The organism is Streptococcus nidrosiense, assembly GCF_042140045.1.
Lineage (GTDB): Bacteria > Bacillota > Bacilli > Lactobacillales > Streptococcaceae > Streptococcus > Streptococcus nidrosiense.
Genome location: NZ_CP152419.1, coordinates 1,008,649 through 1,066,319, shown reverse-complemented (window position 1 = coordinate 1,066,319; position 57,671 = coordinate 1,008,649). Strand labels below are relative to the sequence as shown.

Sequence of the window (57,671 nt, the reverse complement as noted above, 5' to 3'; positions counted from 1 at the left end):
TTGACGAGCAGCTTGGTAAATCTGAGTCGCTAATTCACGACTTGGAGCTGTGATAACTGCCTGCACGCTATCGCTCTCTTCATCCAACTGTTGGAAAATTGGAAGCAAGAAGGTATGAGTTTTCCCTGAACCTGTTTTTGATTCACCAACCAAGTCACGACCTGCCAGGACAATAGGAATCAACTTATCTTGCACATCTGTTGGAGTGGTAAACTTCAACTCCTCCAAGGCTTCCTCTATATATTTTTTAAACTTAAATTTCGTAAATGACATAATATCCTCGATTCTATCTGTCTATTCATTATACCACATTTTGATGCATTACAGTTAAACTTTCGGTTTGTATAATCACGCGGAAATTTCAAAATATACCCGAATAAAGACAAAAAAATACTCTCTGTCCATCCTAAACAAAGAGTATTAGATTTTTTACGTAAGCTTCCACTCTTCTCTCAGCCAATCACAAAAATGATGATAGCGTTGCTTAAGAGCTTCATGATGCCCATAAGCATCAAAAGTAGAATAAGTTGATGGAACTTTCTCTGAGATCAGTTTATGTATTTCCTCTGCATAAACGGGAGCCTTAGACAGACGATTGAAATGATTGGCACCTTCTGTCTGACCATTTTGCAGATAAATAAGGCTTTGGCTCTGCATCGAGTCATGCTCCCTGCAAAAGTCTATAAAGTCTGGATACCAGAAAGAACCACAGATAGAAAAGATACAGGTCGCAGGAAGATGATTACTATAGAGACTATAGACAGCAGCAAGCCCCCCCAGTGAATAGCCTCCATAAGCAATCCTGCTTTCATCTATCAAGTAGTCTTTTTTTAGAGCTGTTAGAATTCCTTGAAAGAGCTTCTGATGATAGTCGTCTCCCTTCCCACCAAAATCTGGGGCCCCTTCTTTCAACGCACTAGCTTTCCAAGGTGTAAAGTCATCCAGACGATTTTCTGGAATCAAACCTACTAAGATCACAAATTGGGATAGGTCTGATAAATAATCCAGTTCCCCATCGTTTAAGAGCACAACTGGGTAGGCTTGTTTAGAGTCATAGGTTGAAGGAAGGCTGACCCTAACCTGAATCCCTTCCCAGTTAAACTCCTTATTTCTTGATAAAGTCATTGATTTTTTCAAGGGAATCAATCACTGCAGGACCGTAATCCATCAACTCATCGTAAGAGATAGTCATGATTTTTTGGTTCTTGATTGCTGGGACATTTTCCAAAACAGCATTTGCCTTCATCAAATCCACTGCTTTTTCATCCAACTTTTGATTGCGGTCGCTGGTTACATAGATAATCAACTCTGGTTCCATTGATACTAAGTTTTCCAAGGTCAAACCAGATGTTCCTGTTGCGACATTTGTGTAACCAAGTTGGTTGAGCAAACTTTCTTGAAGGGCTGACTTGTAGGCACCAAAGGTTTCGTCGTTATAAGCAACCATAATCAAAGCCTTTTTCTTTTCACCCTGTGTTTCTGGGTTAGCTTTTTTAACCGCATCGATTTTAGCTTGTAATTGCTCTGCGTATTGATTAGCCTTGTCTTGGACATTGAAAATGGTACCAAGATTCTTCACATCTTCTACGATATTTCCTAAATCTTGTTGGATAGTTGAAAGTGAAGCTTTTTGCGTATAAATAGGGATTTTGTTTTCATTCCAAGCACTAATGGTTCCCATTGACTTTTCAGAAAACATCATGTTGCGTCCCATCAAGGCATCTGGTTCATAAGAAAGAACTGTTTCTTGTGAGACAGACTTTTTATCACCAATATGAGGGATGGCTTCAATAGCATCCTTGTATTTACCAGTTACGGCATTATCAGGATTGAGCATACCAGCAATTTTATCCTTCAAACCGAGTTCAAGTAGGATTTCAGTTGTTGAAAGGTTGTTGGTGATGACCTTTTCAGGAGCCTTTTCAAATACTTGTTCGACTTCATTTCCTTTAGCGTCATAAGTTTTGATGGTTACAGGATAGCTGGTTTCTGTACTAGCCTTTTGACTTGTCTCTGTGCTTGATTGTGTGGTAGCTTTTTCTGTTGCACTATTTCCACAAGCTGCTAAAGTTAAGGTAGCTACTGTTAGGAGCAATATACTAAGTGATTTTTTCATGTTTTGTTTTCCTTTTCATTTTTTATAAATAGTGAATCATAGCTTGCTGATCTTCTGTCCAAGTTACCTTACTTTGGACGTCATAGATAGCCTGCAATGACTCGGGTGTGATGGTCTCTTTTGGAGTCCCTTGGTAAACAATCTCTCCTTCTTTCATTAGGTAGAGATAGTCTGAATAGCGACAAGCTAGCTGAATATCATGTAATACTGCTAGTACATTGATATTGAGATGTTTGACAATGGTTAACAAGTCTAGCTGGTACTTGATATCTAAATGATTGGTCGGTTCGTCTAAGAGCAGGAGAGTCGGTTCTTGTGCCAAGGCACGTGCCAACAAAACCCGCTGCTTCTCTCCTCCTGACAAAGAAGAGTAGAGTCGATTTCTCTTTTCTAACATATCTACCTTGACCAAAGCATCCTCAACCAGAGCAAAATCACTGTCTTTTTCCTTTTGTAAGAAAGAGAGATGGGGTGTTCTGCCCAGCATGACAATTTCCTCAACCGTACAATCAAATTGTAACTGATTAAACTGCGTGACGACTGCCATCTGCTTTGCCGTTTCCTTGACGCTCAATTGTTCCAGTGGCTTTCCATCTAGAGAAATCAAGCCCTGATCAGGCTTTTCCTGTCGATAGAGGAGTTTCAACAAGCTAGTCTTCCCACTGCCATTTGGTCCTAAAATGGTATGAAATTGCTTGCCCTCAAGTTTAAGTGAGATTCCTTTGAGAATTTTTTTCTCACCGATTCCAAAGTGAATATCCTGACACATTAAGTCCATATCAGACCCTCACCTCCCTTCGTCTACTTCCAACCATGTAGATAAAGAAAGGTGCACCTACTAAGGCTGTGAAGATACCAATCGGAAGTTCAGCATTCTGAATCAAGACACGAGCAAGAACATCTGCCCAAACGACAAAGAGGGCACCTAGTAAAGTAGCTATCGGAAATAGCCTTCTGTAATTTGTCCCAACCAAACTTCGGGCTAGATGAGGTGTGATGAGGCCAACAAAACCAATAATCCCACAGGTCGATACCAAGATTGCTGTCATTATAGCCACAATCGTCACATAGAGATACCAGTAAAAACGCAAGGGAATTCCCAAGGTCAAAGCCGCCTCATCTCCCATCATCATGGCATTAAAAACACGATATTGGGTAGAGAAAAATAAGAAAGCTATTCCCACTACTACTGTTGGCAAAGTTAAGTGAGCCCAGGAGGTTCCCGCTAAGGAACCCATGGTCCAAAACTTGATGGTCATAACGCTATCAGCATTGGCACCAATAGAGATAATAAAGTTTGAAAAAGCCAAAAATAGCGCATTCACGACCGTTCCTGATAAAATCAGGCTGGAAGTTGTCATCCTGCCTTGCATAGAAGCAATCAGAAGGACTGCAACTGTTGCCACAAGCGCTCCAAGGAAAGAACCTAGACCAATCAAAACTTTAAATCCAAGAATAATACTCAAAGTTGCTCCAAAGGTTGCACCAGCTGAAATTCCTAACACATAGGGCTCTGCGATTGGATTATTGACTGTGGACTGCATGACGCTACCACACATGGAAAGGCCTGCACCAACTATCAAACCAAGAAAAACCCGTGGTAATCTCATATTCCAAACAATAGCAAGTGTAGACTTCGAAAGTTCTCCTATATCCAGAGGGGCCCCCATCTTACTCAAAATAATCCGATAAGTATCACTCAAGCTAATTTGAACAGAACCCATAGAAACAGCCAAAAATAGAGAAACTCCCAAAGCTCCCAGCAACAGAGATAGGAGAAAAACATATCGCAGGTTTTGATGGCTTCCAGAAGATTTGGAAAGCATGAAACCCTCCTTTAACAAAAATTAAAATTTTAGACAATTTTCATAAATAGTATACCACATTTCTAAATCAGGAACAAGGCTAGAAAAATGCACAAAAAAAGCCCTCTTAAGTCAGAGAGCTGATTTGAACTCGGGATAAAAACCTAGTGAAAAAGATGAAACTCCTTGTGTTCATCGAACACGGTGTCGTTTCCCTATTTTCATACGGATTTCTTACGCCCTTAGCATCATGATTCTTGCTGGATAAAACGTTTATAGACTAGACGGCAAGCCGAAGATTGTACTTGAGTATATCGAGGTAGGTGACAAAAATAAAAAGACTACTCAATCGAGTAGCCTTACTTTCAAGATATGCTCAATTGAACACGGCCTAAGCACTTGGCAAAAAATAAAAAGCTCCCTGAAGTCAGAGAGCTCATTTGAGCTCGGGCTAAAATCCTAGTGAAAAAGATGAAACTCCTTGTGTTCATCGAACACTGTGTCCTTTCCCTATTTTCATACGGATTTTTAACGCCCTTAGCATCATGATTCTTGCTGGATAAAACGTTTATAGACTAGGCGGCAAGCCGAAGATTGTACAAAAATTTTAGTGAAACAAAAAAATCTCCCCGAAGGGAGAAGATCTGGTTTATTTTACCTTACAGTGCTAGGAACCGTAACCGAAGATTATACTTGAGTATATCGAGGTAAGGTGACAACGCAATGTAAGTGGAAAATAAAGCAGATTAGCGACGAAGTCCAAGAGAGTTAATCAACTCACGGTAACGGTTAACGTCGTTTTTACGCAAGTATGCAAGCAAGTTACGACGGCGACCGATTTTCTTCATCAATCCACGGTAAGTAGCGTGGTCTTTTTTGTGTTGTTTGATGTGTTCGTTAAGGTGGTTGATTTCCCAAGTAAGGACAGCAACTTGAACCTCTACTGAACCTGTATCACCTTCGTGACGTGCATATTGTGCGATGATTTCATTTTTTTTCTCTTTTGAGATTGCCATGATGTTTCTCCTTTTTATTTGGCTTCATCCGAGTGACAGGTTGGCATGCCTGTAACCAAGAAGAAGTTATTTGTCTTTACGACATTTCCTATTCTACCAATAACTAACTTCTTTGTCAACTGATTTACTATTCTTACTGCAAATATGCTATAATATTCATAGGAAGGACATCTAAGTTGATAGTTTTATAACGAGGTGATTGATTATGCGTAAATTCTTCAAATATCTCCCCTACTATCTGGTCGTATTTTTCTTTTATTGTCCACTTTATGGATTATTTATACTACTATTACAAAATCCAAAACTAACGGAGCTCTATCTTTTAAATATATTCATCATTTCGCCCATTGTAGTTTTTATAGTTTCACTTCTTTATAGCTACCGTTTTGGTTTTTCACTGCATTGGCTTCTAGGTAGCTGCTTGCTCTATTGTTTTACTATTATTCCTTTCAGAGAATTTATTATTGTTTATTTCCTAGCCTATGAAATTCTTATTCTACTAGGTACAGTTATTGGTGTCGCTATCAGGTATCTAATGCAAAAACTGAAAAACAAAAAACTTTCACAAAATCCTTGAAAAATCTCACAATCATGCTATAATAATGCATAGAGACAAGTCACTTAGAACCTTTCTACCAGAGAGTGCGTGGTTGCTGAGAACGCATAGAAAGTCTAAACTGATACTACTCTACTAACTTTTATGAAAACATAAAACGGTGGCCACGTTAGAGCCAATCAGAGGTGTCCCTCTTTTTTGAGGAACATAAATGAAGGTGGAACCACGTTGCGACGTCCTTTTTAGGATGTCGCTTTTTGTTTTTCTTTATTTAAGACTGTGAAATAGGATAACACTTCTGCTTTAAAAAAATATATAACCAATATAAGGAGAAAATCATGATTCAAATTACTTTCCCAGATGGCGCTGTTCGTGAATTCGAATCTGGCGTTACTACTTTTGAAATTGCCCAATCCATCAGCAATTCCCTAGCTAAAAAAGCTCTTGCTGGTAAATTTAACGGCAAACTCATCGATACTACTCGTGCTATCACTGAAGACGGTAGCATCGAAATCGTGACACCTGATCACGAAGATGCCCTTCCAATCTTGCGTCACTCAGCAGCCCACTTGTTTGCACAAGCAGCTCGTCGTCTCTTCCCAGATATTCACTTGGGCGTTGGTCCAGCCATTGAAGATGGTTTCTACTACGATACAGACAACCAAGCTGGTCAAATCTCTAACGAAGACCTTCCTCGTATCGAAGAAGAAATGCAAAAAATCGTTAAAGAAAACTTCCCATCTATTCGTGAAGAAGTGACTAAAGATGAAGCGCGTGAAATCTTCAAGAACGACCCTTACAAGTTAGAATTGATTGAAGAACACTCTGAAGACGAAAGTGGTTTGACTATCTATCGTCAAGGTGAATATGTAGACCTTTGCCGTGGCCCTCACGTCCCATCAACAGGCCGCATCCAAATCTTCCACCTTCTCAACGTAGCTGGTGCTTACTGGCGTGGAAATAGCGACAACGCTATGATGCAACGGATCTATGGTACAGCTTGGTTCGACAAGAAAGACTTGAAAAACTACCTTCAAATGCGTGAAGAAGCCAAAGAACGTGACCACCGTAAACTTGGTAAAGAGCTTGACCTCTTCATGATTTCTCAAGAGGTTGGTCAAGGGCTTCCATTCTGGTTGCCAAATGGGGCTACTATCCGTCGTGAATTGGAGCGCTACATCGTCGACAAGGAAATCGCTGCTGGTTACCAACACGTCTACACTCCACCAATTGCCTCAGTAGAACTTTACAAGACTTCTGGTCACTGGGATCACTACCGTGAAGATATGTTCCCAACTATGGATATGGGGGATGGGGAAGAATTCGTTCTTCGTCCAATGAACTGTCCTCACCATATCGAAGTCTTTAAACACCACGTTCACTCTTACCGTGAATTGCCAATCCGTATTGCTGAAATCGGTATGATGCACCGCTATGAAAAATCTGGTGCTCTCACAGGGCTTCAACGTGTACGTGAAATGTCACTTAATGACGGTCACACTTTCGTAACACCTGAACAAATTAAAGATGAGTTCCAACGTACGCTTCAATTGATTATAGATGTTTACGAAGATTTCAACTTGACTGACTATCGTTTCCGTTTATCATATCGTGATCCTCAAGATACTCACAAATATTTTGATAATGATGAAATGTGGGAAAATGCTCAACGTATGTTGAAATCAGCTATGGATGACATGGGACTTGACTACTTTGAAGCTGAAGGGGAAGCAGCCTTCTACGGACCAAAATTGGATATCCAAGTTAAGACAGCTCTTGGAAAAGAAGAAACCCTCTCTACTATCCAGCTTGACTTCTTGCTCCCAGAACGCTTCGACCTTAAATACATCGGAGCTGATGGTGAAGAACACCGTCCAGTTATGATTCACCGTGGTGTTATCTCAACCATGGAGCGCTTCACAGCTATCTTGATTGAAAACTACAAGGGTGCCTTCCCAACATGGCTTGCACCTCACCAAGTAACCCTTATCCCAGTTTCTAACGAAAAACACGTAGACTATGCTTGGGAAGTGGCTAAGAAACTTCGTGACCGTGGTGTCCGTGCCGATGTGGATGAACGCAATGAAAAAATGCAGTTCAAGATTCGTGCTTCTCAAACTCAAAAAATTCCTTACCAATTGATCGTTGGTGACAAGGAAATGGAAGAGCAAGCCGTAAACGTTCGCCGTTATGGTCAAAAAGAAACAGAAACCATGCCAGTAGATGCATTTGTAGAATTGATTCTTGCAGACATCGCAAATAAATCTCGTGTTGAGAAATAAAACGATCACAGTCTGAGAAACATTTTTCAGTAAGAAAAAGCAACAACTATTTCAGTTGTTGCTTTTCTATTTTGTTTAACCTGAGTTAGTAATGATTGGTCAAGCCACCACAAATAGTATCCTCATCAACAATCCTTTCTATCCATTAACTTTTGGATATAGGATATCCTCCCAAGATTTGCTTCCATGAGTTAGATAAGGTCAATATTCTCAGTCCTTGTCTGCCTCAATTTCTTTTACGATGTCATCTTGTGAATCTTTTTCAGAGAGTTTTTGATCGATATACTTGTCAATGTTTTCGTAAAATTCCTTGATCGTCTCACTATCTAATTTTGTCGAATTGTTGAATTGCTTGACTTTCAATTGAACAGATTGAATACCGTAAGAGGCTTGTTTTTGGCGAATGGTTTCTAATTCTTCTTCTGAAATCGGATCCCCAACAACCGTCAAGACCAATTCATTGTTACTTGACTTGTAGACTTGATTAATGACCGTGTGATTGGCGAACTCTTTTGCTACAAACTGTTTGATCCCTTCTTTTCGCGCTTGATCCATCGTCAGAGTGACTGCTGAATAGCTGGCTGGAAGAATCAATAATACAATCAAGGATAGCAAGCCAATTTTCATTTTAATGCTTAGCTCTTTAAATGAACTTAAAGGAGATTTTCTCATCAAAATTCTTGTTCCAACAATGTTGGTTAGCATGATAAAGACACAGTTGATCAAGAAAAGACAGAGAGCCCCAAATACAAATCGACCATTTCCAATAGCTAAGCCATAACCCGCAGTACAGATAGGTGGCATCAGAGCTGTTGCAATGGCTACTCCTGGCACGATATTGTTTGCTTCTTTTTTCCTTGAACCAATGACACCTGCTATCCCACCCGCAATAGCAATGAGAACATCCCAAATGGTTGGAGAAGTTCGTGCAATCAACTCGCTACTTGCATAAGATAAGGGAGAAATCCAGAAATACAGAGTCGATACAAGCAAACTGACCAATACTTGAGTAAATAAAACCTCTAGAGATTGCTTGATTAAACGCGTATCAAAAATAGCTAAACCAAACCCCAGTCCAACAATCGGTGTCATAAGAGGGGAAATCAGCATGGCTCCAATAACGACAGCTGTTGAATTCATATTTAGACCTATAGAGGCAATAAAAATCGAACACATCAAAATCACTGTATCTCTTAATCGAACATGAAGGTCATCATATAATTTCTCACGGTATTCCCGTGTTGAATAGTATCTGGTCATTGGTTACTCCTTTTACTTCATATAATTTTGTTTCTGCATGGATGATGGTAGAGAGACTTCTGTCCAATCTTACATATTTTTCTTCTCATCTGTAATTCTTTTGAACATTATCTTTTAAATATCCATCAGTCCATCCTACATATTATATCAAAAATTTTACAGTCTTTCCCTGAAGAATTCAATTCATTTAAAAGATAGAGAAATGAAGAAATTTTTGTATCCTTATCCGAAGAAGAAAAACGATATCTCCTCTGAAAGTAGATACCGTTTTAATGTTTAAACATGATGAGTTTGTAGCAGCAATCCTAGCTGATATCGCCAACAAATCACGTGTTGAGAAATAAGAGATAAAAGCTGGTACAAAATCCCAGCTACTAAAAAAGAGGCTGGGACAAAAGTCCTAGCCTCTCAATTGTCTTTGGATTGTCGAGCAAGACGCAGTGGTTGAGTGGGCTCTACTACGCTGATTTCATCAGCTTTTACAGCCCTACTCAACTGTGCGGAGGTGGGACGACGAAATCGAATTCTAACGAATTAACGATTTCTGTCCCACTCTCTTTTTTGATGTTTCTGTTTTTACATTTGAACAATTCTACGATAACTTCTTGAAGTAATCATAAAGATAAGTACGTAGATGAGGGCAAAGATACCACAAATGGAAAGAGTTACGCTTAACATCATGGCTGAATCAACAACACCAACGACCTTGAGAATCAGGCTCAACATGTGATAAGCAAAAGCCAGATGAAGAAAGGCAAAGGCCAGAGGTAGGAAGAAAACAGTCAAGACTTGTTTATTAATGGTTTGCTTGATTTGTTTTTGATCCAAACCAACCTTTTGCAGAATGACAAAGCGTTCACGGTCTTCATAACCTTCTGAAATTTGTTTATAGTAGATAACGAGTACAGTACCTACCATAAAGATGATAGAGAGAAAAATACCGATAAAGAGGACTCCACCAAAGAGAGCGTTCATTTCGACAGTTGACTCACTCGCAATGTTTGCACCGTAAACCATACCATTCTCGTTCTTGAGATTGTGACTAAAATTATCAGAGTAGTTTTCAAAATCATCTGCAAGTTTGAGTTGTTCCTCTTTACTTGCCGTCACATCCATTCCACCATATAGCTGAGTGTATATAGCAGAATCCTGGTATTTATCTAAAAAGTCCTGCAAATTTGAGACAACAAGGTAGTTATAATCTGAGATCAAAAGTACATACTGGTTAGCAACATGGTCTCTGAGGAAATCTTGCTGAATTTCTTGCTTGATCGTATAGTTCTGATTGTTAAGACTGAATGCTTTTTGACCTTTAAGGCCATCGTTCTTAGCGAATAGTCCCACCTCATTATTCGTAAGGTTCAGCTTTTGTCCAGTCATTTTTTCATAATCCTTTTGATCAAAGACTAGGAAAACTGTCTTGGGCATAACACTATTTTGACCTTTTTCAAAGGTGGTTAATTTGGTACCATCTTGACTCGAAAGGCCGAAACTTGCATAGCTAAGAACATCCTTAGTGCTGATTGTTAGGTTCTTTTCGCTAGCGTATTGAGTCAAAAGCTTGTCTAAATCCTCAACTTCTACATTTTGTCCTGAAATTGACATATCGTGAGGATACAGGAGTTTTTTAATATTTTCAGAACCATTGTAGATACTGGTTGCTGCTGACATGGTGACCAAAACCATGGTGGAAAGGATGGCAATAGTCGCTAAACCAACCGCATTTTTCTTCATACGGAAAATGAGGTTAGAAACAGAGATGAGATTATTAGGTTTGTAGTAATATTTCTTGTTTTTCTTGAGCATTTTCAAGAAAACTGTAATCCCAGCATTGAACAAGAGATAGGTTCCTAAAATGACCAGTATTACAGCTAAAAAGAAGGTAGAAATAGCTAATAGAGCATTTGTTACGCTTTGAGCTAGATAATAGCCACTACCTAAAGAGACTAGTCCCAAGATTGTCTGAAACACTAGGAAACGGCCCTTCTTCTCACCTTTTGCTTTCTCACGAGATAGTTGGAGAGCATCCATACGGATAATGCGGATAGCATTTAGGATGACAATGACTAAAAAGATAAGACCAAATACCAGAAGGATGGAAAGGACTACGGACCATTGGAAGGTGGCTACTAACTCCACTTTCATCTTTGAAAGTTTGAGCAATAAAGCGAAAATCAGATTATCAAAGAGGGCACCAATTCCAATCCCTGCAGTGACTGTTACTAGCCCAAATATCAAGAGTTCCTTAAAGGTCATACCAATCAAATGGCGTTTTTCTAAGCCCAACATGCCATATATACCCAGTTCTTTGGAACGATTTTTCATGACAAAACTATTGGCATAAAGTACGATAATGGCAGATGCAAGTGTCACTACGATCAGACCTAGTTGAAGGGTAAATTGAATAGAAGATCCACCCCGCATTTCTACCATTTTAGGATTAAAAGTTAATGAATAAAATAGATAGCTGATAGTAACTGCAAGGAGAACTGCTAGTGCAAAAGGGTAATAGAGTTTGCGGTTTTTGATTAAGTTGGAGATGGCCAACTTATTGGTTAGTCGAAACATATTAGTTCACCTCACTTGCCATAACAGTCAAGGTGTCAGAGATTTCTTGGAACATCTGACGTTCAGTCTTTTCACCACGGTAGATTTGATTGTAGAGAATGCCGTCCTTGATGAAAATGACACGTTTAGCACGGCTGGCTGCAGCTGTTGAGTGGGTTACCATGAGAATGGTTTGACCTCGCTCGTTAATCTCATCGAAGACATCTAGCAGTGCTGCAGATGACTTAGAGTCTAGGGCTCCTGTTGGCTCATCAGCGAGGAGAATTTCTGGTTCTGTGATGATAGCCCGTGCAACTGCAACCCGTTGTTTTTGCCCTCCAGAGATTTCATAAGGGTACTTCTCCTGCAATTGATTGATGCCAAGATTTTCGGCCGTCACGACCAATTTTTTCATCATTTCTGTAATAGGCTTTCTAGACAATACCAAAGGGAGTAAGATATTGTCTTTAACAGAAAGCGTATCTAACAAATTGAAGTCTTGGAAGACAAAGCCTAATTTTTCACGACGGAAGCTTGATGCTTCAGAATTTTTAATGGTAGCTGTGTCAGTTCCGTTTAGGAAGACCTGCCCACGCGTTGGCTTGTCAAGCATAGCAAGAATATTAAGTAGGGTTGATTTACCAGAACCAGACTCACCCATGATAGCAACGTAGTCGCCTTTTTCAACGGTAAAGTGAATATCTTTCAGGGCTTCTACTTGGTTGCCTTGAAAGCGAGTTTTATAAATCTTTTGAACGTGTTTTACATCTAATAGTGTCATTTTAACTTCTCCTTTTTAATATCCCATTAATTGAAACTGAGCTTGCATCATTTCGATGCCAAGCTGAACTCGCTCGATATCCTTTGGACTCGGCTTACTTGTTTGTTTCTTTTGTAAAATTGTTTTCATGGTTTCTCTCCTTTTTCTTTATGCTCTAAGTTTACTCCAAAAAAAGATGGCTTGCCATAACATAACCTTACAAAAGAGGCCTTTAATCTTACATTTTTGTAAGATTACATTTTTTATCTAATTGAAGCCGTTTTTCTCACCATATCAAGGTCTAAAGAAGAGCTTGAAAGGTTTCTTCCAAGCTCTTCACAATTCTTTTCATTCAATCAGTAAATTCACTTCAGAGAACTTAATCCTCACAGTTGTTCCTTGCCCAAGTTCGGATTCTATTTGAATCTGATGTCCTAATTCTTGGCTGATTTTCTGGGTTAGATAGAGCCCAAGTCCAGATGACTGCTGGGTCATTCGACCATTATATCCTGAAAATCCACGTTCAAAGACTCGCAAGCGATCACTGTTTTTGATACCAATCCCAGTATCCTTGATGCAAAGGTCTGAACCTTCCATGTAGATTTCAAGCCCACCTTCATTTGTGTACTTGAGGCTATTTGACAGGATTTGTTCAATGACTACCAACAGCCATTTCTTATCCGTCACAATCTTTCTGTCCAAGTCATGCAGATTAATACTTAGATCTTTCTGGATAAAGAAAATGGCATATTTGCGAATGACTTCCTTGACCAGATCTTCTATATTTTCTTTCTTCAACACCAAATCATCATGGAAACTTTCTAAGCGTAGATATTGGAGAACGAGATTGGTATAGGAATCAATCTTAAAAATTTCCTGCTCCAACTGTTGCTTCAGTTGGCGATCCGCCACCTCGCTTACAAGGAGTTTACTGGCTGCAATTGGTGTTTTTATCTGATGAACCCAGAGTGTATAGTAGTCCACCAAATCATTATAGCGGTTTTCAGCATCTGATTTCTTTTGATAGAGTTCAGATTCGCTTTTCTCTAATTTTTCAGTCAGAAGAACTTCCATTGGTGACTTAGCTTTTCTTTCGCCATAGAGCAATTCCTTACGATAACGTTGCAATTCTATCAAGAAATCATATACCAAAAACAAAAATGTCAAAAATGTAGATAGAAAGAAGAAATAGTTAAAGTAGGGCACTTGACTAACAAATAGGACATCAAAAAGAAAGATGAGACCCGTCAATAACAGAATAAAAGCAAAAAAACGGCTACGCGAACGGATATAAGCTAGAAAAAAACTTTTAAGTTCAAGCATGTTTCAATCCGTACCCTATCCCTTTCTTGGTTTCGATAAAACCAATCAAACCTTCTTCCTCCAATTTCTTACGCAAACGAGCGACATTAACAGACAAGGTATTGTCGTCAATAAAAAAGTCACTGTTCCAGAGTTCACGCATCAAATCATCACGCGCTACGATATTTCCCGCATGTTCAAATAAAACCCGCAAAATCTGAAATTCATTCTTTGTTAAACTGATAGCTTTGCCATTGACATGCACATCCATAGACTTGGTATTGAGGATAACTCCAGCATACTCTAGGAGACTCTCATCCCGACCAAACTCATAAGAGCGGCGCAATAATCCCTGTACCTTAGCTAAAAGGACCTGCTGGTCAAAAGGCTTGGTCACAAAATCATCTGCCCCCATATTAATAGCCATCACGATGTCCATAGCCTGGTCTCTTGATGACAGAAACATAATAGGAACTTTGGAAATCTTGCGAATCTCCTGGCACCAGTGATAACCATTAAAGAGAGGCAAGCCGATATCCATGAGAACCAGATGAGGTTCAGACTGAACAAATAGTGTGAGAACCTCCATGAAGTCTTCTACCATGACTACCTCAAATCCCCACTCAGAGAGCATTTTCCCAACTTGCTGACGAATAACTGGATCATCTTCTACTAGTAAAATCTTGTGCATCTGCTCCTCCTTTTTCTATATTATAGCAAAATTCTTCTCACTACTAGCGAAATTGATGTAAATCTGATATGATAAAAGTTAAGAAAGGAATTCTCATGGCCAATATTTTTGACTACCTAACTGACGTTCAATACGATTCTTTTTATGATATTCCCTTAAATGAACTAGATATACTTGCTTTGACAGAGCTGACCTATCTTTCTTTTGATAATCTATTGGACCAGCCTGTCAATCGTTTAAGCGATGTTGCAACACGCGTCCCTCGAGAAAGTACCATGTTGACCAATAAAGAACGGCTTCAGCTCCTGGATCAGTTATCCCAACACAAACGTTTTAGAAATTGCAAGCTATCAAACTTTGTTAACGAGATTGACACTGAGCAACAGAAACAGTTCGCTGCTATGACCTATCGTCTGAACCTAGATACTTATCTGATTGTCTTTCGTGGCACAGACGACAGTATTATTGGCTGGAAGGAAGATTTCCATATGACCTATATGAAGGAAATCCCTGCCCAAAAACATGCTCTTGAATATCTAGAAGATTTCTTTACCCAACATCCAAAACAAAAAGTCATGCTTGCTGGACATTCTAAAGGTGGGAATCTAGCCGTCTTTGCTGCAAGTCAAATCCAACCTGAATTGCAAGACAAGATATCTGCAATTTATACCTATGATGCCCCTGGTTTGCAGGCTCATCTGACTGAAACCACTGGTTATCAAGATGTTACTCCAAAAATTCGCCGCTATGTCCCACAGGGATCTGTCATTGGCATGATGCTAGAAGTTCCTGATACTCCTACCGTCGTCAAATCTACGGCTCTCGGCGGTATCGCCCAACACAATACTTTCAGCTGGCTAACTGAAGGACACCACTTTGTCCAACTAGAGGAAATTAGTAGCGAAAGTCTCCAAATCAAAGACGCTCTTAAAGAATGGGTGGACAGTGTTCCCGATGAAGAACTCGAACTCTACTTTGATCTCTTCTTTGGAACCATTCTAGAATCTGGAATCACTTCCATCAACGATTTATCTTCTAGAAATGCTATTGAACACATTCAACAACTTGTTTCTCAAGCCCAGACACTAGAGCCTGAGCAAGTCGAAATCTTAAAAAATCTGACACAACTCCTACTGGATGCTCGATTCCATGCCTGGAAGAATCATTTTTAATCAATAACAAGGTCTCTTCTCTGAAGGGACTTTCTTCTTGATTCCTTATTTTATGCTTCTATGTTATACTAATAGGAGTATATTCTTTGAAAGAGGAAATCCTATGAAAATCCATAAAACTGTAAATCCTGTTGCCTATGAAAATACCTATTATCTAGAAGGAGATAAACACCTGATTGTAGTCGATCCTGGTAGCCATTGGGAGGCCATTCGCAAGACTATCGAAACCATCAATAAACCGATCTGTGCCATTCTTCTGACCCACACTCACTACGACCATATTATGAGTCTTGACTTGGTCAGAGATACTTATGGAAATCCTCCAGTCTATGTGGCAGAAAGTGAAGCTTCTTGGCTCTATACTCCTGTCGACAACCTTTCAGGTCTCCCTCGACATGACGATATGGCAGATGTCATCTGCAAACCAGCTGAACACACATTTGTCTTTCATGAAGAATACCAGATTGAGGAGTTCCGCTTCACTGTATTACCAACGCCAGGCCACTCTATCGGTGGAGTTTCATTGGTTTTCCCAGATGGACACTTGGTCTTAACGGGAGATGCCCTTTTCCGAGAAACCATTGGTCGGACAGATTTGCCAACTGGTAGTATGGAACAACTCCTTCATAGTGTCCAAACCCAGCTCTTCACCCTTCCAAACTACGATGTCTATCCAGGACATGGTCCGGCTACGACCATCGCTCACGAAAAAACCTTTAATCCATTTTTCTAGCAAGAGAAAAACCAAGGACAATCATCCTTGGTTTTTTGATTACCAAATAATCACACGATCTTCTGGTGAGCGCCACATGCCGTCGCCTTCTTTGACATCATAGGTCGTAAAGAAGTCATCAAAGTTTGGCACTTGTACGTTAACACGGAGTTTAGCTGGAGCATGTACGTCGACGCTAGCCATGAGTTTCATCAACTCTGGACGGCCTTTCATACGCCAGATACGAGCAAAGTTATGGAAGAACTCTTCTGCTGAGAAGTCAGGCTCTCTCTTGGCAGCTTCTAGCGCTGCAGCGATTCCTCCAAGGTCGGCAACGTTTTCGGATACAGTTAATTTCCCATTGATTTTTGCACCGTAAGATTCTTGACCATCAAACTGGTCGATAACCTTCTGTGTTTTTTCTTTAAAGGCTGCATAATCGCTCTCAGTCCACCAGTCCTTGAGGCTACCATTTTCATCAAAGGAAGCCCCATTTGTATCAAAAGCATGAGAAATTTCATGGGCGATAACCGCTCCGATCCCACCATAGTTGGCAGAAGATGACTGGTGCAAATCATAGAATGGAGCCTGTAAAATAGCAGCTGGGAAGACAATCAAGTTCTTTTGTGGATTGTAGTAGGCATTCACCATATGAGCAGGCATTCCCCACTCCTTATAGTCAACTGGCTGGTTCCACTTGCTCCAGCTGTGCTTGATTTCAACACGCGCAAAGGCTAGAGCATTCTCAAAGAGACTAGCAGATTCATCCACTACCTTGTCCTTATAGCGAGCTGGCAGTTCTTCTGGATAACCAATATAAGGCTTGATGACATTGAGTTTGACGATAGCTTTTTCTCGAGTTTCAGGAGTCAGCCAGTCATTTTTAGCCAAACGTTCCTTATAAACGTCAATCATGGTAGCTACTTTTTTCTCTACGTCTGCCTTGGCTTCTGGAGAGAATTTTTCGTGGGCATACCAAAGACCAAGGGCTTGTTTGAATGGTCCTTGAGCTAAGTGGTAAGCTGCCTTGCGTTTGTCTTGAGCCTCTGGAACTCCTGAAAGAGCTCGTCCGTAGGCACCTGACAAGATACGAATCTCATCTGTCAAATAGCTCGTTGAAAGATTGACTACACCTAAGATCAAGCCTGCCTTGAGCAAAGGCCAAGCTTCTTCACTATAGAATTGCTCTGCTGCTTGCCAGAAACGTTCTTCATCTACGATAATCTTGTCTGGTGTTTGTCCAATCACCGCTTGGAAAAAATCATCTAAAGGAAGTGCAGGAGCAAACTTTTTGAAATCTTCATAAGAATATGGATGATAAAGTTTGGCGTATTCTGAACTCTCTTCGTTAGAGAGGACCACAGCTGCGATATGGCGGTCCAATTCCAATCGTTTCTCTAGCAATTCTGCGATTTCTTCATCTGAGAAGTTATAGGCTTTGAGGAGATTAGCAGTACTTTCTTTCCAAAGGTTCAATAATTCCTCACGCTGTGGATGGTCTTCCGCATAGTAGGTCGTATCAGGTAAAATTGTTCCTGGAGCACTAGCCCAAAGAACATTGGTTCTAGCATCCATAAAGTCTGGTGATACACCAAATGGAAGGAAGTTTGGTTTACCAGCTAATTCGAATGTAGCTAGTTTACTTGCGAAATCCGCAAAACTTTCCAAATCTTGGTATTCCTTAAGCAAAGGAAGGACTGGTTTGATTCCATCTGCTTCTCGTTTGTCAAAATCTCTGACCATAGCATGGTACTTGACAAAATTTGCTAGGATAGGATCTTCTGGAAGATCTTCTCCTGCCAACCACTTGTCTGTCGTCGTTAGCATCAACTCTTCGATTTCTTCGTCAAGGTCGATAAAACCACCTGTTCTCGATTTATCAGCTGGAATGACGGCAGTCTTTTCCCATTCACCATTTATAGCATCATAAAAATCATCTTGATAACGTGTCATCTTGTTCTCGCTTTCCTATTTTCACTTATTCTTAGCTTAGCAAAAATCCCTGGGGAATGCAATTAAAAATGCTGTCTTCTCCTGATTGTTTTCTAGTTAATATTTTAAATATTTACAAAAATTAACTTGACTTAATTTTTATTTTAATGTATATTAAAAGATAGGAGGAATATAACTGTATGATACGTATTGAAAACCTCAGTGTCTCCTACAAAGAAACGTTGGCACTTAAGGATATTTCACTAGTGCTCCATGGACCAACGATTACCGGAATTATTGGTCCAAACGGTGCTGGAAAATCAACCTTATTAAAAGGTATGCTGGGAATTATCCCACATCAAGGTCAGGCATTTCTCGATGACAAGGAAGTTAAAAAATCCTTACATCGAATCGCCTATGTCGAACAAAAAATCAATATCGACTACAACTTTCCCATCAAGGTCAAGGAATGCGTCTCGTTAGGACTATTTCCCTCTATTCCTCTCTTTCGAAGTTTAAATGCTAAACATTGGAAGAAAGTGCAAGAGGCCCTTGAAATCGTCGACCTAGCTGACTACGCTGAACGGCAAATCAGTCAACTGTCTGGAGGTCAATTCCAGCGGGTCTTGATTGCCAGATGTTTGGTGCAGGAAGCCGACTATATCCTCTTGGATGAACCCTTTGTTGGGATTGACTCAGTCAGTGAGGAAATCATCATGAATACGCTGAGAGATCTGAAAAAAGCTGGGAAGACGGTTCTCATCGTCCACCACGACCTCAGCAAGGTTCCCCACTACTTCGATCAAGTCTTGCTTGTCAATCGAGAAGTGATTGCCTTTGGTCCGACCAAAGAAACTTTTACCGAAGCCAATCTAAAAGAAGCTTACGGTAATCGACTCTTTTTCAATGGAGGTGACCTATGATTGCAGAATTTATCGATGGATTGCAAAAATTCCATTTCCTACAAAATGCCTTGATAACAGCTATTGTCGTCGGGGTCGTAGCTGGAGCTGTGGGATGTTTCATCATTCTACGCGGGATGTCACTCATGGGAGATGCCATTTCACATGCTGTCTTGCCAGGTGTAGCCCTCTCCTTCATCTTGGGCCTTGACTTCTTTATCGGAGCCATTGTCTTTGGATTGCTAGCTGCCATCATCATTACCTACATCAAGGGGAACTCGATTATCAAAAGCGATACCGCCATCGGCATTACCTTTTCTTCTTTCTTAGCCCTCGGTATCATCTTGATTAGTGTCGCTAAAAGTTCAACTGACCTTTTCCATATCCTTTTTGGTAATATCCTAGCCGTCCAAGATACGGATATGTTTATTACTATGGGTGTAGGGGCAGCCATTCTCTTGTTAATCTGGATTTTCTTCAAGCAACTCTTGATCACTTCCTTTGATGAACTCTTGGCTAAGGCCATGGGAATGCCTGTCAATTTCTATCACTACTTACTCATGGTACTCCTAACTCTCGTGTCTGTGACAGCTATGCAAAGTGTCGGAACTATCCTGATTGTAGCCATGCTGATTACCCCAGCAGCAACTGCTTATCTCTATGCTAATAGCCTGAAAAGTATGATTTTCCTTTCCTCAACCTTTGGAGCTACAGCTTCAGTTTTGGGGCTCTTTATCGGCTATAGCTTTAACGTTGCGGCAGGTTCTAGTATCGTGCTTACAGCCGCTAGTTTCTTTCTTATTAGCTTCTTTATCGCTCCAAAACAACGATATTTGAAACTGAAAAATAAACATTTGTTAAAATAAGGGGCAAAACCCCAATAAATTGGAGGATCTAATGAAAAAATTAGGTACATTGCTGATTCTCTTTCTTTCCGTCATTGCTCTTGTAGCATGTTCTACTGGAAAGAAAGATGCAGCTTCTGGTCAAAAACTAAAAGTTGTTGCTACAAACTCAATCATCGCTGATATTACTAAAAATATTGCTGGTGATAAGATTGATCTTCACAGTATCGTTCCTGTTGGTCAAGACCCACACGAATACGAACCACTACCTGAAGACGTCAAGAAAACTTCTCAAGCTGATTTGATTTTCTATAACGGGATCAACCTTGAAACAGGTGGCAATGCTTGGTTTACAAAATTGGTAGAAAATGCTAAGAAAACTGAAAACAAAGACTACTTTGCAGTCAGCGAAGGCGTTGATGTTATCTACCTTGAAGGTCAAAACGAAAAAGGCAAAGAAGACCCACACGCTTGGCTTAACCTTGAAAACGGTATGATCTTTGCTAAAAACATCGCAAAACAATTGAGCGCTAAAGACCCTAGCAACAAGGAATTCTACGAAAAAAATCTCAAAGAATATACTGATAAGCTAGACAAACTTGACAAGGAAGCTAAAGAGAAATTTAACAACATTCCTGCTGAGAAAAAACTCATCGTAACCAGCGAAGGATGCTTCAAATACTTCTCTAAAGCCTATGGTGTCCCAAGTGCCTATATCTGGGAAATCAATACTGAAGAAGAAGGAACTCCTGACCAAATCAAGACTTTGGTTGAAAAACTTCGCCAAACAAAAACTCCTTCACTCTTTGTAGAATCAAGCGTGGATGACCGTCCAATGAAAACTGTTTCTCAAGACACAAACATCCCAATCTACGCACAAATCTTTACTGACTCTATCGCTGAAGAAGGTAAAGAAGGCGATAGCTATTACAACATGATGAAATACAACCTTGACAAGATTGCTGAAGGTTTGTCTAAATAATCATTTTAAAAAACGTCAGTCACCATGAATTGGCGTTTTTGTCTATTTAAATTTCGGTCAAATTATTGGAAGAGTCTGAACATTTAATGTAAAATGAAAGAAAAAAGATTGGAGTAGCTTATGACTACATTCCTTGGAAACCCTGTTACTTTTACGGGAAAACAACTACAAGTAGGAGACAAGGCACTTGATTTCTCTCTCACAACGACTGACCTCTCTAAAAAAACACTAGCTGATTTTGAAGGCAAGAAAAAGATTTTGAGTGTCATTCCTTCTATCGACACTGGTATCTGCTCACTTCAGACTCGTCGCTTTAACCAAGAATTGGCTAGCTTAGACAACACTGTTGTCTTAACGGTGTCTATGGACCTCCCCTTCGCTCAAAAACGCTGGTGTGGTGCTGAAGGAATTGAGAATGCCATCATGCTCTCAGACTACTATGACCATTCCTTTGGACGCGATTATGCCCTCTTAATCAATGAATGGCATCTGCTTGCACGCGCAGTTTTTGTTCTCGATGCTGATAATACCATCCGCTACGTCGAATACGTGGATAATATCAACAGCGAGCCAAACTTTGAAGCAGCCATTGAAGCAGCAAAGTCGCTTGACTAAAAGAAAGCCCACTTGTAACAAGACAGAAAGCTAGAGAAATCTAGCTTTTTTTGGTATACTAGATGGAGATAATAAACAAGGAAATACGAATGACACCAAATAAAGAAGATTACTTAAAATGTATTTATGAGATTGGCATGGAAGTTCCTAAGATTACCAACAAGGAAATCGCTGCTCGAATGCAGGTATCACCTCCAGCAGTAACCGAAATGATCAAGCGCATGCAATCCGAAAATCTTATCCTAAAAGATCAGAAAAAGGGCTACTTACTAACGGATATTGGCTTAAAGCTGGTCTCTGAGCTTTATCGTAAGCATCGACTGATAGAGGTCTTTCTAGTTCACCATCTAGACTATACCAGCAACCAGATTCACGATGAGGCTGAGGTATTAGAGCATACAGTTTCAGATCTTTTTGTGGAGAGACTGGAGAGTATGTTAGGCTTTCCAAAGACCTGTCCCCATGGAGGAACCATTCCTGCTAAGGGTGAGCTTCTAGTTGAGGTTAATAACCTGCCACTTTCTGATATCAAAGAAGTAGGAAACTACCTTCTGACAAGAGTTCATGACAGCTTTGAAATCCTCCAATATTTGGATAAACATGTCATCCATATTGGAGACCAACTCCAAGTCAAGCAGTTCGATGGCTTCTCTAATACCTTTACCCTGATTCACAACAATGAAGAACTTCAAGTCAGCCTCGAAATCGCTAAACAACTCTATGTTGAAAAAATGAACTAAAGTCTTTATCAGCAAAAAACCAAGCCCGCTAGCTTGGTTTTTCTTATCTATTTTTGGTGTCAAGAATGATTGTTACCGGTCCATCATTGACCAGTTCCACCTGCATATCTGCTCCGAAAATACCTGTTTTCACAGGAACTTCCTTGGCTAGTTCTCGGTTAAAATCTTGATAGAAAGCCTCTGCAACATCAGGCTTAGCAGCACCTGTAAAAGCTGGGCGATTCCCTTTTTTGGTATCGGCAAAAAGAGTGAATTGAGAGATGGAAAGGATTTCTCCTTGGATATCCTTGACTGATAAATTCATCTTACCTTCGGTATCTGAAAAGATACGCATGTTGACAAGTTTTCTCACTGCATAATCCAAATCTTCTTTTTGATCCTCAGGGCCAACACCAACTAGGAGTAATAATCCCTGCTGGATTTGTCCATATACCTGACCTTCAATGCTAACTTGGGCTTTTTTGACCCTCTGAATAATGATTTTCATAATAGCCTTTCTAGATCTATCGCCCCAACTTAACCATTGGTCCGTTTAACAGAGTAGACTTCTGGTACACTCTTAATCTTATCAACTACCGTTGTCAGAGTTGAAAGGTTAGAAATCCCAAATGAAACGTGAATATTCGCAAATTTCATATCTTTGGTAGGCTGGGCATTGACCGTTGAGATGTTTTTAGTTGTATTTGACAAGACCTGTAAAACATCGTTCAAAAGTCCAGTACGATTGAGACCGTAAATATCGATATGAGCGATATATTCCTTGCTTGAGAATTGATCTTCCCACTCAACATCTAATAGACGTTGCTCGTAGTTTTCCTGGGAACGAAGATTCATACAGTCAACACGGTGGATAGCAACACCACGACCTTTAGTAATGTAGCCGACGATATCATCACCTGGAACAGGGTTACAACATTTGGCAATCCGCACCAAGAGACCAGAGGCTCCCTCGATGACAACACCACCCTCATGCTTCACCTTGAGAGTTTCTTTGTTTTCAACCTTGACTTCGCCACCCTTGACCAACTCTTCAGCTTCTGCCCTGGCCTTGGCGCGTTCTTCCTCACGGCGCTCTTTTTCAGTTAAACGGTTAAAGACTGTGATGGCTCCAATTTCCCCAAAACCAATAGCCGCAAAGAGAGCTTCCTCAGTCTTGTAGCTAGTTTTTTGGAGGACTTCATCCATATGACGCTTGTCCATGAATTTATTAGCCACATAGCCATTCTCCTGGAATTGACTCATCAGCATTTCACGGCCCTTGTTGATGGACAATTCTTTGTCTTGGTTCTTAAAGAACTGACGAATCTTGTTCCGAGCTTTGCTGGTCTTGACCATGGTAAGCCAGTCACGGCTTGGCCCAAAGGAATTTGGATTGGTGATGATTTCAACCTGGTCACCCGTTTTTAGCTTGGTAGTCAAGGGAACCATACGGCCATTAACCTTGGCACCTGTTGCTTTTTCACCAATCTTTGTATGAATTTCATAGGCAAAGTCAATCGGTCCAGAATCCTTTGGAAGTGAACGAACCGCTCCATCTGGAGTAAAGACATAAATCTCCTCAGCCAGATAGTTTTCTTTGACAGTATCCACAAATTCTTTGGCATCATCCGCTTGATCTTGGAGCTCCATCATCTCCTTGATCCAGTTCATTCCAATAGCAGATTCCTTGCTATTAACTTGCCCCTTGATTCCTTTTTTGTAGGCCCAGTGAGCCGCAACCCCGTACTCAGCAACCTCGTGCATCTCCTTAGTACGAATCTGGAACTCAATCGGCCCTTTTGGACCATAAACGGTCGTATGGATAGACTGGTAACCATTGGCCTTACGATTGGCAATATAGTCTTTAAAACGTCCTGGCATTGGTTTCCATAGCTCATGAACATAACCTAGCATCGCATAGACATCACTCTGAGTGTCTAGGATACAACGAATAGCAATCAGGTCATAGATCTCTTCAAAGCGTTTTTTCTTATCCTGCATCTTACGATAGATAGAGTAGATATGCTTTGGACGACCGTAGATTTTTCCTGTAAGATGGCGCTCAGATGAGTATTCCTCAAGTTTCGTCACAACTTCATCGACCAAGGCTTCGCGTTCTTGACGTTTTTCCTTCATCATATGACTAATCTTGTAAAATTCAGTTGGATTCAGATAGCGGAAAGAGAGGTCTTCTAGTTCCCACTTAACGCTTGAAATCCCCAAACGGTGAGCAAGCGGTGCATAGATTTCCATGGTTTCTCTAGAAATACGCTCCTGCTTGTCCTTACGAAGATGTTTGAGGGTGCGCATATTGTGCAGTCGGTCAGAGAGTTTGACCAAGATAACACGGATATCCTCTGACATGGCCATAAGCATCTTGCGGTGGTTTTCAGCCAGCTGCTCTTCGATAGACTTGTACTCAACCTTACCAAGTTTGGTAACACCGTCCACAATCACTCGAACATCATGGCCAAACTCACGCTCTAAGTCATCCAAGGTAGCTTCTGTGTCTTCTACCACGTCATGCAAAAAACCGCAGGCAACTGTAACAGCATCTAGCTTAAGTTTAGCCAAAATTCCAGCTACCTGAATGGGATGAATAATGTAGGGCTCACCTGATTTACGATACTGGCCACTATGGCATTCAACAGCATAAACCAAGGCCTTATGGACAAAAGCCACATCTTCTTTCGATAAATATTTTTGCGTTAAAGCGACAACTTCATCGCCTGAATAAATTACTTCTTTTGGCATGCATACTCTCCAATTCTTCCTACCATTTTAACACTTTTTTGAGGATATGAAAACTAGAAAAGCCTCTTCTGTAAGAGTTTGCTAAACTTAATAAAAAAACACTACCAGAAAAACTCTAGTAGTGCTCATTGATTAAAATCTATCTTAGTAAACTGTTCTTTCAGTTTCTACGTCGAAGAAGTGTGCTTTGTTCAAGTCAAATCCAAGTTCAACTGTTGCACCTGCTTGCAAGTAGTCACGAGCGTCAACTTTTGCAACGAACTCATCTTTACCAACTTGGCAGTATAGGTGAGATTCTGAACCGAGCAATTCTGATACAGAGATTGTTGCTTTCACAACTGATTCTGGGAATGTTTCAAGGAAAGCAGGTTCAGCATTTACGTCTTCTGGACGGATACCGAAGATCAATTCTTTACCTTCGTAACCTTTTTCACGAAGAACTTTCAAAGCACCTTCTGGAACTTTCAACGTAAATCCGTCAGCAACAATGCGGTCACCGTTCAATTTAACATTGATGAAGTTCATAGCTGGGCTTCCGATAAATCCTGCTACGAATTTGTTAACTGGGTTTTTGTAAACTTCTTGAGGAGTACCGATTTGTTCAACACGTCCGATAGTACCAGTACCAGCAGGGTTTTTAGTTGCTGACATGATAACGATACGGTCTGCAAGTGTCATCGCTTCTGTTTGGTCGTGAGTTACGTAGATAGTTGTAGCTCCAATACGACGGTGGATTTTAGCGATTTCAGCACGCATTGATACACGAAGTTTTGCATCCAAGTTTGACAAAGGTTCGTCCATCAAGAATACTTTTGCATCACGGACAATCGCACGACCCATGGCAACACGTTGACGTTGACCACCTGAAAGGTCAGCTGGTTTACGATCCAAGAATTCTTTCAAACCAAGAATTTCAGCTGCTTCTTGTACACGTTTGTCAATGTCTTCTTTGCTGTATTTACGCAATTTCAAACCAAAAGCCATGTTATCGTATACAGTCATGTGTGGGTAAAGAGCGTAGTTTTGGAATACCATGGCAATGTCACGGTCTTTTGGAGCCACGTCGTTGACAACCACGCCATCGATAGATGCAGTACCTTCTGTGATGTCTTCAAGACCTGCAATCATACGAAGTGTAGTTGATTTACCACATCCTGAAGGTCCTACGAAAACGATGAACTCTTTGTCTTTGATGTTCAAGTTGAAATCTTCAACTGAGTAGTGTTCGCTATTTGGATATTTTTTGTAAATATTTTTAAGATTTAATTCTACCATTTCGGTGAACTCCTTTTGTCATTTGATAGTTTTATTATAGATGAAAACGCTTTACATTTCTATGGCAAGGTGACCAAAAAAATAAAAAAGTTCTGTGCAACTTGCACAAAACTTTAGATTATATCTGGTAAAATCAACTGATAACACAAGGTTAAATCTGTCAATTCTTTCAACTGCAGTCCTGTCAATTCTTCCCATTTATCAATCTTGTATTGGAGAGAATTGCGGTGCAGATAGAGCTGCTGAGCTGTTTTTGTCAGGACTGCACTATTTTCCCACAGTGAAAGGATGATTTCCTGAATCTGATCCTGGTCCACAATCATCTGATGCAGATATTCCTTGATAACTCGGAGATCCACAATTCTTTCACCCATACTCCAAAGATAGAGTTGAGAAAAAGTATAGAATCCTTGATGACCTTGACGCCACCAGTTTTTAAACAAGTCACGTTCTGCTTTGATGAGATCTGTCAAACTCTGATTTCCTGTTTGAGACCAGACCTGACCAAGCATAATAGACAGACGAACTCCAAAGTCGTACTCTACAGCTTCCAAGGTATCCATCAAGATAGAGCGAACGGATGTGTACTTATCCTGTTGGAGAACAAAAATGTAATCTTGCGCTCCCACCTGAAGCACTGTTTGACAATTTGGAAAGAGAGTTCCCATCATTTCTAACCAAGACGTTAAATTTTCCTGTTGAAAATAGGATAGGTGACAATAGACAAGCTGCAATTTTTTAAAGTTTTGCGGTGCCTGTCCTTTGCCTTCAATGAGATAACTATACCAGGGATTGAGGGAAATGGTTTGCTCCTGTTTGGTTAAGAGAGCCACCAGTTGTTTTTCACGCTCGCTAAGACTAGCTTCCTCAAGCAAAAGCCACTGATAATTTGACAGAGGTAGACTTAGATAACCCTCTTTATCAACTGGCTGATCTAAGATTTTACCATCAGGAAACCAATCCAGTAGTTCTTTTGCAATCATTTCTAGCCCTCCACTTTTTGGATGCACCAAGAAATCAAGGTTTCGAGGCGCTCCACATTTTCAGTCATATGAAGATAGCCCATGACCGCTTCAAAACCCGTGGACATACGGTAGGTTACCACATCCGCATTCTTAGCCTTAGTATGGCTGTTTGTGTTGCGCCCCCGTTTATAGATTTCTTCTTCTTTTTCCGTTAGGATTTCTTCTTCCAGCATGAGGGAAATCAAATATGCCTGAGCCTTGGCCGACACATACTTGGTTGCCTCTTGGTGAAGTTTATTGGGCTTGGTCATGCCTTTGAGAATGAGATGGCGACGAATATACATGGAATACACCGCATCCCCTTCAAAGGCTAGCGCAATCCCGTTAATGAGATTGACATCAATCACGTGTCCACCTCACTCCATCCTTGGTGTCAAGTAGCTTAATCCCTTGTGCAGCTAGTTGGTCACGGATTTGGTCAGCTGTCGCAAAGTCTTTATTAGCACGCGCTTCTTGGCGTTTTTGGATCAAGGCTTCAATCTCTTCATCCAAAACTTCTTCGACAAAGACTACTCCAAAGACTTCTAACATGGCCGCAAGAGCTTCCTTAACGGTTGCATCATAGTTGCCTGAGTTGATCCATTTGGCCATTTCAAAGACAACTGTGATTCCATTAGCTGTATTGAAATCCTCATCCATAGCAGCTACAAACTTATCTTTAAATGCCTGTAACTCTTGAGCATCTACAGTTCCAGTAAATGGTTGTTCATAGGTATTCTTCAAATACTTGAGATTTGTCTCCGCATCACGCACTGCTTTTTCCGTAAAATTGATAGGCTTACGGTAGTGCTGAGTCGCAAAGAAGAATCGCAATACTTGACCGTCGATAGTTTTGAGAGCATCGTGTACCGTAATGAAGTTTCCCAAAGACTTAGACATCTTGACATTGTCGATATTGACAAAGCCATTGTGCATCCAGTAGTTGGCGAAGGTCTTGCCTGTTTTAGCTTCTGACTGGGCAATTTCGTTGGTGTGGTGCGGAAACTCAAGGTCAGCTCCACCACCGTGAATATCGATGGTATCACCTAAAATCTCCGTTGACATGACCGAACACTCGATATGCCAGCCTGGACGACCAGGTCCCCAAGGACTATCCCAAGAAATCTCACCTGGTTTGGCAGATTTCCAGAGGGCAAAGTCTACAGGATTTTCCTTGCGAGCCGTTTCTTCATCTGTACGACCTGAAGCACCTAGCTCCAAGTCTTCTAGGGTTTTATTGGCCAATTTAGCATAGTTATGAGATTTTTCTACACGAAAATAGACATCCCCTTGGCTCTCATAGGCATAGCCCTTTTCAATCAAGTCTTCTACAAAACGGATGATGTCAGCCATAAACTCTACAACACGTGGATGACGAGTCGCAGGTTTCACCCCCAAAGCCGTCACATCTTCACGAAAGGCAGCGATATACTTGTCCGCTACTTCCTGAGGTGTGATACCTTCTTCCTTGGCACGGTTGATAATCTTATCATCCACATCGGTAAAGTTTGAAATGTAGGCAACCTCATAACCACGGTACTCAAAGTAGCGACGAATGGTATCGAAGGCTACTGTTGAACGGGCATTCCCCACGTGGATATAGTTATAAACTGTCGGCCCACAGACATACATCTTAACCTTGCCGTCCTCGATTGGGACAAATTCTCGCAAATCACGCGACATAGTGTCATAGATTTTAATCATAAAATAATAGTCAGGAAAGCTAAAATTCATAAACAGATATTTTCATAACTAACTGTTCAACGAAATTTTAGTCCGATTGCCTGTCACAAATCGGATTTCCTTGCTCCTTTCTAAACATAAAAGAAGAATGAAGTAAAAAGATGAAGGGAGTCACTACGGAAGTTTTATTTCTATGTTTTCCGTTAGGCTCCCTTCCTTTCTTGTTTCAAATTTATCGTAAAGACTAGTCTAAACTAACTCTTGAGCAATGACTAGGGCGATCTCAAAGAAAGTCATAGCATCCGCTTTTCTATCCTCGCGTCTAGCATCCCATTCGTGATTGTGATGGTCGACATAGTCAGCTGTGTAGAAAAATTGATAGACATTGGCTTGGCGATATTGGGCCCAGGCCATGATAGCTGAAGCTTCCATATCTACAACTCTAGCTCCTGCTGCTAGTCTTCGTTTGACTTTAGCAGCTGTCTCACGATAGAAGGCATCTGTGGTCCAAGACTTTGTTCGAATATGCTCAATACCAGCTTTATCCAAGGCTTTTTCCATAGTTAATAGTAGAGATCGCTCATAGGCTATTTCATCACTTGCTGGAGCATAGTGATAACTAGTACCTTCATCACGTAAAGCCGAGCTTGGTAGGATAATCTTATCTGCTTGAATAGACTGGTCCAGAACTCCGCAAGATCCCAAAACAATAAAGTTCTTAAATCCTCTTGCTTTGAGTTCTTCTAAGAGTCCAACAACCATTGGAGCACCAATCGTAGCCATAGCAACTGCTACCTTACTCCCATCTTTTTCATAGATATACCATGGCAGTTTGCCATTTAGATTGGTAAGATAGCCACCTTCGTAGACACCATCTATCTGCTTTACTCGTTCAAGGATTTCTCCATTAAAAGACAAGATTATGGTATCACAAACCTCTCCACCACTTAGGAGGCTTCGATCAGTTGGCTCGATAACAGCAGGTACATTTTCAAATTCTTCTAATAGCATTTATTACTCTTTCGCATTCAGATAAACCACTTGGGTTTGTTTGACAAAGCCAATCTTTTCAAACGGACGAAATCAAATGTTAAAGCTCGGACGATCTATGACTGGCATCTCTCGCTTGCTCGAGTTTATTGACGTAGTATTCCCTTTTTCCTTCAACTTCATGAATGGTTGGTTCATCCTTTTGCCCATGCACTCGAACAATCTTGGCTGGAATACCGACAACCGTCACATCACTAGGAACATCTGCCACAACAACTGCTGCAGCACCTACTTTGGCATTTTCACCGATTTCTACAGGCCCGATAACTTGGGCATGTGCAGATATGAGAGCTCCCTTACGCACGGTCGGATGGCGTTTGCCAACATCCTTCCCTGTCCCACCAAGAGTTACCCCGTGATAGAGAAGAACGCCCTTCTCAACAATGGCCGTCTCCCCAATCACAAGACCAGAACCGTGGTCGATAAAGACTCCTGATTCGATCTGAGCTCCTGGGTGAATCTCAATTTGCGTCCAAAAACGCCAAAATTGGCTGTGCATACGAGCTAAGAGTTTAAAGCCATTCTTCCAGAGAAAATGAGAGAGACGGTGAGCAGCCAAGGCTTTTACACCAGGATAGGTCAAAAGAACCTCCAAAGTGGTGCGAGCCGCTGGATCATTTTCTTTTACGATATCAATGGTTTCACGCCACCATCCCATACAATTCTCCTTTTCTTATTCTGAGTCTTTTGGTGTTTCTGTAGTTTCTTTCTTAGGTTTGTTGTCCTTGTGATGGTGACGAGGACGATCGCCATGACGATGACCCTTTTCACCTTTTTCTTCTGAATGTTCAGGTTTCGGTGGACGTGGCAATAGTGCTTTCATCGAAGCATCTACACGACCTTTTTCGTCAATCTTGATAATCTTAACATCCACTTCATCACCAATGGCTACCAAGTCTTCGACACGGTTAGTGCGAGTCCAAGCCATTTCAGAGATGTGAACGAGAGCGTCAGTCTTGTCAAAGAGGTTGACAAAGGCACCGAATTTCTCGATACGAACCACTTTGGCATGGTAGACTTCGTCCACTTTGGCCTCACGAACCAAACCAGCAATAATCTCTTTAGCACGGTTAATGGCAGCTTGGTCACTAGAGTAGATAGACACGTTACCTTCTTCGTCGATATCAATCTTAACGCCTGTTTCAGCGATGATCTTATCAATGGTTTCTCCACCTTTACCGATGACAATTTTAATCTTGTCCACATCGATCTTGATGGTATCAATTTTCGGAGCAGTTGGAGCCAATTCTGGACGAACTTCTGGAATGGTAGCTTCGATGACGTCAAGGATTTCAAAACGAGCTTTCTTGGCTTGAGCAAGAGCCTCTGTCAAGATTTCTGCAGTAATCCCTTGGATCTTGATATCCATTTGAAGGGCTGTAATCCCATCACGAGTACCTGCAACCTTGAAGTCCATGTCACCAAAGTGGTCTTCCAAACCTTGGATATCTGTCAATACTGTATAGTTGTTTCCATCTGAGATAAGACCCATAGCAATACCAGCTACTGGCGCCTTGATTGGCACACCACCAGCCATAAGGGCAAGTGTTCCCGCACAGATAGAGGCTTGAGATGAAGAACCGTTTGATTCCAAGACTTCTGCTACTAGACGGATAGCGTATGGGAATTCTTCCAAGCTTGGCAATACTTGAGCAAGAGCACGCTCACCAAGAGCACCGTGACCAATTTCACGACGACCTGGTGCACCGTAACGACCAGTTTCCCCTACAGAGTATTGAGGGAAGTTATAGTGGTGCATAAAGCGTTTCTTGTACTCTGGATCCAAACCATCGATGATTTGCGTTTCACCCATTGGCGCCAAAGTCAAGATAGAAAGAGCCTGAGTTTGTCCACGAGTAAAGAGACCTGAACCGTGCACACGGGGAACGAAGTCAACAACCGCATCCAAAGGACGGATTTCATCGACCTTACGACCATCAGGACGAACTTTGTCTTCAGTAATCAAACGGCGCACTTCTGCGTGTTCCATTTGTTCCAAGATTTCAGCCACATCACGCATGATACGGTCAAATTCTTCATGGTCTACATATTTTTCTTCGTAAACGGCTATGACTTGGTCTTTCACTGCTTGAGTTGCAGCTTCACGAGCCAATTTCTCTTCTACTTGGACCGCTTTTTGAAGGTCACTGTTGTAGGCTGCGATGATTTCAGCTTGCAAGTCAGCATCTACATGAAGCAATTCTACTTCTGCTTTTTCCTTACCGACTGCCGCAACGATTTCTTCTTGGAAGGCAATCAATTCTTTAACGGCTTCATGTCCTTTGAGAAGAGCTTCCAACATGATTTCTTCTGACAATTCTTTGGCACCAGACTCTACCATGTTGATAGCGTGCTTCGTACCTGCTACTGTCAATTCAAGAAGCGATTGCTCTGCTTGTTCTTGCGTTGGGTTGATGACGATTTCCCCGTCGACATAACCCACTTGTACACCAGCGATTGGTCCGTCAAATGGAATATCTGAAATAGACAAGGCCAATGATGAACCAAACATAGCTGCCATTGGTGCAGATGCATTTTCATCGTAAGAAAGAACCGTATTGATCACTTGCACTTCATTACGGAATCCTTCCGCAAACATCGGACGAATTGGACGGTCAATCAAACGCGCTGTCAAAGTCGCGTCTGTTGAAGGACGCCCTTCACGTTTCATAAAGCCACCAGGAAACTTCCCAGCTGCATACATTTTTTCTTCGTAGTTGACTTGAAGCGGGAAGAAATCCCCAGTTGCCATCTTCTTAGACATAACGGCAGCAGTCAAGACAGTTGACTCACCGTAACGTACGACAACAGAGCCATTTGCTTGCTTAGCAACCTGACCAGTCTCTACAATCAACTCACGACCCGCAAAAGTCGTTTGAAACACTTGTTTTGTCATTTTAATCCCCTTTGGATTGATAAAATTATACGCCTTGCCTACAAAGATCAAGATATTTTGGACGGTTCGGCTTGCCGAACATTTCTGTAGAAAAATAGGAAGGTGACGCTGCACTCGATGAGTGCAAGGAAGCTTATCTTTTTTCCTAAGAAATGAGACCAAAATTCAGTTACCCAAGATACCAAGGCCGTCAGAAACAAAGTAAAAATAGGAACTGGTGAAGTCTTCGATGAAGACAAGACAGTTTATCTTTTTTACACAGCTTTTCTGCCGGGTTCAATTACTCAAAATATTTTGGACTTTTTGAGTTTCGTTTTCGCAACCTTTATAACCTAAATACCCTCATCTTTGTATCAAGTACGTACAGAGTCTATTTTATCATATTTTTCTTAAAAAGTGCTGTCTTTTCTATTAAAAAGGAACCATTCCTCCATGAAAAGAAGAATGGTTTGCTTTTTATTATCCTAAAGATTGGTGATTAAACAAGGCATGGGTTGCTTGGTGAATGTACTGAGCAGTATCTGCATTGTTCATGGTGTAGAGATGCACGCCTGCTACGTCTTGCGTTACCAAGTCCACGATTTGGTCCACGGCATAGGCAAGTCCTGCTGCTCTGAGTGACTCAGGGTCATTCTCATACTTGTCTAAGATAGCTTTAAACTTACGTGGAAGATGGATATTCTCACAAGTCTTCAAGAGACGAAGAGCTTGGTTACGATTCAGGATTGGCATGATACCCGCATGAATCGGTACATCAATACCAGCCAAGGTGCACTTGTCCTGGAAATCGTAGAATCGCTCATTGTCAAAGAAAAGCTGAGTGACAAGACTTGAGCAGCCTGCATCTACTTTTCTTTTCAGATTTTGAATATCTGAGATTTGGTTTGGCGAATCAGGATGTCCTTCTGGGTAACAAGCGCCAATAATTTCAAAGTGTGACGCCTGCTCCTTGATGAATTCAATCAGGTCTGTCGCATAACGGAAGTCCTTTTGTGGTTCCACATCAGGGATGATATCTCCACGAAGGGCCAAGATTTTCTGTACTCCCACCTTATCCAAATCTACAATTGTCTCAGCCACCTTATCCTTAGTCAGATAAATAGCTGGCAAGTGAGCAATGGTTGGAATCTCCAAGTCATTTTGGATATAATCAGCCAAACGAACCGTCGTCTCTTTGATATTAAATTTATTATTGCTGGCAGTCACACTGATAAAGTGTGGAGCCAAATCTTGCATGTTTTGCAGAGCTGCAATAATTTTGTCATTGCCTACTGCTGGGTTTGGAGGGAAAACTTCAAATGAGAGGGACGGTGTTTGACGTGACATATGTATGAACCTTTTCTAGTTGATTTCTTACTGATCAACCATGTATGGAGAAATGTCTTTTCTTACAATTTCTCACGTGCAGCTTTAGCAGCTTCTACAAGGCGGATCAAGCTTTCTTTAGTTTCTGGAATACCACGTGTTTTCAAACCACAGTCAGGGTTGATCCAAACTTTTCTGCTTGGTACTTTAGCAAGAATTGCTTCGATGGTGTGGTCGATTTCGCCTTCGTTAGGCACACGAGGTGAGTGGATATCGTAAACCCCAGGTCCAACTTCTGTTTGGAAGTTTTTCGCTTTGAGTTCGTCCAAGATTTCAAGGTTTGAACGGCTAGCTTCAAATGAGATAACGTCTGCATCCAAGTTGTCGATAGCTGGGATGATATCTGTAAATTCTGAGTAACACATGTGAGTGTGGATTTGTGTATCTGGTGCTACTGTTGAGTGCACCAAGCGGAAGGCTGGGATAGCCCAGTCAAGGTAGTCTTCGTACCAGTCGCTACGACGGAGTGGCAATTTCTCACGAAGAGCAGCCTCGTCGATTTGGATGATTTTCACGCCTGCAGCTTCAAGGTCAAGAACTTCATCCTTGATAGCAAGAGCGATTTGAAGAGTAGAATCCTTGATAGAGATGTCTTCACGTGGGAATGACCAGTTAAGGATGGTAACTGGTCCAGTCAACATACCTTTAACAGGTTTGTCAGTACGGCTTTGTGCATAGCTAGACCATTTAACAGTGATTGGGTTGAGACGAGTGACATCACCCCAGATGATTGGTGGTTTAACCCCACGCATACCGTATGATTGCACCCAACCGTTTTTAGAGAAGAGGTAACCTGACAAGTTTTGACCGAAGTACTCAACCATGTCGTTACGCTCGAATTCACCGTGTACAAGCACGTCAAATCCTACTTCTTCTTGCCACTTGATCCATTCGTCGATGGTTTCAGCAAGGAAGGCATCGTATTCTTCTTGTGACAATTCACCCTTACGGAAGGCCAAACGTTTAGCACGAACTTCTTTTGTTTGAGGGAATGAACCGATGGTTGTTGTTGGAAGAGCTGGAAGTTTGAATGCTTCTTCTTGGATAGCTTCACGTTCTGCGAAGGATGGCAAACGAGTGTAGTCTGCGTCAGTCAATCCAGCGATACGCGCACGAAGTTCCGCATTTTCACCAACACGTTCAGTCGCAAAGAGTTCTTTGTTGGCTGCAAGAGCTTCTGCACCTTGACCGTTGCGGATAGCATCTAAGTCACGGATCTCATCCAATTTTTCAACTGCAAAAGCAAAGTGGTTCAAGATAGCTGGTTCAAAGTCTTCATTAGCAGTTGTAAATGGCACGTGAAGAAGTGAACATGAGCTTGTCAAAACGATGTTTTCAGCAGGGATTTGCTCAAGAATAGCCAAGCTCTTTTCGTAGTTGTTGCGCCAGATGTTCTTACCATTGACAATACCTGCATAGAGAGTCTTGTCAGCTGGGAAGCCACCTTTAACGAGTTCAAGAGTTTTCTTACCTTCAACGAAGTCAAGACCAATTGCATCTACTGGCAATTTCACAAGATCAGCGTAAACGTCACGAACGTCACCGAAGTATGTTTGAAGCAAGACTTCAAGACCTTTTTTGTCAGCCAAGAGTTTGTTGTAGATGTTCAAGAAGAGGGCTTTTTCTTCTTCTGTCAAGTCTTTGACAAGAGCAGCTTCGTCGAGTTGGATACGAGTTGCACCAAGTTCAGCCAATTTCGCAAAAACATCTTGGTAAGCAGCTACTAAGCTATCTACGAAGTCTTCTGCTTTCACACCTTCTTCAAAGTCTGACAATTGAAGGAAAGTGAATGGTCCTACAAGGACAGGACGAGTGTTAAGACCAAGTTCTTTAGCTTCTTGGAACTCATCAAAGATCTTGTGACCAGCCAATTTTACTTGAGTGTCTTTTTCAAATTTAGGAACGATGTAGTGGTAGTTGGTGTTGAACCATTTCTTCATTGGAAGGGCACGAACATCCCCTTTTTCTCCTTGGTAACCACGTCCCAAAGCAAAGTAGCGTTCAAGGTCAGACAAGTCCAAGTTTTGTACTGAAGCAGGAACTACGTTGAAAAGGAAAGCTGCATCTAGGAAGTTGTCATAGTGAGAAAAGTCATTTGATGGAATCTCAGTGATGCCTTTTTCTTTAACGATGTTCCAGTGTTTTGCACGCAATTCTTTCGCAGCAGCCAAAAGTTCTTCTTCTGAGATTTCTTTTCTAAAGTATTTTTCAGTTGTAAATTTTAATTCGCGGAATTCACCCAAACGTGGGAAACCGATAATTGTTGTTGACATGTTTTGTCCTCCAAAAATTGTTGTTGAAACTATCTTAACAGAAAAGAAATCATCTGTATAATTGTAAAAAATTAGGCTTTGATATAGTTTGAAACTATATCGTAATTTGAAGTACAAAAAAAGATTTGGAGAAGATTCCCCAAATCCTTGATAGACAATGGTTAATAGATTTTCAAGATAGCCATGTTCATAGTCAAACTTGATTAAACCGAAAGATGACTATGGCTTGTTATTAGAAAAGACTATAGCTCTTTCTCTTCATTTTGATATTCCCCTTGAAACGTGCGGACGGGAGGTAAAATTATCCAGTGGATGATTTTAGCAAACCAAGTCATTTCATTCCTATCAACCTTTTTCCTGTTCAAGTGGTACAACTGCTAGTGTCTTTCCTAAACTGGCTAAAACTTTCAAGACCGTGTCTAACTGAGGACTGGTCTTTCCTGTTTCCATCCTAGCTATGACTGGCTGGCTCACTCCACTAAGTTCTTCTAACTTTTTCTGGCTAATTCCTTGCTCATGCCTAGCCTCAATCAACTCACTCATGATAGCCACTCGCATATCACTTTCAAGGATTTCCTCCTTGGTAAATAGTTGAGACCGAACATCCTTCCAATTACTCCCAATAGCACTATTCTTCATCACTTAACCCTCTTTCTTTTAAGTCCTTTAGTTCACGCTTGGCTTTTTTAAAATTATAACTTAAAAGTTATTAAAAGTAAATCCAAATACTTACAAAAAGAAGACCTTAGAATCATTCTAAAGGTCTCGTTTTTATTATTCGAAAAAATACGAAAAGAGTTCTGAATTAGTGTTAATCTTGACTCTTACTCCAGCTCTATCCCCTTCTCTCGGAGATTAGCCAGACACTCCTCATAGTAGGCTGTGTCATGCTCGCTATAGATAGGACTTTTCAGCTTCTCCTCTGCTATATTTTCATAAGGGGGGCAGGTCTTGCCACGGTAGTTCTTATCCAGCCACTCTGGACTGACATTGTAGCCACGGTCAGCCATCTCCTCCATGATCAAACGATGATAGGCATAGAGACGATAGGGCGAGTGGGTAAAGACATAGTCAACCGTCGCATGCTTTCTGCCCCAGCCATTGCCACGAAGGGCGCAGCACTCTCGATGTTGCCCCAAGAGCTGAGGACGGGGAAGTTGTGGAATCAAAGCCTCATGCCAAAGTCTCATGGGAGTCTCCTTTCAACAAGGTAGAATCTTGCAGATAAGCATTTGGGTAACGCTCCAGCAAATCTCGAGTCCTTGCAATCAAATCTTCCTTAGAAGCTTGACCAAAGCGATAGCGATCCAGCAAGAGCATATAGTCTTTACGCTCATCAAGGCTGGCTTGCTTTTTAAAATAGCCCCAAATATGCTGAAAAGCGTTGCAAACCTGACCCCTGTGTTCTGGAATCTGGCAGGCCCGGTCAATCATCTCTTGAACTTGACTCACTTCCACCACTTCTTGCTTGAGATACTGGCGAATATTCTTGTAAATATTACTAGAATGGCTCAAAACGAGATATTTGTTTCTAGCCCAGAGTTGCTGACAAAGGGCACGTTGGTTGTTATTATTCATAATTGACATTATACCATGTTTGAGTCAAAAACATTATTTCTTACATTATGTACTTATAAAATTGCCTCTTTTAAAGCTTCTTGAAGTTCTTCATCTACTGCGTATATATAAAGTCCATTTACTCCTCTAGTTAATAAAACATTTAATTCATTTTTCAAAAGATCTTCACCAAAGTTCTTCATTTCACCATTTTCGAGTTTTCTATTTTGAACCGCACCTTTATTTTTACTTTCAGAAATATCAAACATGATTTTACCATTTCTGTATTTAACTGATGGACCAATAATTACACCAGCGTAATTCAAATCAAAACCTTGCACCGTAAAGGTCGAACCCACTTCATTAATAGTTTGTGGTTGTTCAATCCAAGATAGTTTTGCGTCTTTCTTCTCTGGCTTTATTTGTTGATTCCAAGGAGCCTTCCAGTCGCCGATTTCAACAAACCATTTTGGTCTATCTTGCTTCTTTTTTTCTTCAACATAAGGCCAATCATATGTTGCAACTAATCTAGAAATACCTAGTTTTTGATCTTTATTCTTTAACTTAATAGCTTTTTGTAGTTCAAAAGGAGAATCAAAAATTCTAATATCATATTGCTTATCTTTTGTTAATTTTTTGATTTCACAATCATCAATAATACTTCTAATCCAATTGACAGTTTCAGGATTTGCTTTTATTCTCATTTGATTACGTAATTCAATTAAATTTCCTTCCAGATTAGCTTCATGCTCCAATTCAAAAAATGTATTATCAGTCCATATTTGAGATTTATTCATAATCTGTTTATCATCATAAACCAAAACAACTACTTTCGACTGTGCTAATAAATCAATTAAATGATTTCCTCCAAGATATGCTTGATTTTTCGCAGTAAGCAGTAAATGCCCTTCGTCAACTATAACCACTCCTGCTTTAATCTTTTCTTTTCTCAAGGCATTTAAAAATTGAGTAGGCTTCATTGCCACTTCCAAACTAGAGCCACTATTCCAATTCAGTTTTCTTTCAATTTCTTTATATACACTTAATTGGTTATTATGATTTACAATAAGATTAATGTAATTATTATCTTTAATAAATGAAATATCTTCAGAATTTAATAAATCATCTACCAACGAACTCATTAAAACTGTTTTCCCTGCTCCAGCTTCTCCTTTAACCAGGATAAGGGTTCCCTCTTGATTTTTACTAATGGAAGCAATTATTTTATTTATGATAGTATTTTTAGCTTCAATTTGTTCTTCGGTTAATTTATGAAAGGGAGATGCTTTAAAAATTGCTGAATTTCGAACAATACTCTCAATCGGAAATAATGACTGATTTCTTTTTCTCAGTGAACGCCAAACTTTTGAAAAAATTGAATCCAATTCGTTAGATGTATAATATTCATTTTGAGGATTCTCTTTTCTATTTTGTACTCTTATGACTTTACCAACACTTGAAAGATAAAGCATTAAACGATTTTCAATGTCTAGAGTTAAAGACTTATTAAAATGATTGTGACCAATTATAAACATCTTCGTTGTCGAAGATGTTGCAAAATCTCTCCAATCATCCCTGTTTTCTTTCTTTATATCATCTGTTAAGTGCTGGCTAGTTCGCCGAATTATATCAGCTGTTTCACCTACATATACACTAAATTGATCATTCTTATTATCGTTAACAATATAGACAACTGGATAATCAAATAAAAGTTTCATATCATTTTTATGTTCACTAGATTTAAGTTGACTTTTAAGATTTACCAGCGAATTGTTTGAATACTCTATCTCTCTTACTATTGGGCTTTTTATTTTAACCATTATTTCTCCAACTCAGTATATTTTTTATTATTACCTTTACTTAACTTAACAGGATATTTCCGATTATTATCAACTAATTTATCTTCAATAATCTTTTCTACATCTAATTGTAAATTATCAGCCAACATAAAACTATAAATTAGAACATCGGCTAGTTCCTCTTTTATTCTTCCCAATGATTTACTAGTGACCTCTTCAGACTGCTTCCACTGAAATAATTCTAAAAGTTCACTCGCTTCGATCGAAATTGAAATTGCTAAATCTTTTTCATTATGAAATTTTCTCCAATCACGGTCATCTCGAAATTTATTAATTTTATCAATTGTTGACTTCATTTTAATTCTCCAATGTAAATCTACTAATATATATTATAACATGAATAAGTTTTATAAATGTGATAAAAATATAATAAAAAAGAAGGATTTACTCCTTCTCTGTGGACACTATTCAATTTCTATCACTTATTAGTTAGAATTTCTATCAACTCTTCGTCATTAAGTGATTTATTATCACTGAACCTAATTGAATTATCATAATAAGCCTCATAGTATTCAGGTGATAATAATGTCATATCTAAGATGTAACTTTTATCTTTATCCTTTTGATAATTTGCTACTATCTCTGATTCTCGTAATTCTTTCTGAGATTTTGGTGTACCGTTAGTCCTTTGGTACTTTTCCATCAACTGCAAGTGTTGAAAAATTACTGAAATATATCTAGAAGGATTTACTAGAAATCTTTTACTTACAACAGACTTCGGAACTAAGATTAGAAGTTCCTCTACACCATTTTCATTAGGAGCAAGAACATACTGGCTTTCAAAGGTAGCCCACTCATGACTCTCGGAATCCCAATAATCAAAACGTTGTACTTCATTACTGATTTTTAAACCGTGTAATCGAGCTTGTTCTAAAGAATATAAAATCAATTCTTTTTTTAATAAACTTACTAACAAATCAGACAGCCTATCTTCTGAAAAACTCTTTACAAAAATCGGCATCGCTATAGGTGTCAGTAATTTTTCTTTGATTCTATCTACCGATTTATAGACATACCCAAAAAATTGATCAAGCATCTTCATTGAAACACCTGTCCCTTTGGAGTTACTCTCAGAATATCCAAAGTGGATAGCATTACATTCTTTAGAGTGTGAAAACAATTGAAATGCGCCTGCTTTATTACCTAAAGTGTACATTTTATAGACTGTATTTACAAAATCATTAACAATATTTCTAAAACCATCTGATAGCAACAATGGGTCTAAAAATAATTTAACATCCTTTGATGTATCTACATCAACAAAATCCAATCCTACTTGGATTGATTCTCTATTTAATAAGTTTGATATTCTTATAATATCTACCTCTTTTCTTAATTTTTTGTAGAAAAAAGAAAAATTATCAAAATGAGATTTACATTTCTTTTATTTAGTGTTAGAATAAAAGAGAATTTTTTGAAATAGTGCCTCTATCGCCATTTTGAAATTCACTATTTTTAGCCAGTCGTCAGCCCCTACTGACGTCTTTTTTCTACAACTATTATTATATCAAACAAAATCAAAAAATCAATATCTTGTATATATTTATAACAAAATTTTAAATTTACACTATATATTGTATAAACTACTTAATTCGAGTCCGTAATTCTATTATTCTCAATATCTTGTGTTTTACAGTACTTAATAACAAACCCAAAATCACCCTTAGAATGTAGTCTAGGGGTGATTTTTTGCTTACAGATTAACATTTACATCCTAGACTACTATCTCGGATTTTGTTGAGTTCTTTCAGGAGTTGAGTTAGGTACTTTTTTATGGGTAGGCTATTCGAAACTTAAAACGTAACAAAATCTATGATTTCTTCATCGTTCGAAATTTAGTTTACTCATAAATTTTATTCTTTACACTCCTTTGAAGATTAGAGGACGATTTTTCTTCCTACTTCAACGCACTTTTGACCTTTTTCTTGGTGATGATGCGGTCGTTTTTGTTTGCTAGGGATTTGAGTCGGGCTTCAAGCAAGATTTTTCGGCCTGCTTCGTTACGGGTGTAGACTAGCTGATAATCACCTAGCTGAGGTGCGACGGAGTCCAGAAAGAGCTGGGCATCTTCCTTGCGTTTTTCAAAGAGGCTAGGAACTACGAAATACTTGGACTGGCCTGCAGGGGCTTTTTTAGCTACTAAGAGGTAGCGTTGATTATCCACGGGAGCAAAGAATTCACCCAAGGTCTGAGAAAAGAGTTCCTTATCTCTCATACTGCCCCCCTTAAGATAGGCAAAAATGCTATAACTTTCCTTATCTTCCTCTACCTGCACGCGCGACTGGTCATCGGACAAATGCCCCATCTTTAGCATGGCATTACGAATACCTTCACCCGCCTGCCGTAGGCGTACATAAGGACTCTTGTAAAAGAAATAGCGAATCACAGTGTAGGCTAGAAAGAGGATGCTCAGTCCAAACAACCAGCGAATACTAGTTCCACGGACCCTAAAGATATAAAAGAGGAGATTGAGGGCCGTTAGCATAAAGGAATAACGGAGCCATTTTTCAGCATCAACAAGAGTGAGCAGAGGGATCTGCTTGCGATCTGTTGCTATCTCATTGACAATCTCTAGCTTATCCGCAACTACCAACGCCTCCTGCCATTTTTTGCGAAGGGTGGTACGGTCCTTGGATAGTTCCATGATCTTCTCGTTGTAGTCTTCGAGTTTCTTTTTCTTAAATGGAAACTCAGGAAAGTTCAAGCGATCCAAACCAGTTTCAATGGTATCTTCCTTATAGGACAAGCCAAGGAAGTGGTCCATACGACGGGCAAGGGTCTGCAGGTCTTGATAAGGATTGAGGTCTTGTTCTTCTTGATTTTCATTTGAAAAAGCTGGGTTTTTGTAAGGTTTGATGGCTACTAGGTGCCAGATATTGCTGGTCTTATCTGGATGTCCTGGCCAGATACGGATAGCACGGCCCCGCATTTGATTGCTGAGCATAAAGCTTCCGACAAAACTACCTAAGATCAGAGAATTAACACATGGCGCATCCCATCCTTCACCCAAGAGAGACTTGGTTCCGACCAAGACTTGGATAGAACCACGTTGGAAGAGCTCAGTCACTGCTGCGACCATCCCCTTAAAGCTAGATGGAAATCCTACTTGGAGATAGGCGCCTTGATCTAGTTTTCCGATGGCTGAGAAGGTCAAAGCGACTGTTGGCAAAAGTGCTTGGAGTTCTTCCTTGACACTGGCCGGTATGATAACGACACTACCTGAAAGGACTGCTAGGGGAACAGAAATCTCCTGTTTCTGAGCACTGCGGCGAATAGTTTCAAAGTAGGGGAGTACACCTAATTGCGTGATCGGTGCTTGGTCATCTCCCAGATAATTAGCAAAATCCTTGCGGATATAGTCCGCCAAGACTAACTGTCTCAAGTCCTGACCTAGACTAGCATACTCGGTTTCAAAGATAGATGCGATGCCAGCCAGTTTTCCTAGAGATTGATTGAGGATTTTGTCATTGGCCTTGGATTTGACCAAGAAGACCTGACGTTTTTCAATCAATCCTCTTGATTTCAACTCAGTTTCTATCTTTTTCTTTGTCTCCTGAGGATCCTCATACCAGTCGGGTGTCTGATAGAGAAGGCCTTGCAAGAGGACTTCGAGCCAGTAGTAATTAAGAGCAGGTAAGCCTTCAGCACCTAATAAATCTCGTAAGTGCTTAGGAATTTCTAGCTTTTGATCCTGTAGATAAATGAGGAGGGCTGAAAGATACTTGGGATCTTCGAGGAGCATATCCGCAGAGATTTCCCCTTTGAGAACCTTGGAACTCTTAATCAACTCTTGAAAATCAGAATAAACGACTAGTTGGCTGACATACTGCCACTTGGTATCCTCAAATTCTTCCAAGCACTTCTCTTCCTCCTTGGTAGGAAAACAGATATAGACAAAGTCCTGGTGAGGGCAGAGGGTGTCTTCCTTGACTAGTTCTGGCACCGTGATTTCTTGGTCGATTTCGCCACACATTTGGAGATAGCGATCCCAGAGTTCTGGCTCACTATCATAAGGAGGTGTTGCTGTGAGAGAGATAATTTGCAGTTGTTGGTAATTTTTACGGAAGTCTTCTAGGCTTTTCCACCATTCATTTCTCAAGTGATGGCATTCGTCCAGACAGAGGGTTGCAACTCCCTTTTCCTTGAGTTTGGCAAGCAGGTCAAAGCCGACAAAGTCCTCAACTTCGCCATTATCTTCTTGAGATAGTACTTGTTGCATGGCACTGTGAAAGGCTTGGTAGGTGGCGATGGTGATTTGCTTCATGTCCTTGAGATTTTGAGACACGAGACTTGTAATCTGGTCCTCATTCTCTAAAAAAGCCTGGCGAATCCTATCCACCCATTGTTCCCGAATGGTAACAGTAGGCACCAAAACCAGAGCTGGCTTATCAAAGCGGGCAATCAACTCGATACCAATGGTTGTTTTCCCAGAACCTGGTGCTGCCACCAAGTGGATATGGCCATCTGCTTGATATTCCTGAAAGTTATCCAAGACCTGTTTTTGGTAGTTGCGCCAAGTACCATTAAACTTCAATCCTAACATGATTTTCCTCATTCTAAGCGGTCATTTTCTTATTCCCATTTTACCATACTTGAGGCAAAGTCACATGAAGTACCCCATATAGTCTTTCTCCTTAAAATATGGTATAGTAGAATCATACTACTCAAGAGGAGTTTACATGTCACACGATAAACAAATGAAAGCTGTTTCTCCCCTTCTACAGCAAGCAATTAATATTTCTTCCATCATCGGTGGAGTTGGTACTTTGATTTTCTGTATCTGGGCCTATCAGGCTGGAGTTTTGCATTCCAAGGAAACCCTATCTGCCTTTATCCAACAGGCCGGTATCTGGGGACCACCACTCTTTATCTTTTTACAGATATTGCAGACGGTTGTTCCTATCATTCCTGGTGCTCTGACATCCGTTGCAGGTGTCTTTATCTACGGTCACATCATCGGAACGATCTACAACTATATCGGCATTGTCATAGGTTGTGCGATTATCTTTTACCTGGTGCGCCTCTACGGAGCACCCTTTGTTCAGTCTGTCGTCAGCAAGCGCACCTATGATAAGTACATCGGTTGGTTAGACAAGGGTAATCGCTTTGATCGATTCTTTATCATTATGATGATTTGGCCGGTTAGTCCAGCGGACTTTCTCTGTATGCTGGCAGCTCTAACCAAGATGAGCTTCAAGCGTTACATGACTATCATCGTTATGACCAAGCCCTTTACCCTGGTCGTTTACACATACGGCTTGACCTATATCATTGATTACTTTTGGCAAATGTTCGCCTAATCACTAAAAAAAGTTGATCAAAAACTCAATTTTATACTCAATGAAAATCAAAGAGCAAACTAGGAAACTAGCCGCAGGTTGCTCAAAGCACTGCTTTGAGGTTGTGGATAGAACTGACGAAGTCAGTAACATATATACGGCAAGGCGACGTTGACGCAGTTTGAATTTGATTTTCGAAGAGTATTATCAGAAAATGAAAAAAATAAAACGCATAGTATCAAGGCTTTTCAACACCTGATATTATGCGTTTTTCTGATTGTAAAGATTTTTTCTCAGCCTCTTTTTGTTAAGCTTCTTTTTTCAATAGGAGAGAAACAAGGACTGATGTCGCAATCATCCATGCTCCTAGAATGATAAAGGTCATTCGACCATTCGTTGTTACTAAGCCAATTCCTGAAAGAACAAAAGGTGTTAAGGAGGCACCAAAACTACATCCCAAAACAGCATAAGAAGTTGCTTTGTTGAGGAGCTTTGCTGGGATTCTCTCAGAAATTAACTGAAAGACTGTCGTAAGGGCAATGCTATAGGCAAATCCTCCTAAGACAGAACCTGCAACGACAACCCAAAGAGAAGGGGAAAGAGCGATGATGATTTGCCCAATACCAAAGGTTACACCCGCAACCAATAATAATTTTTCCTTAAAGGCAGAGATGAGGAAAGAAAAGCTAATTCCCGCCAGAATCCCAATCAACTGCATGGCACTGAGTACCAGACTAGACAACTGAGCATCTCCAAAGCCTGCCTCAATCATGAGACTAGGAATACGGAAGGTAATGGCAGTATTTGTACACACGATCACAGCAGCACCAATGGCAAGGAAGAAAATCAGCTGTAGCATGGAGCGAGTTAGTTTGGTTGCTTCTTCTGTCTTTTGCTTGGACTCATGAACTTCTTCTTTGTTATAAGGGACAAAGAGAAGGAAGAGTACAAGAACAACTAGACCTGCTGCATAGGCTAAGAAGGTTGCAGTCCATCCAAAGGTCAAGAGTTGACCAACTGCCAGAGTCAAGATAGAGGCTCCCACTACCTCAGCTGACCCACGAAAACCAAGCATCTGGATACGAGTTTTGCCATGGTAACGTTCACTGATGATAGAGATGGCCTTGGCGTTCAGCATCCCCACTCCAATCCCAAAGAGTAGTCGTGTAGCAAAGACAAAGTAATAGCCCTGATACCAGAAGGGAGCGATACCGCTGATTGACAAGATCAAAAGTCCCAGAGTCAATTGGAGACGTTCAGGGAAAATACGCTCAAGAACTCCGTTCAATAACAGCATAGCCATAATCCCAAAGGATGGAAGGCTGACCAAGAGTTCGACCTGGCCTTTTGAGTAGCCCTGATAATAGTCAAACATGGCTGGTAGGGCACTTGATATAGAAAATGATGTGATCAATACTAACGACAGGGAAAGTATACTCACTTTTTCCAAAAATTGTTTCATTTTATCCTCATTCATTATTTATGTTAAGTCAAAAGAGCTAGATATTACTCTAGAGATAAAAGATATCTTTCATCTAGTCCCTATCACTCTTTTAGCAAAAAGGTCCTTTCCTATCATACACTGTTTCCCAAAAATTGGCAAGCAACTGCTTTATAAGTTCAACATAAAAAGTAGGACCATCAGACTCGGTCAAGCCTCGATGGTATCCTACTTTTATGGCTCTATAATATTTGTAGTGGGTAAATCCCCTATGGATATTATGGAGCCTATTTTTGTGTAGAAAAAAAGTTCCATAAGATCTATAATGAAAAGCGACCAAACCATCATTAGAAAGAATCATATGGAACAATTACATTTTATCACAAAACTACTCGATATTAAAGACCCTAATATCCAGATTCTAGATGTCATCAATTGGGATACACACAAGGAAATCGTCGCTAAACTGGACTATGACGCCCCGTCTTGCCCTGAGTGCGGATGTCAAATGAAGAAATATGATTTTCAAAAACCGTCGAAAATTCCTTACCTCGAAACGACTGGTATGCCTACCAGAATTCTTCTTAAAAAGCGTCGTTTTAAGTGCTATCATTGCTCGAAAATGATAGTCGCTGAAACCTCTATCGTTAAGAAGAATTATCAAATTCCTCGTATTATCAACCAAAAGATTGCTCAAAAGTTGATTGAAAAGACTTCTATGACTGATATTGCACATCAGCTATCCATTTCAACTTCAACTGTCATTCGTAAGCTCAATGACTTTCACTTTAAGCATGATTTTTCTTGTCTTCCAGAGATTATGTCTTGGGACGAGTATGCCTTTACCAAAGGAAAGATGAGTTTTATCGCACAAGATTTTGATCAGCTCAATATCATTACTGTTCTTGAGGGAAGAACACAAGCTATCATCCGCAATCACTTTCTTCGCTACGATAGAGCGGTCCGATGTCGTGTGAAAATCATTACTATGGATATGTTTAGTCCTTACTATAACTTGGCTAAACAGCTTTTTCCTAATGCAAAAATTGTACTTGATCGTTTCCACATTGTTCAGCACTTAAGCCGAGCTATAAGTCGGGTTCGTGTCCAAATCATGAATCAATTTGAGCGAAAATCTCATGAATACAAGGCTATCAAGCGCTATTGGAAACTCATCCAACAAGATAGCCGTAAACTGAGTGATAAACGTTTTTATCGCCCTACTTTTCGCATGCACTTAACGAATAAAGAGATTCTAGACAAGCTTTTGAGCTATTCAGAAGACTTGAAACACCACTATAATCTCTATCAACTCTTGCTTTTTCACTTCCAGAATAAAGAAGCTGACAAATTTTTCGGACTTATTGAGGACAATCTGAAGCAGGTTCATCCTCTTTTTCAGACTGTCTTTAAGACATTTCTCAAGGACAAAGAGAAAATTGTCAACGCCCTTCAATTGCCTTATTCCAACGCCAAATTGGAAGCAACCAATAATCTCATTAAACTCATCAAACGAAATGCTTTTGGTTTTAGGAACTTTGATAACTTTAAGAAACGAATTTTCATCGCTCTGAATATAAAAATGGAGAGGACAATCGTTGTCCTCTCCAGATGTTAGCTTTTTATTCAACCCACTACAGTTGACAAAGAGCCACTTTTATAGATTTTAGTAAACTATCTTACTTAGATTTTCAAGAATCGGCGCATTGAGATTCCTGAACCAAGTGAACCGATACAGATTCCAATGAGGAACAAAAGACCGATCATCAGTGGAATAAAGGTATCTGGGGTAATCAAGGATAGGTTTTGTCCAACCAAGGATGGGTTGACAGATTGGAATACTCGGTTATAGATAAAGTAAACCAGAACTGATGGAAGAGCTGCTCCCAACAAACCAATAAAGGCTCCTTCTAGCAAGAATGGGCCACGGATGTAGCTGTTTTTAGCACCAACCAAACGCATGATTTGGATTTCACGACTACGTGAAATGATAGTGATACGAATGGTATTTGAGATCAAGAAGACCGCGATGAAAATCAAGAGTCCTGCAATGAACAATCCCCAAACACGGATGAAGGAAGCCAACTTGAAGAGACGCTCCGTATTGGCACCACCGTCTTGAACTTCCGAAACTCCTTCGATTTTCTTAGCTTCTTCAGCGACTGGTTTCACATCACTTGGTGAATTAGTATCTACGATGTAGGCATCATGAAGAGGATTGGCATCTCCTTCAAAAACCTTCCACTCGTCACCCATGGTTTCAGTCAGCTTTTGGTACTGCTCTTCTTTACTTGAGAAAGTTACACTTTTAACAGCTGGCATAGACTTGAGGGCATCATAAACCTTGTGGTAATCATTGTTTGTAACTGTTTGGCCCTCTTTGACGATGGTTTCACTATTGTCTTCAACGTCTTTACGGACATAAACCATGACGCGTACGTTGTTTTCGATATCCGTTGCCAATTTTGCAGTATTAAAGATAACTGAGGCAAAAATAGCAACCAAGGTCAAGGTAATCATTACTGAACTCACAGCAGCAATGGTCATCCACCCATTACGCTTTAAACTCTTTAAAGCTTCGAATAGGTGGCGGAAAAATCTACTAATCATCGTATCCGTACTCTCCTTTCGCTTCGTCACGAACCACACGACCATTCTCGATGGCAATGACACGGTGGCGCAAGGTATTTACGATTTGGCTGTTGTGAGTGGCCATCAAAACAGTTGTCCCTTGAAGATTAATGCGCTCCAAAAGGTTCATGATTTCCCATGAATTATCAGGGTCCAAGTTACCTGTTGGTTCATCTGCAATCAAAACTTTAGGATTGTTTACGATAGCGCGAGCAATGGCGATACGTTGCTGCTCACCACCTGACAATTCATTAGGGAATGAACGAACCTTGTGTTTTAAACCAACAAGATCCAAAACTTCCATAACACGTTTTTTGATATTGCGACGGCTTTCACCAACAACCTCCATTGCGTAAGCAATGTTCTCATAAACGGTTTTCTTTGGCAAAAGTTTGTAATCCTGAAAGACAACTCCAACACTACGACGAAGGAGCGGAATATCTTTCTTTTTAATCTTCACGAGGTTAAAACCTGCAACCTGCAAACTTCCTTTTTCAACTTTAACCTCACGATACAAGGCACGGATAAAGGTTGACTTACCTGCACCTGAAGGACCTACGATATAGGCAAACTCTCCTGGTTCAATATTTACAGAGACGCCACGTAGGGCTGTTGTCCCGTTGTCATACTTTTTGACAACATCTCTCATTTCAATGATCGACATGTGACTTCCTTTCTTTTAACTAATACGCCATTTTAGATAGGCATCGATGAAACCATCTAAGTCTCCATCCATGACCTTATCTACCTGCGCAACTTCAAAACTGGTACGGTGATCCTTCACCATGGTATAAGGGGTAAATACATAGGAACGGATTTGGCTTCCCCATGTGATTTCTTTCTTATCCCCCTTAAGGGCATCTACCTCCGCAGCTTTCTTTTCCTGCTCCATCTGATAGAGTTTTGCCTGAAGCATCTTCATCGCACGATCACGGTTTCCATACTGAGTACGGTCAACAGTCGATGCAACAACAATCCCTGTTGGAATGTGGGTCAAGCGGACACCTGTTGAAACCTTGTTGACGTTTTGTCCACCTGCTCCACCCGAGCGGAAAGTATCCATCTTGATATCATCTTCTCGGATGTCAACTTCAATAGTATCATCCAACTCTGGCATAACTTCTACAGAAGTAAACGAGGTGTGACGACGCTTAGCTGAGTCAAATGGTGAGATACGTACCAAACGGTGAACTCCCATTTCTGACTTGAGAAGTCCATAAGCATTTGGCCCTTCAAAAGACAAGGTCACCGACTTAATTCCTGCTTCATCACCAGCTTGATAGTCCAAGACTTCAACCTTAAAGCCTTTAGCGTTACCATAACGAGTGTACATACGAAGGAGCATATCGCCCCAGTCTTGGGCTTCTGTTCCACCAGATCCTGGGTGAATCTCTAAAATAGCATTATTATGATCATAAGGCTCTGATAAGAGCAAGGTCATCTCGTAGCTAGTCATCATCTGATCTAGCTCAGCTAGCTTCTCCACCAACTCATCCTTAACAGACTCATCCTCTGCTAAAAAGTCTAGTAAGATTGCAACCTCATCCTGCAACTCTTCCATGGTATGGAAGGTATTGTAGGTATTTTTTAGTTCGTTTAATTCTTGCGACGTTTTTTGGGCCGCAATATTATCGTTCCAAAAATCAGGTTCTGTCATTTTGTTTTCCAAAATGGCAATTTCTTCTTCTAACCCTTCGAGGTCAAAGAGACCCCCTAAAAGAAGCTAATTTTTCACGATTGGCGTCAATTTTTTGACGGATTTCTGAAATGTCCATATATACTCCTTTTTTGTATCGTTTTATTATACCATAATTTTTCTTATTTATCTAATCGGTGTTTTTTAAAATTTCTTATCAAAATATTTCGATTTGAAGACTAAGAGAATTTTTTCAACAATTTAGGGGTAAAGAATCAAAAAACATCCCAAAGTTGATCAATATTCTCATTCTAAAAACATTGATCGATTCTTTGAGATGTATATAAATACTATTTCATGAGAAAGCTAGGTAGTTACTGAAATACTAGCACATAGGGAACTTTCTCAAAGACTTAGTATGAGGTAGAAAGCACTTATTCTTTATCTGCCTTCAAAGTCGAAGTTTCTTGGGCATCTGCTGATTTTTCTTCCTTATCTACCGGCTTATCAGAATCCTTCTTAGGATCTTCTTGATCTCCCTGAACTTCTTCCTCTTTTACAGGATTTAAGCTCCAAATACCATCTTGATTGACCTTGTAGCCATCAGGTGTTGTTCCATTTCTTAGAAGTGAACCATCTGCTTGGAAATAGTACCAGTTGTCATTCAACTGTTTCCAACCAGTCTCCATTGCGCCGCTAGTATTGAGATAATAACGAGAGCCATCAATCTCTTGAAGACCTGTTAGCATGATGCCTTCCTTGTCTAGATAGTACCATGTGTCCTTATCTTTGAACCAGCCTGTCTTCATAGCTCCGCTAGTTGCAAAGTAGTAGTAATGATTATCAAGCCATTTCCAACCAGTCTGCATCGCTCCGCTTGCATTGAGGTAATAGCGAGTGCCATCAATTTCTTGAAGACCAGTTAGCATGATGCCTTCTTTATCTAGATAATACCAAAGATCATTTTCTTTGAGCCAGCCTGTCTTCATTGCTCCACTACTTGTGAAGTAACTATAATGATTATCAAACCATTTCCAACCTGTTTGCATAGCCCCACTTGCATTTAGATAATAGCGAGCACCTTCAATTTCTTGTAGGCCAGTTTGCATGATACCTTCTTTATCTAGATAGTACCAAAGACCCTTATCTTTGAGCCAACCTGTCTTCATTGCTCCACTACTTGTGAAGTAGCTATAATGATTGTCAAACCATTTCCAGCCAGTTTGCATAGCCCCACTTGCATTGAGATAATAGCGAGTACCTTCGATCTCTTGGAGCCCAGTTAGCATGACACCTTCTTTATCTAAGTAATACCAAGTATCTTTATCCTTGATCCAGCCTGTTTTCATCGCTCCGGAACTTGCAAAATAGTTCCAATGCCCTTCAATCAAGGCCCAACCTGTTTGCATAACTCCCTTATTATCAAAGTAGTAGGTTACTCCATTGATTTCTTTTTTACCAACTATTTGTTTTCCTTCTTCATCAAAGTAGTACCAGTTTGATTCAATTTTTTGCCATCCAGAGCCTGTCTCATCTGACTGTAATGCCCCACTACTTGCAAAGAACATTTTCTTACCATTAAAGACTTGTGAGCCAGTAAGCATTTTACCATCTTTATCAAATAGGTACTTTTTGCCACCTATTTCAGCTAATTCATTATAGAGTCTAGCGCCTGTCGAGCTGATATAATACCAAGAACCATCTTGCTTGAACCAGCCCTCATACTGCATCTTCCCACTACTATTTAGATAATACCAGTTGCCTTCCAGCTTTTCTCTACTATCATTTAAATGAATCCATTTACTTGCCTGCATCTGACCTTTTCCATTAAAGAAATAATAGACATTATCTATCTTTCTCCATCCGATGGCCATTTCATTATCTGATAGACGATATTTCCAGTAACCATCTTCTTGATACCATCCTTCAGATACTGTAGGAATATCTGGGAAATAATCAGAAACATTTGTAAAACCAGAATCAGCAATATTAAATACCGTCGCATCCTTAGTTAGACTAGAAGCATGGACTACTTGAATATTCTTCTTTTTTAGATAATCTCTTGTTGAAGCCAGATTTGCATCATAAGAAGATGTATGCACAACCATACTAGGTGAAAGTGACTCTAAAAAAGGAATGGTATTTGAAATTTGAGCATCATAATGATGATTCCATTTCATCATGTCTACTTTGCCAATTTCTGGACCTAATCTATCCTCAGCACCTTCAGCATTATCTAAGTCACCACCAAGATATATCTTTTTCCCTGCAACAGTCACTACTGCAACCAAGGAATTCGAATTATCATCATAGACTCTTTTCAATTTGCCATCCGTACCATACTCATTCTTATAATTATAGAGTTGGATATCCATATCACCCAATTTGAAGCGACTATCTTCTTCCTTAATATCTTGAACAATAGTTACTCCTTTTTCACGGGCAACATTGAGTGCATTATCATAATTAAAAAGATTATCCCACAAACGCCACTTACTTGTAATTCTCTCATCAGTATATTTTTTTAAATAAAGTTTTCCGACTGGATAACGTTTTAGAATCTCATCTGCGCCACCGATATGATCACTATGGACGTGGGTTCCTAAGATAAAATCAAATTTTTGAATACCTAGTCGATTTAAATGGCGAAATAATCTATCTTCCAAAACAAGCTCATTTTGCCTTGTAATACCAACTCGGCTTGGATAACGCGGATCCGTTCCATCTGGAAAATCATAATCTTCCCCCCATGTCAATTAGGGCATAATGTCCATTACTCTCCAATAGAATGGCATCACTTCCTGAAGCTCCCTTGGTATTGATAAAGTGAATACGATTCCCAGAACCTGCTGAGATAGTGTCTGCCTTTACTGCTTGCAAGTGACTGGCAGTAACTGACAAAAGTATAATACTAAATAAGATTGTCTTCTTTAAATTTTTCAAATCTATCACTTCTTTCCTTAAAACTTATCTGGTGTCATTCACAAATAGACTTTGTAATTCATTTGTAAGTGTACTTAGCTTATTTCTTTAAAACAACTCGAGCAAAGTTGGCATCACCTTGTTTATAGATTGGATTTTCTTTCCAATTATAATTGGTATTTGGAGTTTCAAAATCAGCTCCATACAAGTGACTGATATAGTCTCTAGTATTCTCTGGAATTTTCACATCTACGCCCTTAAAGTTTGCGACTTGTAATTGACTGAATGGCAATTCGTAATGATAGACCTCATGACGAGTTGGTACTCCCAAAGCATTAATCATAAAGAAAATCGTATCGGAGGAGATTGTTTCCCCTTTTTTATCATAAACAATAAGATCTACATTCAAACCTTTAAAGCTGTATGATAGTTCTACCAATTGTTCATTGTAATAAAATTCTTTGGTTCTTGAAAAACCTCTTTCCAAGAGATATTGTTCATCCTCTACAAAGCGTTGATAATCTGGAATAATGATGCCAAAATCCATATCCAGGTCATGGCTAATAAAATCATTTTCTCTAAAAAAGCCTAATAGAGTCCCAAAATCCAACCAAATATCATAATCTTTTAAAGGAGAACTATAAATCGTTTGAAGAATCTCTTCAAAGTTGTCTTTTAACAACTCACTTCTTTTGGAGTCCAATTCAACGTTCGCTTTGTCATTGAGACTTTTAATGATTGGTAAGTTCTTGATGAGGTCTTTCTTGTCCCCTAAAAGACTTGCCAAACTTCTTTTTAACCATTGTAACACGTCTTACACCTCTTTTATATAAGCGACAAAATCATCATGTTTCACTCGTTTTTCAACTGGTGGAATTTCCATAAAATCATCACCGTAGATAGCTGATAAGATCTGGTGAGAAGCTTCTGGAATTTTATAAATTCTATCTTCGAATGGGCTGTCCATTACTTTATCAAGCAGCGTCTTCTCAAATTTTGTAGAAGTTCTCTTATTTTCCATCAAATAATCAATAGAATCATTATCATTAGCCTGCATTGAGAGAATGTTCATTTTTTTATTCCAAGTTTTAACTCTTGTTAAACGGAAAACAAGTACTAATAGATATCTGACAAGATTCTTAAATCCAGCATTTTTACTATGAATACCATAGAGAGTATAAACAGAAAGTCTACGATAGGTATCTAGTTTAACCATCTCTTTATTGACATCAGCATAATAATCAAATGGGAAAACATCCACGCAAATTCCTAAATCGATATCATTTTCAATATAGTTATTCTCATAAACGGTACGAGCATCATATACTCGATAAAATGGATAAGGATAGCGAGCATCATTTTCCCAAGATACTACTTTGTAGATAGGGTCATTGTCCCGTAGAACTGCTTGATATAACTTGTCATACTCATCACGTTTCAATGAGATATCAACATCATCATCCCAAGGGATGTAGCCCTTATGTCTAACGGATCCTAATAGAGTTCCATAAGCCAAAGAATAACTAATATTCTCTCTTTCACAGAGATTGTGGATATAATCCATTACCCCTAATTCTACTTCTTTAATCTCTTCTTCAGATAGTTTTCTGTATCCATCTCTCTTTTTAGAAATAACAGAGAAATAATAGCCTGAGATTATAAACAGAATACAACCTAATAATGAGATACCATAGAAGGTTGAACTCAAGAATAAGTTAGAAATCAAGATAACGACGGTCATCAGTAATCCTGAAACAAGCTCATGATCAATTCTATCTTCCTCTTTGTCTTTTTTGAATTTTCTAAGACTTGCAAAGATAAATGAGAGCATGAAAATAGCGATCGGCACGATACCAAAGATTCCGTTATAGAATAATAACTCTAGGTATCCATTGTGAGTTAAGTAATGTTGTTTAATGATATATGCACTTGCATCATAAGTTTTCCCTAATTCATACCAGTTTCCTGCTGAGTAACCAAATAGAGGTCTCTTTGGAATGAACGAGGCTGTCGATTGCCAAATAGCAAAGCGGTTATTGGAAATATTTTCTTCGCTGGTATCAGTTCGCTCCAAAGTCAAATTATTGTTTTCACCTTTTTCCTTATTTCGTTGAATTTCAGCTGAGTGAGCTTTCAAATACAGATCACTACTGTACTTGACACCATTATAAGATAAAAATACTAGTCCAACTGTTAACAATACAGCGACAAAAGATTTTAGCTTGTTACGGAAGTCAAATTTCACCAAAGAATATAGAAAAGCGGCCACAACCAAACAGATGTAGGTCGTTCTTGAACCAGATAAAACGATATAAGCGAAATTAAGAAGAATGGATGAAATAGCTAAGGTTTTAACAAATTTACTGAAGAAAGTTAGCCTCATCCCTAAGTAAATAATAATAATTAAGGAGATAATCGATAAATAATTAGGACTTGCTAAAATACCAAATAAACGGGATTCAACAAATCCTTGACGAATTAACAAGCCTTTATAGTCGAAAACTCTGTAACCAATCAACATAAAGAATTGAACAAGAGAAATGAAAACTCCCACAGTATTAGCTACAGTAATCACTGAGAAGAATAAGTTAAACAAAAGTCGAGACTTTTCTTTGGTAAAGGTCTGAAAAATTGGATAAATAGCAAAGAAATAGATAAAGAATACTACTAAGTTCTTGATATTCGTTGAAAAGCCATACTTAATCACCAGTAAACTTGTGATAATATTCATGGCAAAAAAGAGAATTAGATACTCAATTTTTCTCACAAATAAATAAGCTTTTTTTACAAAGAAATTATATAAACCCAGTAAAACTCCCATCAGAGTCATGCCTAGGGTAACAAATTTATTAGCAGAAATGAATTGAAGTGGAACAATTAGTCCTGCCATACAATAAAAAGATATGACTGATAAAAATACCAGATTAATTTTAAAATAGTTTTTCTCAATAATAGAAATCATTTTCTCTCCTAACGGTTATGTTGACCAAGTAAGATCTTAGTGTAGAGCTTTCTGTTGAATAGTAGAGCTAGAAAACTTATTTTTCTAGCATTGGTAAATCTAGCATCTCTTAAAATATTCACTCTATTCTGTTTTAGATAATGTATCAATTTATCTTCTAGTAATTTATCTTTAAAATCGGAATCAATCAACAATCTATCCAAAACATAGAAATAGGCCCAATTTAAACGCATCGTTGCAACATCAGCAATTGTGGGATAGTGCTCCCTTATTATATTCGCATTTTGCTCATAAGCCTCAATCACATTTAAAAATTTTAATGAGAATTTTTGTGTAGTAATACTATTTTCGCGATGAACATAATAATACTTCTTCTCATTGGTCGCAACAACCTTCTGACACTGATCCAGCAAACGAATCATAATAAAAGCATCTTCAGCAATTTTTCCAACTTCAAATCTTAGATGATTAAAGAGTTCTTTTTTATATAATTTATTAACAGCAGTCACAGACAAAATCTTTGCTTCCATGACCATTTTTATGGCTTCTTCTGAAGAAAGTTCCCAAGTTTTAATCTCTGAAACTTGTTTTTCAGGAATCTGATGGAAGACATCGTAGTGACCACACATTGATAAATCTGCATTCGCCTCTCTTAAATGACGGTAGAGAGTCTCGTACATATCTTCGTCAATATAATCATCGCTATCAATAAAGCCAATTAAATCTGAACTTGCTTCATCAATTCCTCTATTTCGAGCATCAGACAAACCACCATTTTCCTTATGAATAACCCGAATTCGTTTATCTCTCAAGGCCAACTGTTCGCACAAGTCACCACTCTGATCTGTCGAACCATCATTAATAAGAAGC

48 protein-coding genes and 1 pseudogene (2 of these 49 only partly in view) are annotated in these 57,671 nt (G+C 39.8%); 11 read left to right on the top strand and 38 right to left on the bottom strand.

From position 1 onward, the window contains the following. The 6 genes from AAFQ93_RS05105 to rpsO all read right to left on the bottom strand — a co-directional run. On the bottom strand, nt 1-273 hold the start of the coding sequence (locus tag AAFQ93_RS05105) for a DEAD/DEAH box helicase (RefSeq protein ID WP_375554850.1). It extends 1,071 nt beyond the left edge of the window; only the first 273 of its 1,344 coding nucleotides appear in the window; it begins with the start codon at nt 271-273; its stop codon lies off the left edge, out of view. 156 nt (nt 274-429) lie between these two features. Next, on the bottom strand, nt 430-1,125 hold the full coding sequence (locus AAFQ93_RS05100; protein WP_375554849.1) for an alpha/beta hydrolase: 696 nt from the start codon (nt 1,123-1,125) through the stop codon (nt 430-432). Continuing rightward, a complete protein-coding gene (locus tag AAFQ93_RS05095) occupies nt 1,106-2,116 on the bottom strand; it encodes an ABC transporter substrate-binding protein (RefSeq protein ID WP_375554848.1) in 1,011 nt (336 codons plus the stop codon). The genes AAFQ93_RS05100 and AAFQ93_RS05095 overlap by 20 nt, the downstream gene beginning before the upstream one ends. Nucleotides 2,117-2,138: 22 nt before the next feature. Continuing rightward, nucleotides 2,139-2,894, bottom strand: coding sequence for an ABC transporter ATP-binding protein (locus AAFQ93_RS05090; RefSeq protein ID WP_375554847.1), 756 nt, complete (start codon nt 2,892-2,894; stop codon nt 2,139-2,141). Between the two features lies 1 nt (nt 2,895). After that, complete coding sequence (locus AAFQ93_RS05085) at nt 2,896-3,942, bottom strand: FecCD family ABC transporter permease (protein WP_375554846.1); 1,047 nt, start codon at nt 3,940-3,942, stop codon at nt 2,896-2,898. A gap of 725 nt (nt 3,943-4,667) precedes the next feature. Next, nucleotides 4,668-4,937 carry a 30S ribosomal protein S15 gene (gene rpsO, locus AAFQ93_RS05080; protein WP_001018251.1) on the bottom strand — a complete coding sequence of 90 codons (270 nt, stop codon included), beginning with the start codon at nt 4,935-4,937 and terminating at the stop codon, nt 4,668-4,670. A 205-nt stretch (nt 4,938-5,142) separates the two neighbouring features. Here rpsO and AAFQ93_RS05075 point away from each other — a divergent pair, with 205 nt between their 5' ends. Both AAFQ93_RS05075 and thrS read left to right on the top strand, forming a co-directional pair. Then, a complete protein-coding gene (locus AAFQ93_RS05075) occupies nt 5,143-5,514 on the top strand; it encodes a hypothetical protein (protein WP_375554840.1) in 372 nt (123 codons plus the stop codon). A gap of 317 nt (nt 5,515-5,831) precedes the next feature. Beyond that, entirely contained in the window at nt 5,832-7,775 is a 1,944-nt protein-coding gene (gene thrS, locus AAFQ93_RS05070; protein WP_375554839.1) for a threonine--tRNA ligase, read from the top strand. A gap of 210 nt (nt 7,776-7,985) precedes the next feature. Here thrS and AAFQ93_RS05065 read toward each other — a convergent pair whose 3' ends face one another. From AAFQ93_RS05065 to AAFQ93_RS05045, 5 genes are all read right to left on the bottom strand, one after another. Then, nucleotides 7,986-9,035 (bottom strand): DUF389 domain-containing protein, encoded by a 1,050-nt coding sequence (locus AAFQ93_RS05065; protein ID WP_375554838.1) that lies wholly within the window; start codon nt 9,033-9,035, stop codon nt 7,986-7,988. 576 nt (nt 9,036-9,611) lie between these two features. After that, nucleotides 9,612-11,603: an ABC transporter permease gene (locus AAFQ93_RS05060; RefSeq protein WP_375554837.1), complete on the bottom strand. Its 1,992-nt coding sequence runs from the start codon at nt 11,601-11,603 to the stop codon at nt 9,612-9,614. 1 nt (nt 11,604) lies between these two features. Then, nucleotides 11,605-12,363, bottom strand: a complete 759-nt coding sequence (locus AAFQ93_RS05055; protein WP_373094442.1) for an ABC transporter ATP-binding protein — start codon at nt 12,361-12,363, stop codon at nt 11,605-11,607. A 327-nt stretch (nt 12,364-12,690) separates the two neighbouring features. Beyond that, complete coding sequence (locus AAFQ93_RS05050; RefSeq protein ID WP_375554836.1) at nt 12,691-13,665, bottom strand: sensor histidine kinase; 975 nt, start codon at nt 13,663-13,665, stop codon at nt 12,691-12,693. Then, nucleotides 13,658-14,335: a response regulator transcription factor gene (locus AAFQ93_RS05045; protein WP_000548968.1), complete on the bottom strand. Its 678-nt coding sequence runs from the start codon at nt 14,333-14,335 to the stop codon at nt 13,658-13,660. Before AAFQ93_RS05045 ends, AAFQ93_RS05050 begins: the two co-directional genes overlap by 8 nt. Nucleotides 14,336-14,430: 95 nt before the next feature. Here AAFQ93_RS05045 and AAFQ93_RS05040 point away from each other — a divergent pair, with 95 nt between their 5' ends. Next, nucleotides 14,431-15,507 carry a DUF2974 domain-containing protein gene (locus tag AAFQ93_RS05040; RefSeq protein WP_375555775.1) on the top strand — a complete coding sequence of 359 codons (1,077 nt, stop codon included), beginning with the start codon at nt 14,431-14,433 and terminating at the stop codon, nt 15,505-15,507. A 103-nt stretch (nt 15,508-15,610) separates the two neighbouring features. After that, a complete protein-coding gene (locus AAFQ93_RS05035; protein ID WP_375554835.1) occupies nt 15,611-16,240 on the top strand; it encodes an MBL fold metallo-hydrolase in 630 nt (209 codons plus the stop codon). A gap of 39 nt (nt 16,241-16,279) precedes the next feature. Here AAFQ93_RS05035 and AAFQ93_RS05030 read toward each other — a convergent pair whose 3' ends face one another. Continuing rightward, nucleotides 16,280-18,172: a M13 family metallopeptidase gene (locus AAFQ93_RS05030; RefSeq protein ID WP_375554834.1), complete on the bottom strand. Its 1,893-nt coding sequence runs from the start codon at nt 18,170-18,172 to the stop codon at nt 16,280-16,282. Nucleotides 18,173-18,351: 179 nt separating this feature from the next. Here AAFQ93_RS05030 and AAFQ93_RS05025 point away from each other — a divergent pair, with 179 nt between their 5' ends. The 5 genes from AAFQ93_RS05025 (at nt 18,352) to AAFQ93_RS05005 (ending at nt 22,235) form a co-directional block, all read left to right on the top strand. Then, the gene (locus tag AAFQ93_RS05025; RefSeq protein ID WP_375554833.1) at nt 18,352-19,074 is read left to right on the top strand and encodes a metal ABC transporter ATP-binding protein; all 723 of its coding nucleotides are present in this window, start codon (nt 18,352-18,354) and stop codon (nt 19,072-19,074) included. Then, entirely contained in the window at nt 19,071-19,919 is an 849-nt protein-coding gene (locus AAFQ93_RS05020) for a metal ABC transporter permease (RefSeq protein WP_000559786.1), read from the top strand. Before AAFQ93_RS05025 ends, AAFQ93_RS05020 begins: the two co-directional genes overlap by 4 nt. A 31-nt stretch (nt 19,920-19,950) precedes the next feature. Continuing rightward, entirely contained in the window at nt 19,951-20,880 is a 930-nt protein-coding gene (locus AAFQ93_RS05015; protein ID WP_375554832.1) for a metal ABC transporter substrate-binding lipoprotein, read from the top strand. A gap of 120 nt (nt 20,881-21,000) precedes the next feature. Further along, nucleotides 21,001-21,495: a thiol peroxidase gene (gene tpx, locus AAFQ93_RS05010; protein WP_075231205.1), complete on the top strand. Its 495-nt coding sequence runs from the start codon at nt 21,001-21,003 to the stop codon at nt 21,493-21,495. Between the two features lie 89 nt (nt 21,496-21,584). Next, nucleotides 21,585-22,235 (top strand): metal-dependent transcriptional regulator, encoded by a 651-nt coding sequence (locus AAFQ93_RS05005; RefSeq protein ID WP_375554831.1) that lies wholly within the window; start codon nt 21,585-21,587, stop codon nt 22,233-22,235. Between the two features lie 43 nt (nt 22,236-22,278). On the opposite strand, the gene dtd is transcribed toward AAFQ93_RS05005, so the two are convergent. The 18 genes from dtd to AAFQ93_RS04915 all read right to left on the bottom strand — a co-directional run bounded on the left by dtd (nt 22,279) and on the right by AAFQ93_RS04915 (nt 44,473). Further along, a complete protein-coding gene (dtd, locus tag AAFQ93_RS05000; protein ID WP_075229827.1) occupies nt 22,279-22,722 on the bottom strand; it encodes a D-aminoacyl-tRNA deacylase in 444 nt (147 codons plus the stop codon). Between the two features lie 29 nt (nt 22,723-22,751). Further along, nucleotides 22,752-24,968 carry a RelA/SpoT family protein gene (locus tag AAFQ93_RS04995; RefSeq protein ID WP_375554830.1) on the bottom strand — a complete coding sequence of 739 codons (2,217 nt, stop codon included), beginning with the start codon at nt 24,966-24,968 and terminating at the stop codon, nt 22,752-22,754. A gap of 144 nt (nt 24,969-25,112) precedes the next feature. Then, nucleotides 25,113-26,243: an ABC transporter ATP-binding protein gene (locus AAFQ93_RS04990; protein ID WP_049504000.1), complete on the bottom strand. Its 1,131-nt coding sequence runs from the start codon at nt 26,241-26,243 to the stop codon at nt 25,113-25,115. Nucleotides 26,244-26,356: 113 nt separating this feature from the next. Next, the gene (locus AAFQ93_RS04985; RefSeq protein WP_223140736.1) at nt 26,357-27,226 is read right to left on the bottom strand and encodes a helix-turn-helix domain-containing protein; all 870 of its coding nucleotides are present in this window, start codon (nt 27,224-27,226) and stop codon (nt 26,357-26,359) included. Between the two features lie 2 nt (nt 27,227-27,228). Beyond that, nucleotides 27,229-27,615 (bottom strand): Mini-ribonuclease 3, encoded by a 387-nt coding sequence (locus AAFQ93_RS04980; protein ID WP_060955477.1) that lies wholly within the window; start codon nt 27,613-27,615, stop codon nt 27,229-27,231. After that, a complete protein-coding gene (cysS, locus tag AAFQ93_RS04975; RefSeq protein ID WP_375554829.1) occupies nt 27,608-28,951 on the bottom strand; it encodes a cysteine--tRNA ligase in 1,344 nt (447 codons plus the stop codon). The genes AAFQ93_RS04980 and cysS overlap by 8 nt, the downstream gene beginning before the upstream one ends. Nucleotides 28,952-29,179: 228 nt before the next feature. Continuing rightward, the gene (locus tag AAFQ93_RS04970) at nt 29,180-29,941 is read right to left on the bottom strand and encodes a nucleoside phosphorylase (protein WP_373114760.1); all 762 of its coding nucleotides are present in this window, start codon (nt 29,939-29,941) and stop codon (nt 29,180-29,182) included. A 79-nt stretch (nt 29,942-30,020) separates the two neighbouring features. After that, a complete protein-coding gene (cysE, locus tag AAFQ93_RS04965; protein WP_000539996.1) occupies nt 30,021-30,638 on the bottom strand; it encodes a serine O-acetyltransferase in 618 nt (205 codons plus the stop codon). Nucleotides 30,639-30,653: 15 nt separating this feature from the next. Further along, complete coding sequence (gene pnp / locus AAFQ93_RS04960) at nt 30,654-32,876, bottom strand: polyribonucleotide nucleotidyltransferase (protein WP_375554828.1); 2,223 nt, start codon at nt 32,874-32,876, stop codon at nt 30,654-30,656. Between the two features lie 459 nt (nt 32,877-33,335). Further along, entirely contained in the window at nt 33,336-34,202 is an 867-nt protein-coding gene (metF, locus tag AAFQ93_RS04955; RefSeq protein WP_223140733.1) for a methylenetetrahydrofolate reductase [NAD(P)H], read from the bottom strand. Between the two features lie 62 nt (nt 34,203-34,264). Continuing rightward, a complete protein-coding gene (gene metE / locus AAFQ93_RS04950; protein WP_375554827.1) occupies nt 34,265-36,514 on the bottom strand; it encodes a 5-methyltetrahydropteroyltriglutamate--homocysteine S-methyltransferase in 2,250 nt (749 codons plus the stop codon). A gap of 345 nt (nt 36,515-36,859) precedes the next feature. Further along, complete coding sequence (locus tag AAFQ93_RS04945; RefSeq protein ID WP_000797747.1) at nt 36,860-37,153, bottom strand: helix-turn-helix domain-containing protein; 294 nt, start codon at nt 37,151-37,153, stop codon at nt 36,860-36,862. Between the two features lie 185 nt (nt 37,154-37,338). After that, entirely contained in the window at nt 37,339-37,704 is a 366-nt protein-coding gene (locus tag AAFQ93_RS04940) for a TIGR02328 family protein (RefSeq protein ID WP_373114764.1), read from the bottom strand. Next, the gene (locus AAFQ93_RS04935) at nt 37,688-38,092 is read right to left on the bottom strand and encodes a YbgA family protein (protein WP_375554826.1); all 405 of its coding nucleotides are present in this window, start codon (nt 38,090-38,092) and stop codon (nt 37,688-37,690) included. Before AAFQ93_RS04935 ends, AAFQ93_RS04940 begins: the two co-directional genes overlap by 17 nt. A 53-nt stretch (nt 38,093-38,145) precedes the next feature. Continuing rightward, the gene (locus AAFQ93_RS04930; protein ID WP_375554825.1) at nt 38,146-39,891 is read right to left on the bottom strand and encodes a DUF2075 domain-containing protein; all 1,746 of its coding nucleotides are present in this window, start codon (nt 39,889-39,891) and stop codon (nt 38,146-38,148) included. Further along, nucleotides 39,891-40,226, bottom strand: a complete 336-nt coding sequence (locus AAFQ93_RS04925) for a nucleotide pyrophosphohydrolase (protein ID WP_042902790.1) — start codon at nt 40,224-40,226, stop codon at nt 39,891-39,893. The genes AAFQ93_RS04930 and AAFQ93_RS04925 overlap by 1 nt, the downstream gene beginning before the upstream one ends. A 122-nt stretch (nt 40,227-40,348) precedes the next feature. Further along, on the bottom strand, nt 40,349-41,200 hold the full coding sequence (locus tag AAFQ93_RS04920) for a hypothetical protein (protein WP_375554824.1): 852 nt from the start codon (nt 41,198-41,200) through the stop codon (nt 40,349-40,351). A gap of 627 nt (nt 41,201-41,827) precedes the next feature. After that, on the bottom strand, nt 41,828-44,473 hold the full coding sequence (locus AAFQ93_RS04915) for a DEAD/DEAH box helicase family protein (RefSeq protein WP_375554823.1): 2,646 nt from the start codon (nt 44,471-44,473) through the stop codon (nt 41,828-41,830). Between the two features lie 136 nt (nt 44,474-44,609). Here AAFQ93_RS04915 and AAFQ93_RS04910 point away from each other — a divergent pair, with 136 nt between their 5' ends. Continuing rightward, the gene (locus AAFQ93_RS04910) at nt 44,610-45,230 is read left to right on the top strand and encodes a TVP38/TMEM64 family protein (RefSeq protein WP_375554822.1); all 621 of its coding nucleotides are present in this window, start codon (nt 44,610-44,612) and stop codon (nt 45,228-45,230) included. A gap of 286 nt (nt 45,231-45,516) precedes the next feature. Here the strand turns inward: AAFQ93_RS04910 and AAFQ93_RS04905 are convergent, their stop codons facing one another. Beyond that, nucleotides 45,517-46,671: an MFS transporter gene (locus AAFQ93_RS04905; RefSeq protein WP_375554821.1), complete on the bottom strand. Its 1,155-nt coding sequence runs from the start codon at nt 46,669-46,671 to the stop codon at nt 45,517-45,519. 340 nt (nt 46,672-47,011) lie between these two features. Between AAFQ93_RS04905 and AAFQ93_RS04900 the strand changes: the two genes are divergently transcribed. Further along, nucleotides 47,012-48,268, top strand: coding sequence for an ISL3 family transposase (locus tag AAFQ93_RS04900; RefSeq protein ID WP_375554820.1), 1,257 nt, complete (start codon nt 47,012-47,014; stop codon nt 48,266-48,268). A gap of 65 nt (nt 48,269-48,333) precedes the next feature. On the opposite strand, the gene ftsX is transcribed toward AAFQ93_RS04900, so the two are convergent. The 7 genes and pseudogenes from ftsX to AAFQ93_RS04865 form a co-directional block, all read right to left on the bottom strand. Next, nucleotides 48,334-49,260, bottom strand: coding sequence for a permease-like cell division protein FtsX (ftsX, locus tag AAFQ93_RS04895; RefSeq protein ID WP_371620412.1), 927 nt, complete (start codon nt 49,258-49,260; stop codon nt 48,334-48,336). After that, complete coding sequence (gene ftsE / locus AAFQ93_RS04890) at nt 49,253-49,945, bottom strand: cell division ATP-binding protein FtsE (protein ID WP_223338957.1); 693 nt, start codon at nt 49,943-49,945, stop codon at nt 49,253-49,255. Before ftsE ends, ftsX begins: the two co-directional genes overlap by 8 nt. A gap of 15 nt (nt 49,946-49,960) precedes the next feature. Then, a protein-coding gene (gene prfB, locus AAFQ93_RS04885) for a peptide chain release factor 2 (RefSeq protein ID WP_148130293.1) occupies nt 49,961-51,056 on the bottom strand; the annotation gives its coding sequence in 2 pieces (ribosomal slippage) (nt 49,961-50,983 and nt 50,985-51,056; 1,095 coding nt in all). A gap of 295 nt (nt 51,057-51,351) precedes the next feature. Then, a pseudogene (locus tag AAFQ93_RS04880) lies at nt 51,352-53,860 on the bottom strand (MBL fold metallo-hydrolase). A gap of 79 nt (nt 53,861-53,939) precedes the next feature. Beyond that, nucleotides 53,940-54,650 (bottom strand): LicD family protein, encoded by a 711-nt coding sequence (locus AAFQ93_RS04875; RefSeq protein ID WP_075227501.1) that lies wholly within the window; start codon nt 54,648-54,650, stop codon nt 53,940-53,942. A gap of 3 nt (nt 54,651-54,653) precedes the next feature. Then, nucleotides 54,654-56,801 carry a LicD family protein gene (locus AAFQ93_RS04870; protein ID WP_375554819.1) on the bottom strand — a complete coding sequence of 716 codons (2,148 nt, stop codon included), beginning with the start codon at nt 56,799-56,801 and terminating at the stop codon, nt 54,654-54,656. An 8-nt stretch (nt 56,802-56,809) separates the two neighbouring features. Next, nucleotides 56,810-57,671, bottom strand: the 3' portion of a protein-coding gene (locus AAFQ93_RS04865) for a glycosyltransferase family 2 protein (RefSeq protein ID WP_375555760.1). 104 nt of this gene lie beyond the right edge of the window; only the last 862 of its 966 coding nucleotides appear in the window; the start codon falls outside the window, past its right edge — the gene reads right to left on this strand; it ends in the stop codon at nt 56,810-56,812.

Bases quoted from the DNA above. Each gene is read 5' to 3' on its own strand.
- AAFQ93_RS05100 (WP_375554849.1), bottom strand. From the start codon at position 1,125: ATGACTTTATCAAGAAATAAGGAGTTTAACTGGGAAGGGATTCAGGTT.
- AAFQ93_RS05095 (WP_375554848.1), bottom strand. From the start codon at position 2,116: ATGAAAAAATCACTTAGTATATTGCTCCTAACAGTAGCTACCTTAACT.
- AAFQ93_RS05090 (WP_375554847.1), bottom strand. From the start codon at position 2,894: ATGGACTTAATGTGTCAGGATATTCACTTTGGAATCGGTGAGAAAAAA.
- AAFQ93_RS05085 (WP_375554846.1), bottom strand. From the start codon at position 3,942: ATGCTTTCCAAATCTTCTGGAAGCCATCAAAACCTGCGATATGTTTTT.
- rpsO (WP_001018251.1), bottom strand. From the start codon at position 4,937: ATGGCAATCTCAAAAGAGAAAAAAAATGAAATCATCGCACAATATGCA.
- AAFQ93_RS05075 (WP_375554840.1), top strand. From the start codon at position 5,143: ATGCGTAAATTCTTCAAATATCTCCCCTACTATCTGGTCGTATTTTTC.
- thrS (WP_375554839.1), top strand. From the start codon at position 5,832: ATGATTCAAATTACTTTCCCAGATGGCGCTGTTCGTGAATTCGAATCT.
- AAFQ93_RS05065 (WP_375554838.1), bottom strand. From the start codon at position 9,035: ATGACCAGATACTATTCAACACGGGAATACCGTGAGAAATTATATGAT.
- AAFQ93_RS05060 (WP_375554837.1), bottom strand. From the start codon at position 11,603: ATGTTTCGACTAACCAATAAGTTGGCCATCTCCAACTTAATCAAAAAC.
- AAFQ93_RS05055 (WP_373094442.1), bottom strand. From the start codon at position 12,363: ATGACACTATTAGATGTAAAACACGTTCAAAAGATTTATAAAACTCGC.
- AAFQ93_RS05050 (WP_375554836.1), bottom strand. From the start codon at position 13,665: ATGCTTGAACTTAAAAGTTTTTTTCTAGCTTATATCCGTTCGCGTAGC.
- AAFQ93_RS05045 (WP_000548968.1), bottom strand. From the start codon at position 14,335: ATGCACAAGATTTTACTAGTAGAAGATGATCCAGTTATTCGTCAGCAA.
- AAFQ93_RS05040 (WP_375555775.1), top strand. From the start codon at position 14,431: ATGGCCAATATTTTTGACTACCTAACTGACGTTCAATACGATTCTTTT.
- AAFQ93_RS05035 (WP_375554835.1), top strand. From the start codon at position 15,611: ATGAAAATCCATAAAACTGTAAATCCTGTTGCCTATGAAAATACCTAT.
- AAFQ93_RS05030 (WP_375554834.1), bottom strand. From the start codon at position 18,172: ATGACACGTTATCAAGATGATTTTTATGATGCTATAAATGGTGAATGG.
- AAFQ93_RS05025 (WP_375554833.1), top strand. From the start codon at position 18,352: ATGATACGTATTGAAAACCTCAGTGTCTCCTACAAAGAAACGTTGGCA.
- AAFQ93_RS05020 (WP_000559786.1), top strand. From the start codon at position 19,071: ATGATTGCAGAATTTATCGATGGATTGCAAAAATTCCATTTCCTACAA.
- AAFQ93_RS05015 (WP_375554832.1), top strand. From the start codon at position 19,951: ATGAAAAAATTAGGTACATTGCTGATTCTCTTTCTTTCCGTCATTGCT.
- tpx (WP_075231205.1), top strand. From the start codon at position 21,001: ATGACTACATTCCTTGGAAACCCTGTTACTTTTACGGGAAAACAACTA.
- AAFQ93_RS05005 (WP_375554831.1), top strand. From the start codon at position 21,585: ATGACACCAAATAAAGAAGATTACTTAAAATGTATTTATGAGATTGGC.
- dtd (WP_075229827.1), bottom strand. From the start codon at position 22,722: ATGAAAATCATTATTCAGAGGGTCAAAAAAGCCCAAGTTAGCATTGAA.
- AAFQ93_RS04995 (WP_375554830.1), bottom strand. From the start codon at position 24,968: ATGCCAAAAGAAGTAATTTATTCAGGCGATGAAGTTGTCGCTTTAACG.
- AAFQ93_RS04990 (WP_049504000.1), bottom strand. From the start codon at position 26,243: ATGGTAGAATTAAATCTTAAAAATATTTACAAAAAATATCCAAATAGC.
- AAFQ93_RS04985 (WP_223140736.1), bottom strand. From the start codon at position 27,226: ATGATTGCAAAAGAACTACTGGATTGGTTTCCTGATGGTAAAATCTTA.
- cysS (WP_375554829.1), bottom strand. From the start codon at position 28,951: ATGATTAAAATCTATGACACTATGTCGCGTGATTTGCGAGAATTTGTC.
- AAFQ93_RS04970 (WP_373114760.1), bottom strand. From the start codon at position 29,941: ATGCTATTAGAAGAATTTGAAAATGTACCTGCTGTTATCGAGCCAACT.
- cysE (WP_000539996.1), bottom strand. From the start codon at position 30,638: ATGGGATGGTGGCGTGAAACCATTGATATCGTAAAAGAAAATGATCCA.
- pnp (WP_375554828.1), bottom strand. From the start codon at position 32,876: ATGACAAAACAAGTGTTTCAAACGACTTTTGCGGGTCGTGAGTTGATT.
- metF (WP_223140733.1), bottom strand. From the start codon at position 34,202: ATGTCACGTCAAACACCGTCCCTCTCATTTGAAGTTTTCCCTCCAAAC.
- metE (WP_375554827.1), bottom strand. From the start codon at position 36,514: ATGTCAACAACAATTATCGGTTTCCCACGTTTGGGTGAATTCCGCGAA.
- AAFQ93_RS04945 (WP_000797747.1), bottom strand. From the start codon at position 37,153: ATGAAGAATAGTGCTATTGGGAGTAATTGGAAGGATGTTCGGTCTCAA.
- AAFQ93_RS04940 (WP_373114764.1), bottom strand. From the start codon at position 37,704: ATGAGACTTTGGCATGAGGCTTTGATTCCACAACTTCCCCGTCCTCAG.
- AAFQ93_RS04935 (WP_375554826.1), bottom strand. From the start codon at position 38,092: ATGAATAATAACAACCAACGTGCCCTTTGTCAGCAACTCTGGGCTAGA.
- AAFQ93_RS04930 (WP_375554825.1), bottom strand. From the start codon at position 39,891: ATGGTTAAAATAAAAAGCCCAATAGTAAGAGAGATAGAGTATTCAAAC.
- AAFQ93_RS04925 (WP_042902790.1), bottom strand. From the start codon at position 40,226: ATGAAGTCAACAATTGATAAAATTAATAAATTTCGAGATGACCGTGAT.
- AAFQ93_RS04915 (WP_375554823.1), bottom strand. From the start codon at position 44,473: ATGTTAGGATTGAAGTTTAATGGTACTTGGCGCAACTACCAAAAACAG.
- AAFQ93_RS04910 (WP_375554822.1), top strand. From the start codon at position 44,610: ATGTCACACGATAAACAAATGAAAGCTGTTTCTCCCCTTCTACAGCAA.
- AAFQ93_RS04905 (WP_375554821.1), bottom strand. From the start codon at position 46,671: ATGAAACAATTTTTGGAAAAAGTGAGTATACTTTCCCTGTCGTTAGTA.
- AAFQ93_RS04900 (WP_375554820.1), top strand. From the start codon at position 47,012: ATGGAACAATTACATTTTATCACAAAACTACTCGATATTAAAGACCCT.
- ftsX (WP_371620412.1), bottom strand. From the start codon at position 49,260: ATGATTAGTAGATTTTTCCGCCACCTATTCGAAGCTTTAAAGAGTTTA.
- ftsE (WP_223338957.1), bottom strand. From the start codon at position 49,945: ATGTCGATCATTGAAATGAGAGATGTTGTCAAAAAGTATGACAACGGG.
- AAFQ93_RS04870 (WP_375554819.1), bottom strand. From the start codon at position 56,801: ATGATTTCTATTATTGAGAAAAACTATTTTAAAATTAATCTGGTATTT.